The 55,346-nt window shown below is 67.3% G+C and carries 57 protein-coding genes and 1 tRNA gene (2 of these 58 cut by a window edge); 35 read left to right on the plus strand and 23 right to left on the minus strand.

What is annotated here, in order from left to right; translation table 11 throughout:
• Together ACFTS5_RS16890 and ACFTS5_RS16895 are read left to right on the plus strand one after the other, a co-directional pair.
• Positions 1–17 carry the 3' end of a hypothetical protein gene (locus ACFTS5_RS16890; RefSeq protein ID WP_378631699.1) on the plus strand. 724 nt of this gene lie to the left of the window's left edge, so 17 of the gene's 741 nt are visible here — the last part of the coding sequence; its start codon lies beyond the left edge, outside the window; the stop codon is at positions 15–17.
• The gene (locus ACFTS5_RS16895; RefSeq protein ID WP_378631700.1) at positions 14–499 is read left to right on the plus strand and encodes a h domain protein; all 486 of its coding nucleotides are present in this window, start codon (positions 14–16) and stop codon (positions 497–499) included. Before ACFTS5_RS16890 ends, ACFTS5_RS16895 begins: the two co-directional genes overlap by 4 nt.
• A gap of 33 nt (positions 500–532) precedes the next feature.
• Here ACFTS5_RS16895 and ACFTS5_RS16900 read toward each other — a convergent pair whose 3' ends face one another.
• The 4 genes from ACFTS5_RS16900 to ACFTS5_RS16915 all read right to left on the minus strand — a co-directional run bounded on the left by ACFTS5_RS16900 (position 533) and on the right by ACFTS5_RS16915 (position 4,495).
• Positions 533–1,987, minus strand: coding sequence for a sensor histidine kinase (locus ACFTS5_RS16900; protein WP_378631702.1), 1,455 nt, complete (start codon positions 1,985–1,987; stop codon positions 533–535).
• Positions 1,984–2,697: a response regulator transcription factor gene (locus ACFTS5_RS16905; RefSeq protein WP_378631703.1), complete on the minus strand. Its 714-nt coding sequence runs from the start codon at positions 2,695–2,697 to the stop codon at positions 1,984–1,986. Before ACFTS5_RS16905 ends, ACFTS5_RS16900 begins: the two co-directional genes overlap by 4 nt.
• A gap of 65 nt (positions 2,698–2,762) precedes the next feature.
• Positions 2,763–4,292 carry a trehalose-6-phosphate synthase gene (locus tag ACFTS5_RS16910; RefSeq protein ID WP_378632450.1) on the minus strand — a complete coding sequence of 510 codons (1,530 nt, stop codon included), beginning with the start codon at positions 4,290–4,292 and terminating at the stop codon, positions 2,763–2,765.
• A 44-nt stretch (positions 4,293–4,336) separates the two neighbouring features.
• Entirely contained in the window at positions 4,337–4,495 is a 159-nt protein-coding gene (locus ACFTS5_RS16915; protein WP_165610244.1) for a hypothetical protein, read from the minus strand.
• 174 nt (positions 4,496–4,669) lie between these two features.
• On the opposite strand from ACFTS5_RS16915, the gene ACFTS5_RS16920 reads away from it, so the two are divergent.
• The 4 genes from ACFTS5_RS16920 (at position 4,670) to ACFTS5_RS16935 (ending at position 6,736) form a co-directional block, all read left to right on the plus strand.
• Positions 4,670–5,503: an alpha/beta fold hydrolase gene (locus ACFTS5_RS16920; RefSeq protein WP_378631704.1), complete on the plus strand. Its 834-nt coding sequence runs from the start codon at positions 4,670–4,672 to the stop codon at positions 5,501–5,503.
• Positions 5,504–5,633: 130 nt separating this feature from the next.
• Positions 5,634–5,870: an MbtH family protein gene (locus ACFTS5_RS16925; protein WP_022565839.1), complete on the plus strand. Its 237-nt coding sequence runs from the start codon at positions 5,634–5,636 to the stop codon at positions 5,868–5,870.
• Between the two features lie 76 nt (positions 5,871–5,946).
• Positions 5,947–6,018: transfer RNA gene (locus ACFTS5_RS16930), tRNA-Thr, on the plus strand.
• Between the two features lie 82 nt (positions 6,019–6,100).
• Positions 6,101–6,736, plus strand: a complete 636-nt coding sequence (locus ACFTS5_RS16935; protein WP_378631706.1) for a LysE family translocator — start codon at positions 6,101–6,103, stop codon at positions 6,734–6,736.
• A gap of 322 nt (positions 6,737–7,058) precedes the next feature.
• Here ACFTS5_RS16935 and ACFTS5_RS16940 read toward each other — a convergent pair whose 3' ends face one another.
• On the minus strand, positions 7,059–7,379 hold the full coding sequence (locus tag ACFTS5_RS16940; protein ID WP_378631707.1) for an AbrB/MazE/SpoVT family DNA-binding domain-containing protein: 321 nt from the start codon (positions 7,377–7,379) through the stop codon (positions 7,059–7,061).
• A 197-nt stretch (positions 7,380–7,576) separates the two neighbouring features.
• Between ACFTS5_RS16940 and ACFTS5_RS16945 the strand changes: the two genes are divergently transcribed.
• Together ACFTS5_RS16945 and ACFTS5_RS16950 are read left to right on the plus strand one after the other, a co-directional pair.
• Complete coding sequence (locus ACFTS5_RS16945; protein WP_378631709.1) at positions 7,577–7,924, plus strand: YciI family protein; 348 nt, start codon at positions 7,577–7,579, stop codon at positions 7,922–7,924.
• Positions 7,921–9,144, plus strand: coding sequence for an RNA polymerase sigma factor (locus ACFTS5_RS16950; protein WP_378631710.1), 1,224 nt, complete (start codon positions 7,921–7,923; stop codon positions 9,142–9,144). Before ACFTS5_RS16945 ends, ACFTS5_RS16950 begins: the two co-directional genes overlap by 4 nt.
• A 48-nt stretch (positions 9,145–9,192) precedes the next feature.
• Here the strand turns inward: ACFTS5_RS16950 and ACFTS5_RS16955 are convergent, their stop codons facing one another.
• On the minus strand, positions 9,193–10,194 hold the full coding sequence (locus tag ACFTS5_RS16955; RefSeq protein ID WP_378631712.1) for a 1-aminocyclopropane-1-carboxylate deaminase/D-cysteine desulfhydrase: 1,002 nt from the start codon (positions 10,192–10,194) through the stop codon (positions 9,193–9,195).
• A 138-nt stretch (positions 10,195–10,332) separates the two neighbouring features.
• Positions 10,333–10,758, minus strand: a complete 426-nt coding sequence (locus tag ACFTS5_RS16960; protein WP_378631714.1) for a hypothetical protein — start codon at positions 10,756–10,758, stop codon at positions 10,333–10,335.
• 195 nt (positions 10,759–10,953) lie between these two features.
• On the opposite strand from ACFTS5_RS16960, the gene ACFTS5_RS16965 reads away from it, so the two are divergent.
• Positions 10,954–11,364, plus strand: coding sequence for a DUF6069 family protein (locus tag ACFTS5_RS16965; RefSeq protein ID WP_378631716.1), 411 nt, complete (start codon positions 10,954–10,956; stop codon positions 11,362–11,364).
• A gap of 116 nt (positions 11,365–11,480) precedes the next feature.
• Here ACFTS5_RS16965 and ACFTS5_RS16970 read toward each other — a convergent pair whose 3' ends face one another.
• The 6 genes from ACFTS5_RS16970 to ACFTS5_RS16995 form a co-directional block, all read right to left on the minus strand.
• Positions 11,481–12,236, minus strand: a complete 756-nt coding sequence (locus tag ACFTS5_RS16970) for an ESX secretion-associated protein EspG (RefSeq protein WP_378631718.1) — start codon at positions 12,234–12,236, stop codon at positions 11,481–11,483.
• A complete protein-coding gene (locus ACFTS5_RS16975; RefSeq protein ID WP_378631720.1) occupies positions 12,233–13,366 on the minus strand; it encodes a hypothetical protein in 1,134 nt (377 codons plus the stop codon). The genes ACFTS5_RS16970 and ACFTS5_RS16975 overlap by 4 nt, the downstream gene beginning before the upstream one ends.
• A gap of 266 nt (positions 13,367–13,632) precedes the next feature.
• Positions 13,633–14,025 (minus strand): hypothetical protein, encoded by a 393-nt coding sequence (locus ACFTS5_RS16980; protein WP_378631722.1) that lies wholly within the window; start codon positions 14,023–14,025, stop codon positions 13,633–13,635.
• A 32-nt stretch (positions 14,026–14,057) separates the two neighbouring features.
• On the minus strand, positions 14,058–14,579 hold the full coding sequence (locus tag ACFTS5_RS16985; RefSeq protein ID WP_378631724.1) for a DUF3558 domain-containing protein: 522 nt from the start codon (positions 14,577–14,579) through the stop codon (positions 14,058–14,060).
• 91 nt (positions 14,580–14,670) lie between these two features.
• Complete coding sequence (locus tag ACFTS5_RS16990) at positions 14,671–15,096, minus strand: HIT family protein (protein WP_101464615.1); 426 nt, start codon at positions 15,094–15,096, stop codon at positions 14,671–14,673.
• 14 nt (positions 15,097–15,110) lie between these two features.
• Positions 15,111–15,488 carry a PH domain-containing protein gene (locus ACFTS5_RS16995; protein ID WP_378631726.1) on the minus strand — a complete coding sequence of 126 codons (378 nt, stop codon included), beginning with the start codon at positions 15,486–15,488 and terminating at the stop codon, positions 15,111–15,113.
• Positions 15,489–15,702: 214 nt separating this feature from the next.
• Between ACFTS5_RS16995 and purD the strand changes: the two genes are divergently transcribed.
• Entirely contained in the window at positions 15,703–16,986 is a 1,284-nt protein-coding gene (purD, locus tag ACFTS5_RS17000) for a phosphoribosylamine--glycine ligase (RefSeq protein WP_378631728.1), read from the plus strand.
• A gap of 91 nt (positions 16,987–17,077) precedes the next feature.
• On the opposite strand, the gene ACFTS5_RS17005 is transcribed toward purD, so the two are convergent.
• Positions 17,078–17,260, minus strand: a complete 183-nt coding sequence (locus tag ACFTS5_RS17005; protein ID WP_378631730.1) for a YegP family protein — start codon at positions 17,258–17,260, stop codon at positions 17,078–17,080.
• Positions 17,261–17,343: 83 nt separating this feature from the next.
• Positions 17,344–18,474 carry a M23 family metallopeptidase gene (locus ACFTS5_RS17010; protein WP_378631732.1) on the minus strand — a complete coding sequence of 377 codons (1,131 nt, stop codon included), beginning with the start codon at positions 18,472–18,474 and terminating at the stop codon, positions 17,344–17,346.
• A gap of 127 nt (positions 18,475–18,601) precedes the next feature.
• On the opposite strand from ACFTS5_RS17010, the gene ACFTS5_RS17015 reads away from it, so the two are divergent.
• The 5 genes from ACFTS5_RS17015 to ACFTS5_RS17035 all read left to right on the plus strand — a co-directional run bounded on the left by ACFTS5_RS17015 (position 18,602) and on the right by ACFTS5_RS17035 (position 23,603).
• Entirely contained in the window at positions 18,602–19,765 is a 1,164-nt protein-coding gene (locus tag ACFTS5_RS17015; protein WP_378631734.1) for a pyridoxal phosphate-dependent aminotransferase, read from the plus strand.
• Positions 19,766–19,922: 157 nt separating this feature from the next.
• A complete protein-coding gene (locus ACFTS5_RS17020; protein ID WP_378631736.1) occupies positions 19,923–20,576 on the plus strand; it encodes a TetR/AcrR family transcriptional regulator in 654 nt (217 codons plus the stop codon).
• Between the two features lie 6 nt (positions 20,577–20,582).
• Positions 20,583–22,004 carry an adenylosuccinate lyase gene (gene purB / locus ACFTS5_RS17025; RefSeq protein WP_378631738.1) on the plus strand — a complete coding sequence of 474 codons (1,422 nt, stop codon included), beginning with the start codon at positions 20,583–20,585 and terminating at the stop codon, positions 22,002–22,004.
• An 82-nt stretch (positions 22,005–22,086) separates the two neighbouring features.
• Positions 22,087–22,509, plus strand: a complete 423-nt coding sequence (locus ACFTS5_RS17030) for an HIT family protein (RefSeq protein ID WP_378631740.1) — start codon at positions 22,087–22,089, stop codon at positions 22,507–22,509.
• A 134-nt stretch (positions 22,510–22,643) separates the two neighbouring features.
• A complete protein-coding gene (locus ACFTS5_RS17035; RefSeq protein ID WP_378631742.1) occupies positions 22,644–23,603 on the plus strand; it encodes an alpha/beta hydrolase in 960 nt (319 codons plus the stop codon).
• Between the two features lie 31 nt (positions 23,604–23,634).
• On the opposite strand, the gene ACFTS5_RS17040 is transcribed toward ACFTS5_RS17035, so the two are convergent.
• On the minus strand, positions 23,635–24,654 hold the full coding sequence (locus ACFTS5_RS17040) for a DUF2330 domain-containing protein (RefSeq protein WP_378631744.1): 1,020 nt from the start codon (positions 24,652–24,654) through the stop codon (positions 23,635–23,637).
• 143 nt (positions 24,655–24,797) lie between these two features.
• Between ACFTS5_RS17040 and ACFTS5_RS17045 the strand changes: the two genes are divergently transcribed.
• From ACFTS5_RS17045 to ACFTS5_RS17065, 5 genes are all read left to right on the plus strand, one after another.
• Positions 24,798–26,945: a S9 family peptidase gene (locus tag ACFTS5_RS17045; RefSeq protein WP_378631746.1), complete on the plus strand. Its 2,148-nt coding sequence runs from the start codon at positions 24,798–24,800 to the stop codon at positions 26,943–26,945.
• Positions 26,946–27,120: 175 nt separating this feature from the next.
• Positions 27,121–27,822 carry a DUF2334 domain-containing protein gene (locus tag ACFTS5_RS17050; RefSeq protein WP_378631747.1) on the plus strand — a complete coding sequence of 234 codons (702 nt, stop codon included), beginning with the start codon at positions 27,121–27,123 and terminating at the stop codon, positions 27,820–27,822.
• A gap of 131 nt (positions 27,823–27,953) precedes the next feature.
• On the plus strand, positions 27,954–29,378 hold the full coding sequence (locus tag ACFTS5_RS17055; protein ID WP_378631749.1) for an APC family permease: 1,425 nt from the start codon (positions 27,954–27,956) through the stop codon (positions 29,376–29,378).
• Entirely contained in the window at positions 29,375–29,812 is a 438-nt protein-coding gene (locus tag ACFTS5_RS17060; protein ID WP_378631750.1) for a hypothetical protein, read from the plus strand. The genes ACFTS5_RS17055 and ACFTS5_RS17060 overlap by 4 nt, the downstream gene beginning before the upstream one ends.
• An 11-nt stretch (positions 29,813–29,823) precedes the next feature.
• Entirely contained in the window at positions 29,824–31,170 is a 1,347-nt protein-coding gene (locus ACFTS5_RS17065; RefSeq protein WP_378631752.1) for a dipeptidase, read from the plus strand.
• A gap of 1 nt (position 31,171) precedes the next feature.
• Here the strand turns inward: ACFTS5_RS17065 and ACFTS5_RS17070 are convergent, their stop codons facing one another.
• On the minus strand, positions 31,172–31,816 hold the full coding sequence (locus ACFTS5_RS17070) for an MBL fold metallo-hydrolase (RefSeq protein WP_378631753.1): 645 nt from the start codon (positions 31,814–31,816) through the stop codon (positions 31,172–31,174).
• Positions 31,817–31,913: 97 nt separating this feature from the next.
• Between ACFTS5_RS17070 and purS the strand changes: the two genes are divergently transcribed.
• Both purS and purQ read left to right on the plus strand, forming a co-directional pair.
• Positions 31,914–32,150 (plus strand): phosphoribosylformylglycinamidine synthase subunit PurS, encoded by a 237-nt coding sequence (gene purS, locus ACFTS5_RS17075; protein WP_056818769.1) that lies wholly within the window; start codon positions 31,914–31,916, stop codon positions 32,148–32,150.
• A 76-nt stretch (positions 32,151–32,226) separates the two neighbouring features.
• Positions 32,227–32,904, plus strand: coding sequence for a phosphoribosylformylglycinamidine synthase subunit PurQ (gene purQ / locus ACFTS5_RS17080; RefSeq protein WP_378631755.1), 678 nt, complete (start codon positions 32,227–32,229; stop codon positions 32,902–32,904).
• Positions 32,905–32,920: 16 nt separating this feature from the next.
• Here purQ and ACFTS5_RS17085 read toward each other — a convergent pair whose 3' ends face one another.
• Entirely contained in the window at positions 32,921–33,994 is a 1,074-nt protein-coding gene (locus ACFTS5_RS17085) for a substrate-binding domain-containing protein (RefSeq protein WP_378631757.1), read from the minus strand.
• A 60-nt stretch (positions 33,995–34,054) separates the two neighbouring features.
• Here ACFTS5_RS17085 and ACFTS5_RS17090 point away from each other — a divergent pair, with 60 nt between their 5' ends.
• The gene (locus tag ACFTS5_RS17090) at positions 34,055–34,492 is read left to right on the plus strand and encodes a MarR family winged helix-turn-helix transcriptional regulator (RefSeq protein WP_378631758.1); all 438 of its coding nucleotides are present in this window, start codon (positions 34,055–34,057) and stop codon (positions 34,490–34,492) included.
• A gap of 59 nt (positions 34,493–34,551) precedes the next feature.
• Positions 34,552–35,844, plus strand: coding sequence for a M18 family aminopeptidase (locus ACFTS5_RS17095; protein ID WP_378631760.1), 1,293 nt, complete (start codon positions 34,552–34,554; stop codon positions 35,842–35,844).
• 40 nt (positions 35,845–35,884) lie between these two features.
• Here ACFTS5_RS17095 and ACFTS5_RS17100 read toward each other — a convergent pair whose 3' ends face one another.
• Positions 35,885–37,141, minus strand: a complete 1,257-nt coding sequence (locus ACFTS5_RS17100; protein WP_378631761.1) for a glycosyltransferase 87 family protein — start codon at positions 37,139–37,141, stop codon at positions 35,885–35,887.
• Between the two features lie 163 nt (positions 37,142–37,304).
• Here ACFTS5_RS17100 and purL point away from each other — a divergent pair, with 163 nt between their 5' ends.
• Both purL and ACFTS5_RS17110 read left to right on the plus strand, forming a co-directional pair.
• A complete protein-coding gene (gene purL, locus ACFTS5_RS17105; RefSeq protein ID WP_378631763.1) occupies positions 37,305–39,599 on the plus strand; it encodes a phosphoribosylformylglycinamidine synthase subunit PurL in 2,295 nt (764 codons plus the stop codon).
• A gap of 95 nt (positions 39,600–39,694) precedes the next feature.
• On the plus strand, positions 39,695–41,464 hold the full coding sequence (locus tag ACFTS5_RS17110) for an alpha/beta hydrolase (RefSeq protein ID WP_378631764.1): 1,770 nt from the start codon (positions 39,695–39,697) through the stop codon (positions 41,462–41,464).
• A 45-nt stretch (positions 41,465–41,509) separates the two neighbouring features.
• On the opposite strand, the gene ACFTS5_RS17115 is transcribed toward ACFTS5_RS17110, so the two are convergent.
• Positions 41,510–41,797 (minus strand): YiaA/YiaB family inner membrane protein, encoded by a 288-nt coding sequence (locus ACFTS5_RS17115; RefSeq protein ID WP_056818759.1) that lies wholly within the window; start codon positions 41,795–41,797, stop codon positions 41,510–41,512.
• 155 nt (positions 41,798–41,952) lie between these two features.
• On the opposite strand from ACFTS5_RS17115, the gene ACFTS5_RS17120 reads away from it, so the two are divergent.
• Together ACFTS5_RS17120 and ACFTS5_RS17125 are read left to right on the plus strand one after the other, a co-directional pair.
• A complete protein-coding gene (locus ACFTS5_RS17120; protein ID WP_378632452.1) occupies positions 41,953–43,656 on the plus strand; it encodes an alpha/beta hydrolase in 1,704 nt (567 codons plus the stop codon).
• The gene (locus ACFTS5_RS17125) at positions 43,653–44,282 is read left to right on the plus strand and encodes a CPBP family intramembrane glutamic endopeptidase (protein WP_378631768.1); all 630 of its coding nucleotides are present in this window, start codon (positions 43,653–43,655) and stop codon (positions 44,280–44,282) included. Before ACFTS5_RS17120 ends, ACFTS5_RS17125 begins: the two co-directional genes overlap by 4 nt.
• Positions 44,283–44,288: 6 nt before the next feature.
• Here ACFTS5_RS17125 and ACFTS5_RS17130 read toward each other — a convergent pair whose 3' ends face one another.
• Both ACFTS5_RS17130 and ACFTS5_RS17135 read right to left on the minus strand, forming a co-directional pair.
• Positions 44,289–45,155, minus strand: a complete 867-nt coding sequence (locus tag ACFTS5_RS17130) for an alpha/beta fold hydrolase (protein WP_378631770.1) — start codon at positions 45,153–45,155, stop codon at positions 44,289–44,291.
• Between the two features lie 76 nt (positions 45,156–45,231).
• Entirely contained in the window at positions 45,232–45,630 is a 399-nt protein-coding gene (locus tag ACFTS5_RS17135; RefSeq protein WP_101464595.1) for a HicB family toxin-antitoxin system, read from the minus strand.
• A 182-nt stretch (positions 45,631–45,812) separates the two neighbouring features.
• Here ACFTS5_RS17135 and ACFTS5_RS17140 point away from each other — a divergent pair, with 182 nt between their 5' ends.
• Positions 45,813–46,226 (plus strand): sterol carrier family protein, encoded by a 414-nt coding sequence (locus ACFTS5_RS17140; protein ID WP_378631774.1) that lies wholly within the window; start codon positions 45,813–45,815, stop codon positions 46,224–46,226.
• Between the two features lie 20 nt (positions 46,227–46,246).
• Here ACFTS5_RS17140 and ACFTS5_RS17145 read toward each other — a convergent pair whose 3' ends face one another.
• The gene (locus ACFTS5_RS17145; protein ID WP_378631776.1) at positions 46,247–47,554 is read right to left on the minus strand and encodes a YhgE/Pip domain-containing protein; all 1,308 of its coding nucleotides are present in this window, start codon (positions 47,552–47,554) and stop codon (positions 46,247–46,249) included.
• 256 nt (positions 47,555–47,810) lie between these two features.
• Here ACFTS5_RS17145 and purF point away from each other — a divergent pair, with 256 nt between their 5' ends.
• From purF to purM, 6 genes are all read left to right on the plus strand, one after another.
• Positions 47,811–49,391, plus strand: a complete 1,581-nt coding sequence (gene purF, locus ACFTS5_RS17150; protein WP_378631779.1) for an amidophosphoribosyltransferase — start codon at positions 47,811–47,813, stop codon at positions 49,389–49,391.
• A gap of 298 nt (positions 49,392–49,689) precedes the next feature.
• On the plus strand, positions 49,690–51,276 hold the full coding sequence (locus tag ACFTS5_RS17155; RefSeq protein WP_378631781.1) for an ABC transporter substrate-binding protein: 1,587 nt from the start codon (positions 49,690–49,692) through the stop codon (positions 51,274–51,276).
• Between the two features lie 53 nt (positions 51,277–51,329).
• Positions 51,330–52,370, plus strand: coding sequence for an ABC transporter permease (locus ACFTS5_RS17160; RefSeq protein WP_358070928.1), 1,041 nt, complete (start codon positions 51,330–51,332; stop codon positions 52,368–52,370).
• Positions 52,371–53,321: an ABC transporter permease gene (locus ACFTS5_RS17165; RefSeq protein WP_378631784.1), complete on the plus strand. Its 951-nt coding sequence runs from the start codon at positions 52,371–52,373 to the stop codon at positions 53,319–53,321.
• On the plus strand, positions 53,314–54,996 hold the full coding sequence (locus ACFTS5_RS17170; protein ID WP_378631786.1) for an ABC transporter ATP-binding protein: 1,683 nt from the start codon (positions 53,314–53,316) through the stop codon (positions 54,994–54,996). Before ACFTS5_RS17165 ends, ACFTS5_RS17170 begins: the two co-directional genes overlap by 8 nt.
• Positions 54,997–55,163: 167 nt before the next feature.
• Positions 55,164–55,346 carry the beginning of a phosphoribosylformylglycinamidine cyclo-ligase gene (purM, locus tag ACFTS5_RS17175; protein WP_101464588.1) on the plus strand. 897 nt of this gene lie beyond the right edge of the window, so the window shows 183 of its 1,080 coding nt (coding positions 1–183); it begins with the start codon at positions 55,164–55,166; the stop codon falls past the right edge of the window.

Consider the following 55,346-nt stretch of genomic DNA (forward strand, 5'->3'; position numbering starts at 1 on the left):
TGGAGTTCGTGGGATGAGCAAGCGAATCAAGATCGTCTTCGGCGCCCTCGCGGCGGCTGGTGTGATCGCGGCCGTCATCCTGGGCGTCAGCGGGTATCAGCTGTGGCAGCAGGACAAGACCGAGCAGGCGCGCACCGACGCGATGAGCACCGCGAGCCGGACGGTGAGCGCGATGTTCACCTATGAGCCCGCCACCGTCGATACCGAGTTGCCGAGGGCGGCCGACAATCTCACCGAGTCGTTCCGGGCCGACTACCTGAAGCTGATCGAGCAGGCCATCGCGCCGGGCGCCAAGGAGAAGCAGCTCACTGTCAAGGCCACCACCCAGGCCGAGGGTGTGGTCTCGGCGGATCCTGAACACGCCGTCGTCCTGCTGTACCTGAACCAGCTGACCACCAGCAAGGACTCACCTGAGGGCGCTACCTCGGGCAGCCGGGTGCGGGTCACCCTGGACAAGGCGGACAACCGCTGGCTGGTCGCTCAGGTCACGCCGGTCTGAGCGACGCACGCCGAGACCGGCCCGGCTCGGTGCTCACACTGAGCTGACCTGGTCGCCGCGTGGCAGTCGCACGGCGAAGGTCGCGCCGCCACCCGGAGTGGCCTCGACCTGAACTGTGCCGCCGTGGGCCGCGACGAGTGCCGCCACGATCGACAGGCCGAGTCCGCTGCCGCTCGTCATGGTGGCGTCGCTGTCGCTCGTGCCGCGGCGGGTACGGGAGATATCCGCACGGTAGAAGCGTTCGAAGACGTGGTTCGCGTCTTCGGTGGTGAGGCCGGGGCCGGTGTCGACGACCTCGAGGCCGACCTCGTCGGTGGCCGGGGTCAAACGGACGGTGATCGAGGTGCCGTCGGGGGTGTGGGTGCGGGCGTTGTCGAGGAGGTTGGTGAGGACCTGGCGCAGGCGGTGTTCGTCGCCGTGGACTTCCAGGGTGCCGATGCCTTCGGCGATGTCGAGGGTGATCGGGTGGTGCCGGCCCGCGGCCGCTTCGACCGCGCGGGCGCTGTGCACGGCGTCGCCTGCCACGGCCAGCAGGTCCACCGGGCCCAGTTCGACGGGGCGTTGGGCATCGAGGCGGGCGAGCATGAGCAGGTCCTCGACCAGCAGGCCCATGCGTTGGGCCTCGTGTTCGATGCGGTTCATGAACATCGCGGGGTCGGTGGTCGCGCCCTGCCGGTACAGCTCGGCGAAGCCGCGGATCGTGGTAAGCGGGGTGCGTAGTTCGTGACTGGCGTCGGCGACGAATCGGCGCATCTTCGCCTCGGAATCGCGCGCGGCGGTCTCGGAGGCCTCGGTGGCGGCGAACGCCTGCTGGATCTGGGTCAGCATGCTGTTCAACGACTGTGACAGTCGATCGACCTCGGTGACGTTGCCGTGCACCGGGATTCGATGATGCAGTTCGCCCCCCGCGATCGCCGCCGCTGTCGCCTCGACCCGGTGCAGCGGTCGCAGACTGCCGCGCACCACGAAATAGGCCGCGATGGCCAGCGCGATCAGCACGATCGCGCCGACGATCAATTGCAGCACAACGAGATTGCGCACCGTCTCGATGTTCTCGGTCAGCGGCCACGCGACCGTCGCCGTGGCGCGATGACCGTTGACAGTGAGCACCCGCCACTGATCGCCCGAATCATCCGTGGAGCCGACCGTAATCGGCTGTAGTGCGGGCGGATCGGGTAGGTCGGGCTGGGAATCGGTACCGAAGACATTGTCGAGGCGCACTTTTCGGGTGCCGTCCGTGCTCTCGGCCGTCACGAAATAGCGTCCGGGCGGCTGTCCGGACTCCGACGAGGGCGGAGGCAGATTCGGCACGGGCAGCCCCACCCGCCGCTCCCACTCCAACGCCGCGTCCTGCAACTGCTGATCGGTGCGGTTCTGCAGCGAGTTCTCCATCGCCTTGGTCACCACGAAACTCGAAGCGACCAAACCGAATCCGGCCAGCGCGACCAGCATCAACACCAGCGTCACCCGCAGGGGAAGTCTGCTCACCGGGTGGGCTCACGCATCACATAGCCGACACCGCGCAGCGTGTGGATCAACCGCTGCTCGCCGGTGTCGACCTTCTTGCGCAGGTAGGACACGTACGTCTCCACCACGCCCACCTCGCCACCGAAGTCGTAGCGCCACACGTGATCCAGGATCCGGGGCTTGCTCAGTACGCTGCCCGCGTTCACCATGAAATAGCGCAACAGCGTGAACTCGGTGGGGGACAAGGCCACCGGCTCGCCGGCTTTCCACACCTCGTGCGTGTCGTCGTCGAGTTCGATATCGGCGAAGCGCAACCGGGTGCTCGCCTTCTCGGGTTCGGCGTGGCCCGCGCGGCGCAGGATCACCCGCAGCCGCGCCACCACCTCCTCCAGGCTGAACGGCTTGGTGACGTAGTCGTCGGCGCCGAGGGTGAGCCCGGTGATCTTGTCGTCCACCTCGTCGCGCGCGGTCAGGAACAGCACCGGCGCGTCGATCCCGTCGGCGCGCAACCGGCGCAGCAGGCCGAAGCCGTCCATGCCGGGCATCATCACGTCGACGATCAGCGCCTGCGGTCGGAACGTGCGCGCCCGATCCAGCGCCTCGGCGCCGTCGGCCGCCGTCGCCACCTCGAACCCCTGGTAGCGCAGGCTCACCGCCAGCAGCTCGACGATCATCGGTTCGTCGTCGACGACGAGTACCCGCGCCTCGGGCACATCAGGCACACCGTTCATGCCCCTATGCTCCACCACCCCGCTGGGAAGTGGCTGGACCGACGCTGTGAGGTCGCTGTGTGCCGCTAGCGTTGGTCGGCGGGGTAGGTCTGCTCGTCGCTCATCAGCGCCGAACCCGCCACATTGCCCTGCGACAGCGCGTCGAGGAACGCGCGCGCCCAGCGTTCGACATCGTGGGTGAGCACCTGGCGACGCAGGGACCGCATCCGGCGGCGCTTGGTGTCGCGATCGTCGTCGAGTGCGCCGATGATCGCGTCCTTGACGCTGTCCAGGTCGTGCGGGTTGCACAGGTAGGACTGACGCAGCTCGGCCGCGGCGCCGGTGAACTCGCTCAGTACCAGGGCGCCGTTGAGGTCGCTGTGGCAGGCCACGTACTCCTTCGCCACCAGGTTCATGCCGTCGCGCAGGGGCGTGACCAGCATGGCGTCGGCGGCGATGAAGAAGGCGATCAACTCGTCGCGGGGGATCGGGCGGTGCAGGTAGTGCACGACCGGGTAGCCGACGCGGGCGAATTCACCGTTGATCCGGCCCACCTGACGTTCGATGTCGCCGCGCATCTTGATGTAGCTCTGCACGCGCTCGCGGCTGGGGGTGGCCAGCTGCACCATCACCGTCTCGGTCGGGTCGATGCGGCCCTCCTCGAGGAGTTCCTGCAGCGCGTTGAGCCGGATATCGATGCCCTTGGTGTAGTCGAGGCGGTCGACGCCGAGCATGATGTTCTTGGGATTGCCCAGCTCAGCACGTATTTTCGCGGCTCGCTCGCGCACCGAACGCCGCCGCGACGATTCGTCGAGTTCGGCCGAATCGATCGAGATGGGGAACGCGCCGACGCGCACCGTGCGGAAACCGACCTGTACGACACCCAGTTTCGAGCGAACCCCGATCGTGCCGCGGGAGGTGGGCTGACCGGCCAGTCTGCGGGCCAAGTAGAGGAAGTTCTGCGCGCCGCCGGGCAGGTGGAAGCCGATCAGGTCGGCCCCGAGCAGGCCCTCGACGATCTCGGTGCGCCACGGCATCTGCATGAACAGTTCGACCGGCGGGAACGGGATGTGCAGGAAGAAGCCGATGGTCAGATCGGGGCGAAGCATGCGCAGCATCTTGGGCACCAGCTGGAGCTGGTAGTCCTGCACCCATACCGTGGCGCCTTCGGCGGCCACCTTGGCGGTCTCCTCGGCGAAGCGCCGGTTGACCTCGACATAGGCCGCCCACCACGCCCTGTCGTACACCGGGCGCACGATCACATCGTGGTACAGCGGCCACAGCGTGCCGTTGGAGAACCCCTCGTAGTAGTCCTCCACCTCCTGCGCCGTGAGCGGCACCGGATACAGCTCGAGCCCGTCCTCGATGATCGGTTCGACTTCGACATCGGGCACACCCGCCCAGCCGACCCAGGCGCCTTTGTTGCTGCGCAGCACCGGTTCCAGCGCGGTCACCAGCCCGCCGGGGCTGCGCTTCCATCGGGTAGTGCCGTCGGGCAGGCGCTCGAGGTCGACCGGGAGCCGGTTGGCGACGACAACGAATCCCGAACCCGCGCCGTTCGGCACGAGGGTTTCACTGTTTTCGGACGGACGGTCGTTGGACGGTTGATCGATCATTTGGTCCACTCACGCATCCTTATGCGTCGCAGGGGTGCGCTGTGTCAGGCGGGGGCGATGCCGAGCATCGACAGCAGCATGCGGCATTCGTCGGCGTCTTCGGCGTGTGCCGCGACGACCTTCTGTGCCTGGCGGGCGGTCTCGTCGGCAAGCGGCTCGAGTTCGTCGTCGGCGATGTCGTTGGCGGTGCTCTTCGCGGCCATAATGGGTTCGTCCTCCCGGTTTCCCTGCGCTCTACCTGCGAGTGATCAATACTATCGGGCGCCGGCGCACGGCCGATGAACTAGCGACGCGTAACACCCCGCCCCGGTGCCGTGTCGTGGCGGTCCCGTTACCGTGGGGCAGTACACGATCGACCCCGCAGAGAGGTTTCTTTCATGCCACTGGCCACGGTGAACGGCATCGCACTGAACTATCAGGTCAAGGGCGACCGTACCAAGGGCACCGACGTCAAGGGCGGTGGTCCGCTGGTGGTGTTGATCATGGGAACGGGCTCGCCGGGCCGGGTGTGGGAGCTGCATCAGGTTCCCGCGCTGGTCGCGGCCGGTTACCGGGTCTGCGTGTTCGACAACCGCGGGATCGCGCCGTCGTTCGAGGCCGCGGGCGGGATGCGGATCGAGGAGTTGGTCGCCGATACCGCAGCGCTCATCGAGTTCCTCGACGAGGGCCCCGCGCTGGTCGCGGGCACGTCGATGGGTGCGCGGGTGGCGCAGGAGCTGGCGCTCGCCCGGCCGGATCTGGTGCGCAAGGCCGTGTTCATGGCCGGACACGGCAGGCTGGATCAGTTCCAGAAGACGTTGTCGGCCGGTGAGCAGGAGCTCGACGCCTCGGCGGTGAAGCTGCCCGCGAAATTCGAGGCGGCGTTGAGCGCGGTGATGAATCTGTCGCCCGCGACGATGGCCGATACCAACGCGGCGCGCGACTGGCTCGATCTGTTCGAGTTCAGCGTGGGGACGCCCTCGGCCGGTGTCCGTGCCCAGCGAGCGATGGATCACGAATTCGATCGGGTCGCCGCGTATCGTTCGATTACGGTGCCCTGCTTGGCAATTGGGTTCGCCGATGATCGGATGATCCCGCCGTACCTCTCGCGCGAGGTCGCCGAGGCCATTCCCGGCGCCCGCTACCAGGAGGTCCCGGATACCGGTCACTACGGCTACCTGGAGCGACCCGAGGCGATCAACAAGATCTTGCTCGACTTCTTCGCCGCCTGACCGCCCTGACCGGGGCAGCATCGGGTAACTCCCTACCAGTAACGTATGCCTTGCTAGGGTCGACACAACGCTCGTGGCTTCGCGGCCGCGCAGTGATCCTGTACACAGCGCCAGTATCCAGTGAGGTGAAATGAGCACCAACCCCTTCGACGACGAGGACGGCCGCTTCTTCGTTCTGGTCAACGATGAAGAGCAGCACTCCCTGTGGCCCGCGTTCGCGGAGGTCCCGGCGGGCTGGCGTGTCGTGTTCGGCGAAGAAAGCCGGGCAGCGTGCGTCGAGTACGTCGAGAAGAACTGGACCGACATGCGGCCCAAGAGCCTGCGTGACGCGATGGCCGCCGACGACGCAGCCCGCGCCCAGTCCTGATCTCCTCCGCCACCGCGTGACACCCATCCGGTGTCGCGCGGTTGGCGTGCGCGGCTAAGATAGTCGCGCACCACCCGCCTCCTTAGCTCAGTGGTAGAGCACCGCTCTTGTAAAGCGAAGGTCGTCAGTTCAATCCTGACAGGGGGCTCGACAAGGACCTGACCTGTGACAGCAGGTCGGGTCCTTTTTGTCTCGTGACCATGATGTCGCCGGCCGGTTAGGGTCGGTGGATGGTTCCGCTGTCTCATGCGGCGGCATTCGTGGCTGCCGCGTTCGTCATCATCGTGATTCCGGGTCCGAATGTGCTGTTCGCTATCGGGCGGGCACTGACCCTGGGCCGCAGGCCGGCGATTCTGTCGGTGATCGGCGCGGTGGCAGGCTCGGCCGTTCCGCTGGTCGCGGTGGCCTTCGGGCTGGGGGCGGTGTTGATGGCGTCGTCCGCGCTGTTCCTGATCGTGAAGGTCGCCGGCGCCGGTTACCTCGTCTACCTGGGCGTCGTGACGATTCGGGACCGGAAGAAGTTGGTGACGGCGCTCGCCGCGGAGGTGCCGAATACCACCGGGCGGCGGGTGCTGTGGCAGGGTTTCGTTGTCGGCGCGACAAATCCCAAGACGATGGTGTTCTTCGGTGCGGTCCTGCCGCAGTTCACGGTGCCGGAGGCGGGCGCACTGCCCGCTCAGTTACTGGTGCTCGGCGCGATCTTCCTCGTGATTCAGACAGCTTCGGACAGCGCGTGGGCGTTGCTCGCGGGCACCGTGCGGACGTGGTTCGCTCGATCTCCGCGCCGACTGGAGGCGGTCGGCAGCGTGGGTGGGGCGATGATCATCGGAGTGGGTGGCAGCGTGGCGTTCTCCGGGGCCAACTGAACGGTGCGGTGGCGTTATGGGCGGTCGTAGATTCCGTGGTCGCCGATTCGTCGCCAGACCAGGATCGGCTCGCTCTCGTTCGTCTTCTCCAGGTGGAACGTGGCCCTACCGTCCGGTGAGGTGAAATTCCACGTGAGTGAGTAGACCTCGCAGTTGCTCAGTTTGTGAATCCGCAGGCGTGTCGGCCAGGGTGGTGAGCCCGCGAACGCTCCGGCGTCGATGGCCGGCAGGAAATGTGAGCGTAGGGCTTGCTGAAACATGCGTTGATGTTCAGCGGGCAGACGTCGCAGATCTCGATCGAACGATGCAAGCGTCCGGTATTTCACTCCACGGCCTCGCTGGGACCCGACGCCAGAGTGTCGAGGTGCGCCAAGAACGATTCGGCGTTGTCGAAAGTGGTGTGTCGCCCAGCCTCGACATCGGCTTCGGCCTCGCGTTCAGCGGCCTGGTGGCCCTCGTTCCAGAACCAGATCTCATCGACGGGGACCGGCAATGTGGGTCGAAGCTCGATCACGCCGTCGTTGCGTTCGGTGATTTCCAGCTGCGCACCTGGCTCGTCCAGCCGGTACTTCTTCCGGAGCTCGGCGGGCAGCGCGACCGTGCCACGTCCCTGGATTGCCGCGTATCCGCGAAAATTGCCCATCGCCCCACTATCCCCTCGAGCAGTAAAGCCGTCAAGCAGCAAAGCTGCTATTCCGAAAGTGGTGGAACTCGTGGGCCGATGCGCCCATTTCGGAGAAGATTCGGGGGATCTCGTCGAGAGTTGTCGTATCTGGGTCGGCCTGTTCGTGGTGTGGGTAGAGGCGGCCGATCGGCGGCCACCGACGAAGGGAGATCGTGATGACTCAGTACCTGCTTTCCGTTGTTGTCGAGCCGAGTGTTTATGACATTCCGCAGGAGGAGGCGCAGCCGCAGTACGAGGCGACGGGAAGGTTCAACGACGAGCTCCAGGCCGAAGGGGTGTGGGTGTTCGCTGGTGGGCTCGGGCGGATCGATGAGGCGACCACGGTCGACAACACCGGTGCTGATGTGGTGGTCACCGACGGGCCGTATGCCGAGACCAAGGAATGCCTCGGCGGATTCTGGGTCGTGGAGGTGCCCGACCTCGATGCCGCGCTGAAGATCGCCGCCAGGGCGTCGAAGGTCTGCGAGCAGAAGATCGAGATCAGGACGTTCGACGGCGCATGAGCGACGACACTCGCGCCCGGATCGATCGGATCTATCGCGAGGAGTACGGCCGGGTGGTCGCCTCGCTCGCCCGGCGTTTCGGCGATCTCGACATCGCCGAGGACGCCGCGGGCGAGGCCCTGCTCACCGCCATCGAACGGTGGCCGGTCGACGGCATACCGCCCAACCCGGGCGGCTGGCTGACGAAGACCGCGGGCAACCGCGCGATCGACCGGATCCGCCGGGAATCACTGCGCGACGCGAAACACCAGGCAGCCATGATCATCGACGATCACACACCGCACGAACCGACCGGACCGATCAACGACGACCGTCTCCGGCTCGTCTTCACTTGTTGCCATCCGGCATTGGCGCCGGAGGCGCGAGTCGCGCTGACACTGCGCCTGCTCGGCGGGCTCACCGTCGGCGAGATCGCTCGTGCGTTTCTCGTTGCCGAAACGACCATGGCGCAACGCATCACCCGCGCCAAGGCCAAGATCAAAGCCGCGCACATCCCGTTCCGCGTACCCGATCGCGATGACGTCACCGATCGGCTCGGCGGTGTGCTGGAGGTCGTCTATCTCATCTTCAACGAGGGGTATCTGGCAGGCGCGCAATCTGTTCGGGTCGACCTGACGGCGGAGGCCGTTCGGCTCGGCCGCATCATGCGCGATCTGCTGCCCGATGACGGCGAGGTTGCCGGGTTGCTCGCGCTGATGTTGCTCATCGACGCCCGCCGCGCGGCACGTTTCGCGGGCGGGGAGCTGGTGACGCTCGACGAGCAGGACCGCGGCGGCTGGGACCACACTCTTATCGCCGAGGGACACGCGCTGGTACGCGAATGCCTGCGCCGGGTCGCGGCAGGCGGCGTCCCACCTGGTCGCTATCAGATCATGGCGGCGATCAACGCGGTCCACACCGACGCGGCCGACCCCCGCGACACCGATTGGAACCAGATCGTCGCCCTCTACGACCAGCTCTACACCGTCACCCCGACCCCGATCGTCGCCCTCAACCGCGCCGTCGCCATCGCCGAACTCGATGGTCCGAATGTCGCGCTGGCACAGATAGATGCGCTGCCGCTCGACGGGTACCACGCTTGGCACGCCGCCCGCGCCGATCTGCTCCGCAGGTTGGGGCGCAGCGCCGAGGCGAGATCCGCCTACGACGCCGCGATCGCCGCCACCCAGAATCCAGCCGAGCGCGCGTACCTGACCAGGAGGCGCGAGCACCTTGTGTAGAAGGGTCCATCCAGGGACCGGCGCGCATCGCTGGCATGGACTCGCGTGTTATCGCGGCCCGTTCGTGTTGAGGTAGAGGACAGGGCCGTCGCCGAACGTGCCCTGCTCGTTCATCGCCAGCAGTGCCGCCATGGCCTTGGCGGTATAGACCGGTTCGAGGTCCAGGTGCTCGTGGCCGGCTGACAAGGATTGGGCGCGTTCGCCTTCCGGTGTGGGGTGGCCGTAGCCGCTACCGAGCCAGTCGGTGACGATGTCGATGTCCTCGACTCGCGGTTCGAGATCGGCGAGATCCGCGCCTCGCTGACGCAGCAGTCGCGCGGTACGGCGGGCGAGCCGGGTGATCGTCGCCGGGTCCAACCGCAGCGTGTCGTTGACGACGACACCGACCGGCCGGGTAGTCAAACCCGCCATCCGCAAACCGAGCTGTAGCCCCGCGATCGTGCCGCCGGATCCGACGGCGGTCACGAGGTGGGTGGGCTCGGGTAGCTCGCCGCGATGTACTTGTCCGGCCAATTCGAGCGCGGCCTCGACGTAGCCGAGGACACCGACCGGCGAGGATCCGCCCGGCGGCAGGAAGTAGGGCAGATGCCCGACGCTGGTGTGCCGGGCGAGCAGCATCGGCGCGGTGAGGACGGTCCGCGTCTTCGAATGCGTGAAATAGAGTGCGGCGCCGCTGTTCTCGAGTCGGCGCAGCTGTGCGCGGACATGCTCGTCCACGGGCTGGTCGACGAGGGCGAGAGCGGTGCCGAGTCCGTGGTCGCGGGCGTACAGGGCGACTGCCAGTCCCCAGTTCGTACCCAATCCGCCGACGGTCACGATGGTCCGGGAGCCGCGCCGGTGTGCGTCGGGGAGAATCCATTCCAGCTTGCGGACTTTGTTGCCACCCCACCCGCCGTCACCGAATGCGCTGTCGTCCTTGAGCCAGACCGGCGCGCCGCCGGCAGGCAGCGCATCGAGTCGGCGGACCGGCGTCGGGCCGGAGCTCAGTCCGATATGCGGCAGGGTTTCGCGCAGGCGTGGAAAGCGTTGGTGCAGAAGCGGAGTGTTCATCGGCCGATATCGTGGAAACAGTCGCCGGTCCGTGGGCGCAGCACATTTTCCTCCTCGGATTCGGTACTGCCCACCGTATCGAATCTGCTGTGCGCGGCCATAGAAATCGCCGCCCACGATCCGGCTGACTGACGAGCGCTACGGCACGTAGAGGTCTGCGCCGGAGCACTGCATGGTCTGGCCCGCGGACAGGCCGGAGGTGCCTACCGCGCCGGTCAGGCGGACCGTGCCCCAGCCGGTGTCCACGTTGAAGCTGGGCATGTTGGCGCCGATGGTGCCGTCCTGGGCGACGACGCCGGATTCGCCGGTGTCGAGGTTGGTCCAGTTGACGGTCGCGTGGTAGCCGAAGGGGCCGAAGTTCGAATCGCCGCGGGGCTGAATCGAGATGGTGCCGGGACGGTCGTCCGATGAGGTCGCCACCAGCGACAGATAGAACGGATACAGGTGGAAATTCGCGTTCGAACCGAGGCACTGAATCTTCGCCTCGCGTACCTCCGCCGACGCTGTGCCTGCCCCGAGTAGGGATATCGCGACGACGGTGGTGAGTCCAACGGTCAAACGCATCTGCGAAACCTTCCGATAGGAACGACCCGGAGCCCAGTACATCGTTTCCTGAGCGAAAGAACAAGGGCGCTCGCCGGCACCGGTCCACGGCCAGAGCCGAAAGAACTTCGCCGAGACCTGTCGTATTCGCCCGGTCCTGTTCGTGGAACCGAGGAGAGGCGGCAACGGGCTGCCCACACCACACAGGAGTACGACATGAACACCTCCGCTTACACCGCGCCCACTGTCGGCAGCAGCTCCGCCTTCTGGCGCCCGGCCGTACTGGCGGCCGTCGGCGCCGCGGCCGCGACAACGGCCGTAGCCGCCGTCGCCCACGCCGCCGGCGTTTCCCTCGCGATCGAAGGCGAACAGATCCCACTCGCCGGATTCACCCAGCTCACCTTGATCTTCGCCGCGATCGGTATCCTTTTCGCCGCCGCCCTGCGTAAGTGGGCCCGAAACCCCCGCACGGTGTTCGTACGCACCACGATGGCACTGACCGTGCTCTCGCTCGTCCCCGATCTGATCGTGAACGCGGCCGCCGACACCAAGCTCACCCTGATGCTCACCCACCTCGTCGCCGCCGCGATCGTCATTCCGGCGGTCGCCACCCGGCTCGATGCCTAGCGTCGGTTGGGTACTTCGTGAGCGGCCATAGCGAACTGGGCTACAGCGGAGATCGTGTGCAGACACCCCGGGCTGTACACGATTTCCGCTGTGAATGTTTCCCCCAGCGCTGTTGGCTACCAGGCTGATTGGCGGGTGCCGGCTGTGGCTTTCTCGATCAGGTGTTGGAGGTGGGCTTCGATTCGGTCGGGGGTGATGGGGGTTACTTCTACTCGTTCGCCTTCTTGGATGAGGTAGCGGCCGTCGTCGGTGTAGTCGACCAGTTGGAGAGTGGTGCCGCCTTCCTGCCAGCCGTCCAGGGCAGGGCCGGTGGCTACGCGGAATTCCGCGTAGGTGGTGAAGGGGCGTTTGAGGAATTTGAGGGCTTGTTCGGCGGGGGTGCGGTGGCGGGCGTAGGGGTCGGGGGTGGTGGTGAAGTCGTCGCGGTGGACGTTGAAGCCGCCGGTGGTGCCCGCGGGAGTTTTCGGGAGGATGGCCAGCAGGCGGGTGACGATGGCGTGCGCCGGACGCAGGGTGATCAGGATGTTGCCGCCCTGGCCGTATTCGGGACCGGGGAGCTGGGCGGCGACAACGCCGTTGCTCGCCTCGGTGGTCGCGCAGGCACGGACCATCCGGGTGCGGCCGTCGAAGCGGTGCCCGAACAGTTCCACCCGGATTTCGGGGTGCGCGAGGGCGTGTAGGGCGTGGTACAGCGATTCGTCGGTGCCCATCTTGGCGATCAGCGAATCCGCGGCACGACGGCATTCCCGATCGAACTCGACCTGCGTTTCGACACCTGCCGTGAAGGTGAGGGGCCAGGGCATACGGTCGCGACCGAGCGTTTCCCAGGCGACCCAGAATTCGAACGGGGTCAGCTCCCAGGTGTCGGTCATGCGTCGCCGCCGATCACCGGCGGGACGTGCAGGCGTTCGGGGCCGAGCAGTTCTTCGTGGACGCCGCGCAAGTAGTCGGGAGCCTGGTGCTCGTTCTCGTCGTCCTTGCCGCCGCCGCGTGCGCCGGGGGCGCCCATTCCACCCATGCCCGACATCCCCGAGCGGCCCGACGACGCACCGGAACCCGCGCCCGCGCCCGCACCGGCGCCTTGCTTCTGACCGGCGGTCCCGGGGACTGCCGCACCGGGCGTGCCCGCGCCTGCTCCGGCACCAGCGCCCGCACCCGCTCCGCCGCCGGAGCCGAGTCCGCCGGGGGACGTGCCGGCCGGGGTAGTGCCCGGGGTGGTGCCTGACGGAGTCGTGGTGGTGGGGGTTTCCGGGGTTGTCGTGGCGGCCGTGGTCTCGTCGCCGGTGCTGTCGTCAGTGGTCTGGTCGTCGGTGGTGTCGTCGTCACCGGGGTCGGTGGTGGTGGGGGTTTCCGGCTCCGTGGTGGACGGGGTCGTGTCGTCGGTGCTCGGCTTGGTGGTGGTGCCGGTGGGCTTGTCGGTGGTGGTGCCCGTCGGCTTGTCCTTGGTGGTGTCGCCGGTCGGCTTGTCGGACTGGGGTTTCGATGGCTCGGGAACCTTCGGGACCTGGGTGTCGGACTGTTGCGCGACCGGCTTGTAGACGGTCTCCATCACCTGGCGAGCCGCGGCTTGGGCGGCATCGGAGCGGCCTGCGCTGGTGCTGTCCATGACGAAGCTGGTTACGGTGCCGAGCCCGGGCGCGACCGCGTTGGAGAGCGTGGTGGCGACCAATCCCGCGACGGTGCTGCTCTGTTGGTCGGACTCGTGCGGTACCGAGTACTTCACCTGATTGAAGCCGGAGTAAGCCTCTTCCATCTTGTTGCCGATCAGGGAGGCAGCCTGGTCGACCTTGTGCACGTCGGCGAGATAGCTCTTGGTGCTCGCCAGCGCTTGACTCGCTGCGCTTCCCGACCAGCCCCGCTCCATTTCCTTCTGGATACTGTCGTGGAAGGCGGTGGCTTTCGTCGTGGTGTCGGTTGCCAACTGCCGCCAGGCCTGAACGCTGGTGCTCATCGTCTCGGGGCTGATCGACTCGACAAATTTCATGATGTCCGAATGGCTCATGGTGAGGAACGATTCTAGAACGGGCGGCACGACCTGCGGTGTGAACTCGCCGGAAAATCCGTTGGCAAGGCTGGAATTCTCGGCATAGATGCGAGACCGTGCGCTGTTGCCCGCAGCCTGGGCGTCTAGCTCGGACTGCGTGGCGGAGATATCGGAATCGAACAATGAGCCGATTCGGTCACCAATTCTGGACGGGCTCGACGCTGTCAATGCAACGCTGCCCAGTTTGCTCATGAAATCTGAAAAGGTCATTTATCCCCCCGGATTCAGTCTACTTTGTTGGTCTGTTGTTTGATAGCGAGCTGAGTGGCTTCGTCGCAGTTCTTGTATGCGGCACCGGCTTTGCGATACATGTCGGCCATGGCTGCTAGCACTTCTTGATGGAGGCGGATGGCATCGGAGTAGGAACCGGTGCCAGGGCCGCCGATTGCAAGGTCTGCAAACTTCTGCCCGAGCTTAGTTGCTGAGCCCAAGCTGCCGAAAGACCCGACATTGACCATGCTCTGCGTCCGAGACTTCAGTCGGTCCAGGTCGGAAATGTAGTTATCGCAATGCTTCGCGCATCTCTCGGCGGTGTCGAATTCGATCACCAGCCTGCCTGCGGCGGCTTCGCCGGCTAGTGTCTGAAACTTTTTTGTGAGCTCGTGAGGATCGGCCATTTCGTATATCTCCAGTGTGGATACGGTCGTCGCTAGCGGGGGATTGATGAAGCGAAATGAGGTGCCGCATCATTCACCCAAACGCAGGGGTCGGTGGTCGAGTTGCTGCTTGAGGCTTTGCTTGCCGTCAAGGTGACCCGTCCCTGGCTCGTGTCGAAGGCGATTTCGCATTCTTCCGGAGGGTTGATCGTGCCCAAGTAGAACTGCAAGGCCGGCCTGCCGCTGACTGTTACATCACGAAAATCGCGAAAATATTGGTTCTCGCGAAATTGTTGCAGTGTATTTGTTGTGGAAAAGAACGAAATGAAGTGATCGCCTGCTCGCCAACTGCAGCCCTTCCAATCCGGGCGCGGTACCGAGAAGGGGTTGTCGTCCTTCGTTGCAGGATCGGCCCCCGCCGCCTGCAACACACTGTCCGACACAGCGCACGGATCGAACAGCTGCTCCTTGGTCAGCGGAGCCCCGCTGGCCTCGGGCTGCCCGTCGACCGCTGTGGAACATCCGGTGAGCGCCACTACAGCGCACACCCCGGCGGCAAAGCCAACCAGTCGCATCGTCTCTCCTCTTTCGCACACAACGACCACTCGATGTCTTAGACGCGCGCCCGGTCGTTTCGGTTCCATCCAGGCAGAACTCGGGCAGAACTCAGGCCGGGACGTTCGCTCCGTGGCCGAGGTCGCGGAGGGCGGCCTTGATCTTGGTCTGGGCTTCGTCGAGGGATTCGGGGGTGGGGTCGGTGTTCGCGCCCGAGATGTCGAAGTCGCCCATGGTGTAGGCGGGGAAGACGTGGGTGTGCAGGTGGGGGACCTCGAGGCCGGCGATGAGCAGGCCGGCGCGGGGGGCGTCGAAGGCGACGCGGACGGCCTGGCCGATCTTCTGGGCGACGCCCATCATCCGGGCCATCACGGCGGGATCCACGTCTTGCCACTGGTCGATCTCCGCGCGCGGGACGACGAGGGTGTGGCCCTGGGTGACGGGGCCGATGGTGAGGAAGCCGACGAACTCGTCGTCTTCCCAGACGAAGCGGCCGGGGATCTGACCTGCGATGATCGCGCTGAAGACGGATGCCATACCGGTGAGCGTAGCTAGATCGACACGAAATGCGACAGGATGCCCTGCACCTCGTAGATGTCGACCTGACGGTTGAAACGCTGCTTGACCGGCTCGTCACCGCTGCCGATCCAGATGTAGAGCTCGGCGTCGAGGTCGAAGGTGCCCGCGGTCTCGACGGTGAAGTGGCTGATCGACCGGTAGGGGATGCTGTGGTAGCTGACCTTGCGGCCGGTGACGCCCTGTTTGTCGACCATGATCAGGCGGCGATTGGTGAACAGCATCGCGTCGCGGACCAGGATGAACGCGGCGTACACCTGCTCGCCCTGCCCGAACAGCTTCGCGTATTCCTGCTGGGCGGCGGCCGGATCTATGCGACCGGCATTGCCCATCATCCCGTCGAGCAGGCCCATGGCATTCCCCCGTTTCGGTGGCGGCTGCCGCGCCACGCCTGGTCCCATTGTGGCGCAATCGAACCCGAGCCGCGAGGGCCGAGCCGCATCGCGACGGCCCGATCGCCGGCCCGAAGCGCCCTCGTGGGGGTGACGATCGCGCCATCCGATCGCGGACCTTGTATCGGAACGGGGCGTGCGAAGTACGCGCGAAGTACGCGACTAATCTATGGCCGTGCGCGTACTCGTCATCGGTTCCGGAGCCCGTGAACATGCCCTCGTCCTGGCGTTGCGCCGGGATCCGTCCGTGACGGCGGTGATCGCCGCCCCGGGCAACCCCGGCATCGGCCAGCACGCCGAGCTACGCCCGGTCGATCCCTGCTCCGCCGACGACGTCGCCGCGCTGGCCGGCGAAGTGGCCGCCGACCTGGTGGTGATCGGCCCCGAGGTGCCGCTGGTGCTCGGCGTCGCCGACGTCGTGCGCGCGGCCGGGTTCCCGGTGTTCGGCCCGTCGGCCGATGCGGCGCGGATCGAAGGGTCCAAGGCGTTCGCCAAGGATGTGATGGCGGTGGCCGGGGTGCGGACCGCGCACAGCGAGATCGTCGACACTCCGGCCGAGCTGGACGCGGCGCTCGACCGCTTCGGCCCGACCTGGGTGGTCAAGGACGACGGGCTCGCCGCGGGCAAGGGCGTGGTGGTGACCGCCGACCGGCGCGCGGCCCGCGATCACGGCGCCGAACTGCTCGAGCAGGGACATCCGGTGTTGCTGGAGTCGTTCCTCGACGGGCCGGAGGTGTCGCTGTTCTGCCTGGTCGACGGCGAGACCGTGATTCCGCTGCTGCCCGCACAGGACCACAAGCGGGTGGGCGACGGCGATTCCGGCCCGAACACCGGCGGCATGGGCGCTTACACGCCGCTGCCGTGGCTGCCCGCGGAGACGCTGAACGAGATCGTCGACGACGTGGTGAAGCCCGTCGCCGCCGAGCTCGTCGCGCGGGGCAGCTCGTTCTCGGGCCTGCTGTACGCGGGTCTGGCGATCGGTACGAACGGCCCGGCTGTCGTCGAATTCAATTGCCGCTTCGGTGATCCCGAGACCCAAGCCGTGCTCGCGCTGCTGGACAGCCCGTTCGCCGAACTCCTGTACGCCACCGCCACCGGGCGCCTCGCCGAGGTCGACGCACCGCGCTGGAAGGACGGTTCCGCGATCACCGTCGTGCTCGCCGCCGAGAACTACCCGGCGCGACCGCGCACCGGCGATGTGATCACCGGTGCTGATGACAGCGCGCTGGAGGGCGAAACCCTGGTGCTGCACGCCGGTACGGATCAGCGCGAGGACAAGGCGCTGGTGTCGGCGGGCGGGCGTGTGCTCAACGTGGTCGGTGTCGGCGCGGACCTCGCGCAGGCGCGGGAGCGGGCCTATGCGCGACTCGCGGGAATCAAGCTGCCCGGCAGTCACTTCCGGACCGATATCGGCGCGACCGAAGTTGTTGTTCCGGAACGCAACAGCGTCGCGGGGTAATGCCCACGATCGGTGATCAGCGGTGTGTGACCGCTGATCACCATCGAGCGGGAAGCGGTGGCTGAGCGCGCAGGCGCAACGCCCGCGCCGATCAGGCGGTGAGATCGAGGATCTGGGCGTTCGGAGCATTCGTCTGAATGGAGGCGATTCCCTTCTTGGCGCCTTCCTTGCTTTCGTAACCCTGACTTTCGAGGACGATTTCGCCGTTACCGGCCTTCAGGTGGAAACGGAACTTTCCCGCCTTGTCCTTGAATACCTCGAACTTGCCTGCCATGGTGGCCTCGCTTCGGTTCGGAGGAAAACACTCGACAGGTCTCACATTAACGTTCTCGTGATGTCGGTGGTCTCGACGCGATGTCAATCGAGACGCAATCCATGCATCGCGAGCCAGGCTTGTGGGTCCACATGCTGACCGTTTTGCACGATTTCGAAATGCAGGTGCGGGCCGGTGGAATCGCCGCGATTGCCGATGCGCGCGATCTGCATTCCGGCGGGGACACGCTCGCCCTGGGAGACGAAGAAGTCGTACATGTGACCGTAGATGCTGATGGTGCCGTCGTCGTGGCGGATCCGGACCCACAGACCGAAACCCTGCGCCGGACCCGCTTCCACCACCGTGCCGTCGGCGACGGCGTAGATGGGGCTGCCGATGGGGCCCGCGATGTCGATGCCGCGGTGCATGGTGCCCCAGCGGGAGCCGAAACCGGAGGTGAACGCGCCCTTCGCGGGCAGGCTGAACCCGCCGACGGACGGAGTCGAGCCGGGCACCGGCACCATCGCGCCGGGGACCACCGGGGCGCGCTGGCCCATCCAGTCCTGCCATTCGCCCGATGCCGCGGCCGCCGCCTCCGCCTTCGCGCGTTCGAGGGTGGCGCGGGCCGCCGCGGCGACCACGTGCGCTTCGCGGCGCTTCTCACCTGCGGCGATGGCATCGAGCATGGGGGTCACCGACTGGGGGTTGGGCAGGAGCTGCGGGGGATAGGCGATGGCCACGTGGAGTGCTTCGCCCGGGGCGAGCGGACGCTCGTCGACGGCGCCGCCGAACTGCCCGTCGGCCGCCACGAACACCGCGACCGCGAGCACGCCCGCGATGAGCACGCGCCGTTCGAGCAGGACCGCCCGCACCCGCTCGCGACTGGGCCTGCGCGCCCACATCCCCTCGGCCTGTGCCTTCGGCCGCCGCCAGAAAACCTTGCGCACCTCACCGCTGCGCAGCTCGCCCGCGATCTCGCCGACCACCGGATACCGGGCGGCCCACTCGGCCATCCGATCGCGGGCGGCGATTTTCGACGGCAGCTGCTCACGCCAATTCGCCTGCAAGATACGGCCGTTGACGCTGACGGCCCGACGCTTCGCGGTGTTGCCGGATGGCGCCGTTTCGGCGGAGTCCTGTCGCGAGCTGTCGGCGGCGAGCTGTCCGGATTCGGTGTCCACGCTCTCCTCGGAGGTGCCCGCCCGCACGTCCCGTGCCGTCCCTGTCCGCTTCATCCCGCCCCCGCGCCCCGGCCCCGACGTGACCACAGAGGTCGCGTCGGTGGCTGCGTATTCGCTGTCGGAGCCATTGTGCCGACCATATCTGTGAACGCCCGCAATCGGGTGCTCTACCGTCTCTCGGGTGTCCAGAGAATCGCGCCGGTCGGCCATTGCCCCTTTCTACGTCATGGATGTGTGGAAAGCGGCCGCTGAACGCGCCAGGTCGCACGGCGATGTGCTGGTGCTCGCGGCGGGACAGCCGTCTACGCAGGCGCCCGCGCCGGTGCTGCGGGCCACCAGGGCGGCGATCGATCACGAATTGCTGGGCTACACCGAGACATTCGGCATCCTGCCGCTGCGCGAGGCCATCGCGGGGCATCACAGCGAGACCTACGGCTACGACGTGCACCCGGACGAGGTGGTGGTGACGACCGGGTCGTCGGGCGCGTTCACGCTGATCTTCCTGGCCGCCTTCGACGTGGGCGACACCGTGGTGGTGGCGCGGCCCGGCTATCCCGCCTACCGCAACACGCTGTCCGCGCTCGGCTGCGAGGTCGTCGAACTGGACTGCGGCCCGCAGACCAGATTCCAGCCGACCGTGGCGATGCTGGAGGCCCTGCCCGAACCCCCCGCCGGTCTGGTGGTGGCCAGCCCGGCCAACCCGACCGGCACCATGATCGACCCCGCCGAACTCGCCGCGCTGGCCCGCTGGTGCGAACAGCACGGCACGCTGCTGATCTCCGACGAGATCTATCACGGCATCACCTACGCGGGCGCGAGCACGCCGACCTCTTCGGCGTGGGAGTTCTCCCGCGAGTCGGTGGTGATCGGTTCGGTGTCGAAGTACTTCTCGATGACCGGCTGGCGGCTGGGCTGGATGCTGGCCCCGGCCGACCTGCGCCCGGCGTTGCAGCGGCTGGCGTCGAATATGACGGTGTGCCCGCCGGCCATCTCCCAGTACGCGGCCGTGCACGCCTTCGGACCGGAAGCCAAGGATGAGCTGGACGGGCATGTGCGCCGGTACGCGCGCAACCGGGCGCTGCTCCTGGAGGGTCTGCCCGCGATCGGAATCACCGATCTCGCGCCCGCCGACGGCGCCTTCTACGCCTACGCCGATATTGGTCATCTGACCGATAATTCCCGCGCCTGGTGCGCCGAGGTGCTCACCGAAACCGGCGTCGCGCTGGCGCCCGGACTCGATTTCGACACCACAAATGGAAACCACACGGTCCGTTTTTCCTTCGCAGGTGCCACCGACGACATCGCCGCAGCACTGGAGCGTCTGGGACGGTTCCTGAAGGGCTGATCTGGACACTTGTCAACAGTGATGTGCGACAACAACTTTGCGTAGTACGAACACATCTGTGCCGGGATACGGTAAAACTCAGTTATCCCGAATTCCCAGTGTTTCCCCGATGACGATTGCGCACGGTTGAACTGATGATGACTGGCACGTTGGCACGGTGACCACCGCAACGACCCCGAAAGGCGAACGACGTCGGCAGGCTCTGGTGGCGGCGGCGGCTGAGCTGTTGCTCGAAGGCGGCTTCGACGCCGTGCGACATCGTTCGGTGGCCTCACGAGCCGATCTTCCACTCGCGTCGACCACCTACTACTTCGAATCGCTGGAAGATCTGATCGCCCGCGCCGTCGAGTTCAGCGGCGCGATCGAACTCGACGCGATGCGCCGCCGGGTCGGTGAGGTCAGTCATCGCAGGCGCGGCACCGAGGCGACGGTCGAGCTCGTACTCGACGTGCTCGTCGGCCCCGACGACGGCGACCTCGACGCCCGCGGCCAGCTCATCGCCCGCTACGAGCGGTCCGTGGCGTCGGCCCGTCACCCCGAGTTACGTGAGGTCCAGCTCCGACTACGCACCCAGCTCGAAGAACTGCTCGCCGACGTGCTGCGCCGCTCCGACCGAGTGGTGCGCCCCGAGCAGTTACGCAGGCTGGTGGCCGTCGTCGACGGTGCGGTGGTCGCCGCGCTGATCGAAGGCCACCCCGAACCCCGCCGACCCGCCAGGGCCGGTCTGCTCGAAATGATCGACATCGTCGCCCCGCCCGTGGTCCCCAACATGATGCCCCAGCAGGCCGAACGGGTGCGGCAATTAGACTGAGTGCTCGTGAGCCTCGTCCCGAATGTCCTCGCCACCCGATACGCCAGCCCGGAGCTCGTCGCGCTCTGGTCGCCCGAGAACAAGATCGTGCTCGAGCGCCGGCTGTGGCTGGAGGTGCTGCGTGCGCAGGCCGAACTCGGAATCGATGTCCCCGCAGGGGTTGTCGAGGATTATGAACGCGTCATCGACCACGTCGACCTGGCCTCGATCGCCGAGCGTGAGCGGGTCACCCGCCACGACGTGAAGGCGCGGATCGAGGAATTCAACGCGCTCGCCGGACACGAGCACGTGCACAAGGGCATGACCAGCCGCGACCTCACCGAGAACGTCGAGCAGCTGCAGATCCGGCTCTCGCTCGAGCACGTGTACAAGCATGGCATCGCCATCGCGGCGCGCCTGGCCGAGCGGGCCGCCGAGTACCAGACCCTGGTGATGGCCGGACGCTCGCACAATGTCGCCGCGCAGGCCACCACGCTGGGCAAACGCTTCGCCTCCGCCGCCGACGAGATGCTGGTCGGCCTGGCGCGCGTGCGTGAGCTGATCGACCGCTACCCGCTGCGCGGGATCAAGGGCCCGATGGGCACCGCCCAGGACATGCTCGACCTGCTCGACGGTGACGCGAACAAGCTCGCCGCCCTCGAACAGCAGGTGGCCACCCACCTCGGCTTCGCGAACGTGTTCACCAGCGTGGGCCAGGTGTACCCGCGCTCGCTCGATCACGATGTGCTGTCCGCGCTGGTGCAGCTGGGCGCCGGGCCGTCGTCGTTCGCGCACACGATTCGGCTGATGGCCGGTCATGAGCTGGTCACCGAGGGTTTCCAGCCGGGCCAGGTCGGCTCGTCGGCGATGCCGCACAAGATGAACACGCGCTCGTGCGAGCGGGTGAACGGCCTGCAGGTGATCCTGCGCGGCTACGGCTCGATGGCCGCCGAGCTGGCGGGTGCCCAGTGGAACGAGGGCGACGTGTTCTGCTCGGTGGTGCGCCGCGTCGCGCTGCCCGACGCGTTCTTCGCCATCGACGGGCAGATGGAGACCTTCCTGACCGTGCTCGCCGAGTTCGGCGCCTACCCAGCAGTGGTCTCGCGTGAGCTCGACCGGTACCTGCCGTTCCTGGCGACCACCCGCATCCTGATGGCCGCGGTGCGCGCGGGCGTGGGGCGCGAGACCGCGCACGAGGTCATCAAGGAGCATGCCGTCGCGGTGGCGCTGGCCATGCGCGAGCAGGGTCGCGAACCCGATCTGCTGGATCGTCTCGCCGCCGACGCGCGGATGCCGCTGGACCGCGCCGGACTCGCCGCGGCGCTGGCCGACAAGGCGGCGTTCATCGGCGCGGCATCGGACCAGGTCGCCGAGGTCGTCGCGCAGGTGCAGAAGCTGGTCGAGGCGAATCCGGACGCCGCGCGCTACACGCCGTCGCCGATTCTGTAGTCCCGTGCGAATCAGCCCGCCACTGCCGCCTTTTCGGCGCCGGTGGCGGGCTTTCGTGCGTCGGGGTCGATACCGTGGTCGGGTGAATCCGTACACGATCTTCGCCGACATCATCGCCGGGGCCGCCCCGTCCTCGAAGGTGTACGAGGACGACGAAGTCCTCGCCTTCATGGATATTCGTCCTGTGACGCCGGGGCATGTGCTCGTGGTGCCGAAGGTGCCCGCACCGAGTCTGGCCGATCTCGATCCCGCGTTGGGCGGCAAGCTCTTTCAGGTGGGGCAGCGGATCGCCGCCGCGCTGCGCAGCAGTGAAGTGGCGGCCGACGGGGTGAATTTCTTTCTCGCCGACGGGGTTACGGCGGGGCAGGAGGTCTTCCATGTGCACCTGCATGTGATCCCGCGAACGCCTGGTGACGGCTTCGGTCTGCGTGCGCGGCCGACGTCGCCCGCGCGGGCGGATCTCGACTATCTGGCCGGTTCGATCCGGGGCGCCCTCACCCGCTGACCCGAATCCGGCGAAGCGGTCATTGCAAACCGGAGAGTTTGCTGAAGAAACGCCCGAACCGTCGAATGCTTCCGATTCGTTCACCTGTGGGTTACTTTGGACTGTCATTGGCATGCGGTTATGGAGGGTAGATCGTGCGTCGTACAGGTGTTGCTGCTGCAGTGCTGGCCCTTGCTCTCGGTGTCATCGGACCGGCGGTTGTTCACCCCACGACGGCCTCCGCCGCGCAGATCATCGGAGTCAACGAACTGACTCCGCACCGGACGGCGATCACCGTCACCTCGCCCGCGATGGGCCGCAACGTCGATCTCCAGGTCCTGCACCCCGCGGGCGGTGGCGCGCGGGGGACGTACTACCTGCTCGACGGCCTCGACCCCGGTATCGGTCAGAGCACCTGGACCAACGCCACCGACGCCGAAGCCTTCTTCCGCGACAAGAACGTCAACGTGGTGCTGCCGATGGGCGGCCAGGCCAGCTACTACACCGACTGGATCGCCGACGATCCGCGTTTCGGCCGGTACAAGTGGGAAACGTTCCTCACCCAGGAACTGCCCGGCCTGATCGACGGTCAGTTCAACGGCACCGGCGTGAACGGCATCGGCGGACTGTCGATGGGTGGCAACGCGGCCTACATCCTGGCCGCCCGGCATCCCGGCCTCTACCGGGCCGTCGCCGGTTACAGCGCCTGTCCGGACATCGCGATGGCGGCGGGCGCGATGATGTTCTCCATCGTCAACCGGGGCGGCAATCCCGGCAACATGTGGGGCGCGCCCGGCAGCCCCGAGTGGGCGGCGCACGACCCGGCCCTGATGATCGACGGGCTGCGCGGCAAGGCGCTGTACATGTCGACCGGCACCGGCATCCCCGGACCGCACGAGGCCGAACTCAAGCCCACGCTGGCCGAGAACATCTTCCTCGGCGGACCCATCGAGCTCGGCGTCAACACCTGCATGGTGGCCTTCGACCAGCGCCTGCGCGCCGCGGGCATCGGCGCCAGGATCGACTACCACCCGGTGGGCACGCACTCCTGGTCCTACTGGCAGGACGCCCTGCACGCTTCGTGGCCGGTCATCGGACCCGCGCTCGGGGCCTGAGAATTCCCGCACGGGTCGCGGTGCGTTCGGACTACCTCGCGGACCGTCGACGCAGGACCACGCTCGCGATCACGCCGATCAGCGACAGCCCGGCGACGATCAAGACGTAACCCGCGGGCAGACCGAGGATCTCGACGTATTCCTTGCTCACCACGCGGTCACGCACGGGGACGTCCTCGGCGGCGGGAGCCAGAAGGAAATCACTGGTGATCGTCGCTGGGTGGGGGATGTAGATCGAGAGTTCGGTGAGGTAGTTGCCGCTCGCGGCCAGCGCTTTCAGGTCCGGATCGCTGGGTTCGCCGACCGGAGAGGCGAATTCGGTGGTGACGACGTGGGGTTCGGTATCGGGATCGATGCGTGCCACCCGGTGGTCGCTGAAGACATACAGGTGGACCGATTGCGGTGTGGTCGCGGCGGCCGACATGCGCATCGGGTACACGAGGCGGTCGGAGTCGAAGGTGAGGCGGACCGGGTCCAGGGCGCCTGCGAGGGGCTTCGTGCTGGTGAGGCGCATGGCGACGAAGGACCAGCCCTCGCGGAGATAGGGGTCGAGCGTGGCGCTCACCTCGGGCCGGAGCTGATAACCGTTGGTGTCCAGCCATTCGCGGACGCCGGTGAGATCGCCGCCGCGCAACGTGGTCGCCTCCAGCGGGCCCAACTGCACTTGGCTCAGCACGTCGGGACCCGAACCCGGAGCGGCTCCGGATGCGTCGCCGCCGAGCGAACCGCTGCCGAACCAGTCGTATTCGGTGACCCGCTCGGGTGCGGTCATGCGTGACAGCTCCCTGAACGAGTCCGGACTGCCCGCCGAGACGGTCGCCGGCGTCGGCGTCGGCACGATCAGGGCCGCGTCGGCACCGGTGAACTGCATCCCCAACCGCATCAGCACGGTCTCGCGCCGCCCGTCCCAGCCGAGGACAGCGGCCTCATTGTTCACCCGCGCCGAACTGTCCGCGCTCACCACGCCGCCGCAGGCGCACGCGTTCGCCGACATCACCGCTCCCGATCCCGCGGCCAAGGCCACCCCGGCAGTCACGACCAACGAACGCATTGCGTACCGCATCCCCATGCGGGTCAGGCTACGCACAACGGGCCTGCGGCAGATGCGCAGAAATACTCAGTCAGCCCGCTGCCTCCAGCCGCCGACGGCCGAGTTGGCGGGCCCGGTTGGAGTGGGGCGGCTACGGTGGACCAATGGCTGGCGAGAATGAGACCGTGTCGGCGCCGATCGCGAAGAGGGCGCCCGTCGAGCGGGTCCACCACGGTGACACGTTCGTCGACGACTACGAGTGGCTGCGGGACAAGGAAGACCCCGAGGTCATCGCGTATCTGGAGGCGGAGAACGCCTTCACCGCGGCGCAGACCGACCAGCTGCAGCCCCTGCGGGACAAGATCTTCGACGAGATCAAGGCCAGGACGCAGGAAACCGATCTCTCGGTCCCGACGCGACTGGGTGACTACTGGTACTACTCGCGCAGTTTCGAGGGCAAACAGTACGGCGTGCACTGCCGCTGTCCCGTCGACGCGAAAGCCGAGGGTATCGACGCCTGGACGCCGCCTCAGCTGGAGGTCGGCTCGGCGATCGAGGGCGAGCAGGTGCTGCTCGACAGCAATATCCTCGCCGAGGGGCTGGACTTCTTCGCGCTCGGCGCCTTCTCGCTGAGCCACGACGGCAACCTGCTCGCCTACTCCGTGGACAGCTCCGGCGACGAGCGCTACACGCTGCGGATCAAGGACCTGCGCACCGGTGAGCTGCTGGCCGACGAGGTGGCCGGCGCGGCGCCGGGGGCGACCTGGTCGCTGGACGGCACGCACATCTTCTATCAGACGGTCGACGAGTCGTGGCGGCCCGACACCGTGTGGCGCCATCGCGTGGGCACCGGTTCCGACGCCGATGTGACGGTGTTCCACGAGCCCGACGAGCGCTACTGGGTGAGTGTCGGCGCGACCCGCTCCGAGAAGTACCTGATGGTCTGGCTCGGCTCCAAGATCACCACCGAGGGCTGGGTCCTGGAGTCGGACAATCCCGAGGGCGAGTTCCGGGTGCTGCTGCCGCGTCGCGAAGGCGTGGAGTACTCGGCCGAGCACGCGGTGATCGCGGGCGAGGACAAGTTCCTGATCCTGCACAACGACGTGGTCGACGGCGTGAAGGCGGAGAACTTCGTGCTCGCCGTCGCGCCCGCCACCGACCCGTCGGACATGACGACCCTGATCGGGCATCGCGAGGACGTGCGGCTCGAGGACATCGACGCCTTCGCCACCCATCTGGTGCTCGGTTACCGGCGCGACGCGCTGCCGCGCCTGTCGGTGTGGCCGCTCACACCGGAGGGCTTCGGCGAACTGACAGAGCTCGACTTCGGCCTCGAGTTGTTCTCCGCCGGTGCGGGTTCGAGCCCGGAGTGGGAGCAGCCCACGTTGCGCGTGGGGGTCGCCTCGTTCATCACGCCGATGCAGGTGTTCGACTATGTGCCCGCCACCGGCGAGCTGCTGCTGCGCAAGGAACAGCCGGTGCTCGGCGGGTACGACGCCGATGACTATGAGCAGCACCGCGATTGGGCCATCGCCGCCGACGGCACCCGCATTCCGATCTCGATCATCAAGCGCAAGGGTCTGGCCGACGGGCCGAAACCCACACTGCTGTACGGATACGGCTCCTACGAGGCCAGCATCGATCCCTCGTTCTCGGTGTCGCGGCTGTCGCTGCTCGATCGTGGCATGGTGTTCGCGGTGGCGCATGTGCGCGGCGGCGGGGAGATGGGCAGGCTCTGGTACGAGCACGGCAAGACGCTGCTGAAGAAGAACACCTTCACCGACTTCGTCTCCTGCGCGAGTCATCTCATCGATACCGGTGCCACCGCACCCGACCGCTTGATCGCCGACGGCGGCAGCGCGGGCGGGCTGCTGATGGGCGCGGTCGCCAACCTGGCGCCGGAGCTGTTCAACGGCATCCTCGCCAATGTGCCCTTCGTCGATCCGCTCACCTCCATCCTCGATCCGTCGCTGCCGCTGACGGTGATCGAATGGGACGAGTGGGGAAATCCCCTGGCGGACAAGGACGTCTACGACTACATGAAGTCGTACTCGCCCTACGAGAACGTCGAGGCCAAGGACTACCCGGCCATTCTGGCGATCACCAGCCTCAACGACACCCGCGTCCTCTACGTGGAACCGGCCAAATGGGTCGCCAAGCTGCGCGCCACCAAGACCGGCGACAACGAGGTGCTGCTCAAGACGGAGATGACCGCAGGTCACGGCGGTGTGAGCGGCCGCTACGAGAAGTGGAAGGAAGTCGGCTTCGAGTACGCCTGGGTCCTCGACCGAGTGGGTCTCGCGGACGCCTGATCCGGTGGGCCCCGGCTTCGGCCGGGTTCACGATCGGCGCCGACTTCGAACCCGCCGTGCGGGTGCCGCGCGAACAGGTATTGCACTGGCCGGGGTGGTGAGGAGTGCGCTGGAATTCGTCGTGGCGTCATCGGGGTAGCACGTCGGCGTCACCTCGAGCTGTCACCGTGGGTACATGAACGCTGAGTTGATCGTTTCGGTGTCGGGGATCCGGGATACGACTCGCGATGCCGCGATCGAATTCGCCGGAGAGATGGACGCGCGAGGTGTGCGCCTGTCGTTGCTGGTAGCGCCGCGGTTGAAGGGCAAGTACCGGCTGGTCGACGACCCGGCGACGCAGTCGTGGCTGCGCGGGCGGCGCCTCGAAGGCGACGCGATCGTGCTGCACGGCTACGACCAGGCCGCCACCAAGGCGCGGCGCGCGGAGTTCGCCGATCTGCCCCGGCACGAGGCGACGCTGCGGCTCAAGGCCGCCGATCGGGTGATGGAGCGGGTGCAGCTGCGCACCCGGCTGTTCGCCGCGCCGCGCTGGGACGCCTCGAACGGTGCGCTGGCGGCGCTGCCCGACGTGGGCTTCCGCATGGCATTCGGGCTCACCACCATGCTCGACCTGGAGCGTGATGTCGCCCAGCGTGCTCGGGTGTACGGGATCGGGGAGGGCTTCCGTGCCGAGCCATGGTGGTGCCGGGCGCTGGTGATGGGCGCCGCGCGCACCGCTCGACGCGGCGGCGTGCTTCGGTTGGCGGTGTCGGCGGCGCAGTTGCAGCGGTCGGGTCCGCGCCAAGCCGTGCTCGACGCGGTCGACCTCGCGCTCTATCACGGCGCCCACAGCGATGTGTACCGCTGGGAGCCCTACCTGGCTGTCCGAGCCGCCTGACCGCCACCGCCGCGCGCGTACCGGCGATCAGCGCGCGGCGGTGGCCTCGAAACCTCCCTGCCCGATTTATGATTCATCAGTTGATCGAGTGGTTTCCGCTAGTTGTGTGAACACAGCAGGAGGCAGCGCTGATGACGGGCACGTCGACGAAAGTCGCGACGACGACGAAATATATGTCCTGGGTGACCTTGGCGCTGATGACCACGAGTTCGGTGGCGAGTCTGCGATCAGCGCCAACAATGGCCGTGTACGGATTGGCCTGTGTATTCCTCTATGTCATTCCCGCGATTCTGTTTCTGATGCCGACCTCGCTGGTCGCCGCGGAACTCGCGTCCGGGTGGCAGGGCGGCGTGTATCAATGGGTCAGTGAGGGATTGAGTAAGCCGCTCGGATTTCTTGCCGTCTGGTGCCAATTCGCCATGACGATCTTTTACTATCCGAGCTTGCTCGCATATGTGGCGAGCACTTTCGCCTACATCATTCATCCGTCGCTCGCATCCAACGGCCTGTACGTGGCGATCGTGATCATCACCGTGTACTGGGCGGGTGTGTACGTGTCCTCGCAGGGCACCAAGACCGTGGCCGGGCTGTCGAGTATGGGCCTGGTCATCGGCACGCTGATCCCCGGCACCGTGCTGGTCGTGCTCGGGCTGGTCTTCCTCGCGCAGGGCAACGAGTCCGCGGCGCCGATGGATTCGTCGCACCTGCTGCCGGCCTGGGCTGGGTTGGCGAGCCTGGTGCTGATCGTGAACAACTTCCTGTCCTACGCGGGCATGGAGATGAACGCGGTGCACGTGTCGTCGCTGAAGAACCCGGCCAAGGAATTCCCGAAGGCGATGTTCCTGGCCATGGCCCTGGTGCTGGTGATCTTCATCCTGCCCGCGCTGGCGATCAGCTGGGTGGTGCCCTCGGCCAGCCTGAGTCTCACCGCGGGAGTGATGCAGGCCTTCGACGCCTTCTTCGGCCACTTCGGGATCGGCTTCCTCACCCCGATCGTCGGCATCGCACTGGTGGCGGCCGCGCTCGGCGGCATGCTCACCTGGCTGGCCGGACCGTCCAAGGGCCTGTTGCTGATCGGGCGCAGCGAGGGATATCTGCCGCCGTTCCTGACCCGGCTCAACAAGCACGGCGTGCAGCAGAACATGCTGGTGGCGCAGGGTGTGTTCACCACCTTGATCGCGCTGCTCTACGCCTTCATCCCCAATGTCTCCAGCGCGTACTGGATTCTGTCGGTGATCACCACACAGGTGTATCTGATCATGTACGTGCTGATGTTCGCCGCGGCCGCCAAGCTGCGTCGCGACGATCCGGACCACCCGCGCGGCTACCGGGCGCCGGCGCTGATGGCGCTGTGCGCGCTCGGCGCGGCCTCCTCGATCGCCGCGTTCACGATCGGTTTCGTGCCGCCTTCGCAGTTCGGCTCGGGCAGTCCGTGGGTGTACGTGCTCATCGTGGGTGGCGGTCTCGGCATCGTCGGCCTGCTCATCCCGTACCTGTTCTACCGAAATCGCAGGGACAGCTGGAAATTCGCCGTACCGGAAGGGCAGCAGGCATGACGACCGGAGACGCCCCCGACCACAAGCGACGCTGGATCTACATCACCTCAGGTGTGCTGCTCGTGGTGTTCGCCCTGATCGGGCTGTTCACCTTCACCGCGATCCGCGAGAACACCCAGGCGAGCGCGAAAGCCGAACAGCTGCACGACAGTCTGGTCGCGGCCGGTCTGCCCGCACCGGAGGCGAGCGTGATCGCCGACGCGCTCGGCGACGACGGTGGGTCGGTCTGTCAGGACCCGAGTTCGCCGATGATCAAGGCGAAATACCAGGCCTCGATCACCAACGGTGCGGCCGGACCCGGACAGCGTCCGGTGATCGGCCCGCGCGACACCACCGAGGCGGTGGCGCTCACGATCGCCACCTACTGCCCGGATCGCTTGCAGGACTACCTTTCTCATCTCGAGACCCTGAAGCTCGACGATACGACGAAGTGAGGCGCGAAGAGATGACCGACGATGTGACGGCGCTGCGCGGCAAGGTTTCCGGGCTGATGGGCCAGGCGAAAAAGGACCTGGCCCAGCTTGTTTCGTTCAAATCTGTCGCCGACCCGCGTCAGTTCCCGCCGGAAGGGTGTGAGCGGACCGCGCAGTGGGTGGCCGACGCGTTCGCCGCGGCGGGGCTGACCGAGGTGGGCCTGCACGAGACGCCCGACGGCAGCAAAGCCGTCATCGCGTCGAAGCCGGGGCCGCCCGGCACGCCGACGGTGCTGCTGTACTGCCACTACGACGTGCAGCCCCCGCTCGACGATGCCGCGTGGAAGACACCGGTCTGGACGCTGACCGACAAGGACGGGCGCTGGTACGGGCGCGGTGCGGCCGACTGCAAGGGCAATATCGTCACGCATCTGACCGCTCTGCGCGCGATCGGACCCGACTTCCCGATCGGGATCAAGGTGGTGGCAGAGGGGTCGGAGGAGCAGGGCACCGGCGGCCTGGAGAAGTTCGTCGTCGCCAATCCCGCTCTGCTGCAATCGGATGCGATCCTGGTCGCCGACTGCGGCAACTTCGCGGTGGGGGTGCCGACGTTCACCCAGACCCTGCGCGGGATGGTGAATGTGGTGCTGACGGTGACAACGCTGGAAGGACCGATGCATTCGGGAATGTTCGGTGGACCGGCGCCCGACGCGCTCGCCGCGATGATCCAGCTGCTGTCGTCGTTGCGCGATGCCGAGGGCAACACCACGATCGACGGACTCACCGACGACCAGAAGTGGACCGGCGCGCAGTATCCGTCGGCGGACTTCCGGTCGGACGCGGGTGTGCTCGACGGTGTCGGCCTGCTCGGCGACGGAACCGTGTCCGACATGCTGTGGGCGCGGCCCGCGCTGACCGTGCTGGGGATGGACGTGCCCGCGGTGGTCGGGTCGTCGGCGGCGATCCAGCCGAGCACCAGGGCCAGGCTCAACCTGCGCATCCCTCCGGGCACCGAGCCCAAGCAGGCCTATGACCTGCTGGAGAAGCACCTGCGCGCGCACGTGCCGTGGAACGCCGAGCTCGACATCGAGCCCGAGGCGCTCGGCGAACCGTTCGTCGCGTCCACACAGGGCCCCGCCCGCTCGGCCATGGAGAAGGCGATGGCCACCTCCTACGGTCGCGACGTGACCACCGAGGGACAGGGCGGGTCGATTCCGCTGTGCAATGTCTTCGCCGACACCTACCCGAAGGCCGAGATCATGCTGATCGGCGTCGAAGAGCCGAAATGCCTGATCCACGCGCCCAACGAAAGCGTCGACCCCAGCGAGATCGAGCACATGGCACTGGCCGAAGCGCTGTTCCTGACCAGCTACCGCTGAGTCAGAACTGGCCCTGGTCCTCGGGTTCGAGTACGCGGAACTCGGTGCCGGCCGGGGCCATCTCGGTCAGCCTGCCGAAGTAGATGCCCTGGGCCGACGGGGCGATGATGCCGTGGTGGATGGGCACCGCGGTGCGGGGATTGACGGCGCGCAGGTAGTCGACGGCCTCCGCGATGCGCATCCACGGGGCGACGGCGGGGATCGCGAGCACGCCGACCGGGACCGGCGGCACCCAGAGCGAGTCGCCGGGGTGGACCAGCTGGGCGGGGTCGGCCTCGGTGCCGAGCTGGAAGACGGTGTTGTCGATCACCGGGATCTCCGGGTGGATCACCGCGTGCCTGCCGCCGCCGCCGGTGATCTGTAAGTCACCGATATCGAGCACCTGACCGGCCGACACCGGCTCCCAGCCCTCACTGCGCTGCTGCGCGGTCTGCGGATCCGACAGCAGCCGGGCGGTGGGATTGTTCTCGATGAGATCGCCGATCCGGTTCGGATCGATGTGGTCGGGGTGCTGGTGGGTCACCGCGATCGCGTCCAAACCGGTGATGCCCTCGAACCCGTGCGCGAAGGTTCCGGGGTCGAACAGCACTTTCACGCCGTGCAGTTCCACGAGGATGCAGGAATGACCGAAGTGGGCGATGCGCATACCCGATGCTAAGCCGCCGTGACCCCGGAACGCGGGCACGACGGCCCGGTCAACTAAGATTTCCGAGGTAACCCCCACATCACTTGAGGAGCAACGCGTGGCACGAGTCGTGGTCGAGGTCATGCCGAAGGCCGAGATTCTGGACCCCCAGGGACAGGCCGTGGTCGGCGCGCTCCCGCGTCTGGGATTCGCCGGAATCTCGGATGTGCGGCAGGGCAAGCGATTCGAGCTCGAGGTGGACGACAGTGTGTCGGACGCCCAGCTCGAGCAGATCGCCGAGGCGCTGCTGGCGAACACGGTGATCGAGGACTGGAAGGTCGTTCGGGTCTCATGAGGGAGCGCAGCGAGCTCACAATAGGCACAGCCGCCCATGCGGTCATGCCGGAGCCGAGCGCCAGCGAGGCGGAGGCATGAGCGCACGCATTGGCGTTATTACTTTCCCGGGCACGCTCGACGATGTCGACGCCGCTCGCGCGGTGCGGTTGGCCGGCGCCGAGGCTGTGAGCCTGTGGCATGCCGATGCCGATATCAAGGGTGTCGACGCGGTGATCGTGCCCGGTGGGTTCTCCTACGGGGACTACCTGCGGTGTGGGGCGATCGCACGGTTCGCGCCGGTGATGGGCGAGGTCGTCCGCGCCGCCGGGCAGGGTCTGCCGGTGCTCGGTATCTGCAACGGATTCCAGGTGCTGTGTGAGGCCGGGCTGCTGCCGGGTGCGCTGACCCGTAATGAGGGACTGCACTTCATCTGCCGCGACGAGTGGCTGAAGGTCGAGGCGACCGATACCGCGTGGAGTTCGCGGTATGAGCCGGGCGCCCAGATTCTTGTCCCGCTGAAGTCGGGCGAGGGGCGTTTCCAGGCTTCGGAGAAGGTGCTCGACGAGCTCGAAGGCGAAGGTCGCGTGGTGTTCCGGTACGCCGGTGACAACCCGAACGGTTCGCAGCGCGGGATCGCCGGGATTTCCTCGGCCAACGGGCGGGTTGTCGGTTTGATGCCGCACCCCGAGCACGCGACCGAGGCATTGACCGGACCCAGCGATGACGGTCTCGGCATGTTCTTCTCGGTGATCGATAGTTTCGTCAAGGCCTGACAGCCCCGCATCGGGACTAGAGCGTGTCGATGATGTCGAAGTCGACCCCGTTCGCCGTAGCCAGGTGGGCGGGGCCTACTGCTTGATTGCCCAGGAATCCCCGTCGAGTGGCCGGGCCGTCCAGTACCAGGCCCGTTTCCGACGCGGCGATGATCGTTTTCACGTCGAGGGTGCCGGTGGTGTCGGCCAGGGTGTTCAGCAGGTGGATCGCCTCGTAGGTGGAGTTGCTGAAAGTGGTCAGCGCGGGGGCGAATCGACCCTGATGCCGGTGATAGCGGGCGCGGCGGGCACGGCCTTCGGCGCTGTGGTTGTCGATGAAGAAACTCGACGCCACATAGAGGTTGGCGTTCGCTGACGGCCCCGCGCTGAGCAGGACGTTCTCGTCGACCGCCGGGCTGAGCCGGGGCATCATGGCGGGCAGGCCGGTGGCGGCGAACTGGCGATTGAAGCGGGCGGTGTCGGCGCCGACCATGAGGATCAGGACCGCGTCGGCCAGCAGCAGCGTCGGGTTGCCCAGGAAGTCGCCGAAATCGGTGGTGCCGAGCGGCACGTAGTGCTCGACGATGATGTCGTACGGATCGGTCAGGGACCGGCGCAGGGCACGGGCGGTTCGGCGGGGCCAGATGTAGTCGTTGCCGATGACCGCCCAGCGGCGCACTCCCAGTTCGCGGGCCATCCACGCGGCCGCGGGAACTGTCTGGTGGTCGGGATGTTCGCCCACCAGCAGGACGCCGGGGCGTTCGTCGGGCAGGCCCTCGTGGTCGGTGGCGTAGAGATAGGGAACGCGGGTGTCCACGGCCTCGGCGACTGCGCGACGTACCGCGGAGGTGTGCCAACCGGTGATCGCGCCGACCATTCCGGTGGCCAGGAAGGCCGCTACTTCGGCGGCGACTTCGTGTGGTTCGCGGCCGCCGTCGAGGGTGGTGAGACGGATTTCACGGCCGAGAATTCCTGTGCCGCTATTGATTTCGTCTACTGCCAGGGAAATGGCCGCGGTACACGATGGCGCGATGATGCCGCCCGGGCCTTGGGTGGGCACGATCGAGAGAATCTCGATCGTTTCATCCCGGCTCTGGCCTGACGAGGGCATTCTGTACTCTATCGCCTAGTGCGAACAGGATTGTTCGAATGAATTTCTCGGTAGGTGGGAATGCAATCGGTGTCCATCATAAGTGGGTATTCCACGCTGCACGGCGCCCTGCGCTCCGCGGAGCGCAACTGGGTAGGCAGGCTCGAATCGGCGCTGTCGGCTGACAATCTCACGGCCGACCACTGGGCGATCCTGTCGCAGCTGTCCACCGACGACGGGATGACGATGTCGGAACTGGCCGCCCAGGCGCGGCTGGCCCCGTCCTCGGCCACCCGGCACGCGGACAATCTCGCCGAACGCGGATTGATCTTCCGGGTCGCCGCCACCGACGATCGTCGCCGGATCCTGATCGGCTTGAGCAGTCTCGGGGCCAAACTGGCCGCCAGGATCCGCGCGCAGGAAAAGCTCGCGGAGGAAGAATTACGCTGCCGCCTGGGGAATCGCCGCTACGGCGAATTACTGGCCGCGCTCGCGGTGATCGCCGAACGCGACGACTGATCCGAGCGCGTATTCCGGGGCGGGGTGCCGGGGCACGGCATCGTGCCTAGGATCGCAGGATGCCGGTTTCCTTGACAGCGGCCACGGCCAGCGGATTGTGTGCCTTCATCGATGCGTCACCCTCGCCCTTCCACGTGTGCGCGACGGTGGCGGCCGAGCTGGACGGCAACGGTTTCACGCCGTTGACGGAGGCCTCGGCGTGGGACGACGCGGGCGGCAAACACTATGTGGTGCGCGGTGGTTCGCTGATCGCGTGGGCTGATTACGACGCCGTGCCCGCTGCTCCGTTCCGGGTGGTCGGCGCGCACACCGACAGCCCCAACCTGCGCGTGAAGCAGCATCCCGATCTGGCCGGGGCGGGGTGGCAGCTCGTCGGGCTCGAGCCGTACGGCGGGGCTTGGCTGAACTCCTGGCTGGACCGCGAGCTCGGTCTCTCGGGGCGGCTCAGTGTGCGCGAGGGCGCGCGGATGCGCGATGTGCTGGTGCGGATCGACGAGCCGATCCTGCGGGTGCCGCAGCTGGCCATCCACCTGTCCGAGGACCGGCGCGGGGTCTCCCTCGACCCGCAGCGGCACGTGAACGCGATCTGGGGGATCGGTGACGCGCCCGCCTCGTTCCTGGACTTCGTCGCCGAGCGGGCCGAGGTCGACGGCGCCGATGTGCTCGGCTGGGAACTGATGACCCATGACCTCGCGTCGAGCACGATCGTCGGTCGCGACCTCGACCTGGTGAGCGCGCCGCGGCTCGACAACCAGGGCACCTGCTACGCCGGATTGCAGGCCTTCCTCGCAGCCGCCGACGAGCCGGGTGCGGCGACGGCGGTGCTGGTGATGTTCGACCACGAGGAGGTCGGGAGCCAGTCCGATCGCGGGGCGCAATCGGATCTGCTGCCCGCCGTGCTGGAGCGGATCGTGCTGGCCCGTGGCGGTGGGCGCGCGGATTACCTTGCCGCGCTGGCCGGTTCGGTGGTCGCTTCCGGTGATATGGCGCACGCGACGCACCCGAACTACCCGGACCGGCACGAGCCCGCGCACCGCATCGAGGTCGGCGGTGGGCCGGTGCTCAAGGTGAATCAGAACCTGCGCTACGCCACCGACGCGGCGGGCGCGGGCGCGTTCGCCCTCGCGTGCGCGCAGGCCGGCATGCCGCTGCAACGGTATGTCCACCGGGCCGACCTGCCCTGTGGCTCGACCATCGGCCCGATGACGGCGGCTCGCACCGGCATGTCGACCGTCGACGTGGGCGCACCCCAGCTCGCCATGCACTCGTGCCGCGAACTCATGGGCGCCGCCGATGTCCCCGCCTACGCCTCGGCCCTGGCGGCATTCCTCACTCCGGAAGCGACGGACTGACGGCGGCAGGGGATCGGCTCGGCCTCGATGGCCGCCGAGGTCAGGTCGTCGCGAGTTCCGGTGCGGCCGAGGACTTCCGGCTGGGGTGGTAGGTGAGCACCGCGTAGACGATCACGGCGAACGTGGTCCACACATAACTGCTGCCGATGATCTGCTGCCACCAGGCCCAGGCCAGTTCCTTGTCGCCCGAATGTGGCAACACCCACTGCGGGCCCACGATGAACATCACCGTGAACAGGGCGACGAGGGTGGTGAAGGCGCGGGAGCGGCGAGCAACGGCCAGGCTGACCGCGACGACCAGCGCGGGCGCGACCCAGACCCAGTGATGCGACCACGACACCGGTGAGACCAACAGCACCGCCGCCGCGTTCACCAGCAGCGCGCCGACCTCGTTGCCCACGCCGATCAGGCGGTACATCCACACCGCGGCCAGCGCGATGGTGACCGCCGACAGACCGAGCCACAGGCCCGTCGCCAGCGATTCGTTCATGCCGAGGCGGAACAGCGTGCCCTTGATCGACTGGTTGCCCGCGAAGTAGGGCGTGCCGATGCGGCCGGTGTCGGAGACGGTGTGGAACCAGTATTCGACCGAGTCCTTGGGGAACAGCAGGAAGCCGGCGCCCACCGCGCCCGCGGCCGATACGACCATGGTGGCCGCGGCCTTCCAATCCCGGCGGAGCAGGAAGTACAGCAGATAACCCGCTGGAATCAGCTTGATCGACACCGCGATGCCGATCAGCATCCCGCGTGGCCAGAACGGCTTGCGCACGAGAATGTCGAGGGCGACCGCGGCCATCAGGATCAGGTTGATCTGGCCGAAGTTGAAGGTCTGGCGGACCGGTTCGAGGTACTGGGCGAGGCCGAGCCCGGCGATCAGCACGGTGAGCACCGAGATCCGGTCGAGCTCGGGGCGCACGCGAACCAGCACCAGCCACAGCACGATCCCCAGGCTCGCCAGCGAGGTCAGCAGCACGACGACCTCGGCGACCACCAGCGGCATCAGCGCCAGCGGCACGAAGAACATCGCGGCCAGCGGGGGATAGGTGAACGGCAGGCCGAGCCCGTACACCGGCGGCATCGGGCCGTACAGGTCGCCGCCGTCGAGCCACACCCGCGCGCCGTTGCGGTAGACCTGCAGGTCGATGAACCCGTGCCACCAGTGCGCCAGCAGGGCGACGGCGGCGGAGACCACGAACAAACCGATGGCGGCGGTCAGCCAGCGTCGTTGGCGGTCCGGGTTGTCGGGATCGGGAATACGCGGCTCGACCTGCTCGGTAACCCCCGGACTTTCGTTCACAGCGCCAGAGTAATGGGTACCCCAATGGCCCAACCGCAAGTGTGACCAGACCGAATCCGGCCGCCTCCCCAGCGTGAGGGCAGTACGGGCGGCAGGCGGTTACCTCGCAACCATTAGACTCTGCAGATCAAGTTCCCCCCGGCCGAAAGGACCCTGGTCTCCCGTGACACTGCAGGTCGACACCGTCGCTACCGCCGCAGCCACCCCGGATGCTCCGCAGCCGTACAAGGAACTCGGTCTCAAAGACGACGAGTACGCCCGCATCAAGGAGATTCTGGGCCGTCGGCCCACCGATGCCGAGCTGGCGATGTACTCGGTGATGTGGAGCGAGCACTGCTCCTACAAGTCCTCCAAGGTGCATCTTCGCTACTTCGGTGAAACCACCACCGACGAGATGAAGGCCTCGATGCTGGCCGGGATCGGCGAGAACGCCGGCGTGGTCGACATCGGCGACGGCTGGGCCGTCACCTTCAAGGTGGAGAGCCACAACCACCCGTCCTACGTGGAGCCGTACCAGGGCGCGGCCACCGGTGTCGGCGGCATCGTGCGCGACATCATGGCCATGGGCGCGCGCCCGATCGCGGTGATGGACCAGCTGCGCTTCGGTGCGGCGGACGCCCCCGACACCCGTCGCGTGGTCGACGGTGTGGTGCGCGGCGTCGGCGGTTACGGCAACTCGCTCGGCCTGCCCAACGTCGGCGGCGAGACCGTGTTCGACGCCTCCTACCAGGGCAACCCCCTCGTGAACGCGCTGTGCGCGGGCGCGATGCGCGTGGAAGACCTGCACCTGGCCTTCGCCTCGGGCAACGGCAACCGGATCATCCTGTTCGGCGCGCGTACCGGCCTCGACGGTATCGGCGGCGTGTCCGTGCTCGCCTCGGACTCCTTCTCCGGCGACGAGTCCGGCACCGGCCGCAAGAAGCTGCCCGCCGTGCAGGTGGGCGACCCGTTCACCGAGAAGGTGCTCATCGAGTGCTGTCTCGACCTGTACGCGGCCGGGCTGGTCGTCGGCATCCAGGACCTCGGCGGCGCCGGGCTGTCCTGCGCCACGTCCGAACTCGCCGCGGCGGGCGACGGCGGCATGCACATCGACCTGACCAAGGTCCCGCTGCGCGCCACGCACATGACCCCCGCCGAGATCCTGTCGAGCGAATCGCAGGAGCGCATGTGCGCGGTCGTCACGCCGGAGAACGTGGACGCGTTCATGGCCGTCTGCAAGAAGTGGGACGTGCTGGCCACCGACATCGGTGAGGTCACCGACGGCGACCACCTCGTCATCACCTGGCACGGCGAGACCGTGGTGGACGTGCCGCCGCGCACTGTCGCCCACGAGGGCCCGGTGTACGAGCGCCCCGTGCAGCGCCCCGACACCCAGGACGCGCTGATCGCCGACACCACCGCCACCCTGACCCGGCCGAAGACCGGCGACGAGCTGCGCGAGACCCTGCTCACGATGATCGCCAGCCCGCAGCTGTGCAGCCGCAAGTGGATCACCGAGCAGTACGACCGTTACGTGCGCGGCAACACCGTGCTGGCCGAGCACGCCGACGCGGGCGTCGTCCGCATCGACGAGTCCTCGGGCCGCGGCATCGCCCTGGCCACCGACGCGTCGGGCCGCTACACCAAGCTCGACCCGTACACCGGCGCGCAGCTGGCGCTGGCCGAGGCGTTCCGCAACGTCGCCACCACCGGCGCCACCCCCAAGGCCGTCACCAACTGCCTGAACTTCGGTTCGCCGGAGGATCCGGGCGTGATGTGGCAGTTCCAGCAGGCCGTGCGCGGTCTCGCGGATGGTTGTGCGGCGCTGGGCATTCCGGTGACCGGCGGCAACGTGAGCTTCTACAACCAGACCGGCAAGGACGCCATCCTGCCCACCCCGGTGGTCGGCGTGCTCGGCGTGATCGACGATGTGCACCGCCGCATCCCGACCGGCCTCGGCCTCGAGCCGGGCGAGTCGCTGATCCTGCTCGGCGAGACCCGCGACGAGCTGGACGGCTCCATCTGGTCGCAGGTCACCCACGACCACCTCGGTGGCGTGCCGCCGCGCGTCGACTTCGCCCGCGAGCAGCTGCTCTCGGAGGTGCTCACCTCGGGTTCGCGCGACGGCATGATCTCCGCCGCGCACGACCTGTCCGAGGGTGGTCTGGCGCAGACCGTCATCGAGGCGGCGCTGGCAGGCGAAACCGGTTGCCGCATCGTGCTCCCCGAGGGCTCGGACCCGTTCGTGCAGCTGTTCTCCGAGTCGGCCGGGCGCGTGCTCGTCGCGGTGCCGCGTTCGGAGGAGACCCGGTTCACCAAGATGTGTGACGCGCGGCAGCTGCCGTGGGTGCGCATCGGCGTGGTGGACCAGGGTTCGGATTCGGTCGAGGTGCAGGGGCAGTTCTCCGTGACACTCGCCGAATTGCGCGAGGCATTCGAAGGCACGCTGCCTAAGCTGTTCGGAGCGCACACCGCCTGATCGGTCAGCGGCCGGCGGCGGTAGCGCAGCGTTACCACGTAGGCCGCCCGAGCAGGCGAAACAGATTCCGCCTGATCAACAGAGGAGTCGAGCTTGTGACCACGGAGGATACGAGCTCGGCTTCCGCACCGGCAGTGCGCGAGAACCTCTTCATCAGGGGAATTCACCTGGTGGAGAGGTTTTTTCATCCCAACTACGCCGGCCTGATCATGGCGACGTTGTTCTTCGGGCTGTCGCTGACTCCCTCGCTGCTGCCGCGTGACTGGTTCTTCCAGGGGCTGGTCAGCGGCATCAACGCGACGATCGGCTACGGGCTCGGCTGCTTACTGGCGTGGGCCTGGCGTCGGTGGGTCGCGCCGCGGATCACCTGGCCCGAGCAGGTGCGCACGGCATGGGCCCGGCGGCCGAGCTGGCTGGTGGTGGCGCTACAGAGCGCGATCGTGGTGGCGTGCCTGATCTTCGCGGTGCTGATGAGTATCCAGTCCTCGAAGTGGCAGCGGCAGATCACCGATCTGATGGGGATGGAGCCGGTGTCCGACGCGGGGTATCCGCGGACGGTGCTGGTCGGCGCGGTGGTGGTCGGACTGCTGATCTGGATCTCGCGCCTGGTGGTGCGATTGGTGCGCGCGGTGACGCGGGCGCTGAACCAGTGGGTGCGGATTCCGGCGGCGTTCGCGCGGCCGCTCGGGGTGATCGTCGTTCTGGTGGCCGCGGTGCTGCTGTTCAACGGTGTGCTGGCGAAAGGCTTTTTCGCCGTCGCCAATTCGGCGTTCAGCGCGCGCAACAGTCACACCTCACCGAACGCGGTCCAGCCGACGCTGCCCGAACGCTCCGGCAGCCCTGAGTCGCTGGCCAAGTGGGACACCCTGGGTTCGGAGGGTCGATGGTTCGTGGCGAACGCGCCGACCGCTCTCGCGATCGGGCAGGTCACCGGAAAGCCTGCGCGCGAACCGATTCGGGTCTACGCGGGGCTGGAATCCGCGGACGGGGTCGAGGCGCAGACCGATGTGGCCATCGCCGAACTCGACCGCACCAAGGCCTTCGAACGCGAAGTGCTGGTGGTGATCAGCACCACCGGCACCGGCTGGGTCGATACGACCAGTGCCGAGGCGATCGAGTTGATGTTCGGTGGCGACACCGCGCTGGTGGCGACGCAGTACTCGTATCTGCCCAGCGCGCTGTCGTTCCTGTCCGACCGGGACAAGTCGATGACCATGGGGCGCACGCTGTTCGACAAGGTGTACGAACGCTGGTCGGCGCTGCCCGAAGACGCCAGGCCCAAGCTGCTGGTCTACGGCGAGAGCCTCGGTTCGCAGGGGTCGGAGGGTGCGTTCTCCGGTCTGGCCGACATTCGCAATCGCACCGACGGCGTGCTGTGGGTGGGACCGCCCAACTCCAACCGGTTGTGGTCGGAATTCGTGGCCCGACGTGACCCCGGCACCGACGAGATCACCCCGATCTACGCCGACGGGATGTCGGTGCGGTTCGCCGCCGACGACGAGCAGCTGGCCCGGCCGACGCCGGCCTGGAACGACCCGCGCATCACCTACCTGCAACACGCCTCCGACCCGGTGGTGTGGTGGTCGCCGGATCTGCTGTTCAGTCAGCCGGATTGGTTGCGGGAGAAGCGCGGACCCGATGTATCACCGGCGATGTCGTGGTATCCCATCGTCACGTTCTGGCAGGTCGCCGCGGATCTGCCGCGCGCGCAGACGGTTTCGGACGGGCACGGCCACAACTACGGCAACCTGGTGCCCGACGCGTGGGCCGCGGTGGCCCAACCACCGGACTACACACCGGAATTGGCTGCCAGAATTCGGGTGTTCCTCGAAGAATCCATGGCTACCGAACGTCAGTTGAAGTGACGAGCCGGGGGCGCCGAACCCCTCGATCGGCGCCGCCCGCTCGGCTCACGACACCGATTTGAACGGATTGTGTTCGGCGATCAGCTGTTCCAGCCGCGCCTCGTCGATCCGCCCGATCAGTGACTGAGTCTCCTGCTGGTCGCGCACGACCTTGGCGAGGGTGAAGCAGCTGGTCACCAGGAACAGGCCCGACATCGCCAGGAACGCGCGCTGCCAGCCGTCCAGCGGCAGGTACGCGATTCCGGCGCCGGTCCCGAACAGGCTGACAGCGAACGCGATCGCGGCCTGGGCCATGTAGGCCGAGGTGTTCTTCGGCTTGGTGTTTGTGCTCATGGCTCTCAGTGTGCTGATCCGCGGTGTCGCGATCGCGCGTACAACTACTCGAGTGCGGTACGTAGTTTGTGAGCGGCTCCGCAGTCACAAATCCGGTGATTGTCGGTACCGGCCGCCATACTGGGGCGGTGACCGAGCGCGCTTCGACTACCGCGATGCTGCGTGCGCGCGGCGCCGTGGTCTTGCGGCGCGTCGAGGTCGTCGTCGATCTGAATTATGTCGGATTGGTGCTGGCGACGCTGTTCTTCGGGCTGTCGGTGACCCCGTCACTGGTGCCGCGTGACTGGCTGTTCCAGGGGCTGATCAGCGGGATCAACGCCGCGATCGGTTACGGGCTCGGCTGTGTGCTCGAGTGGTTATTCCGGCGGTGGGTGCGGTCGCGGATTCCGATTCCGAGCCCTTCCGATCGGCTGCGATACGCGATCAAGGCGACCGTGCTGGTGGGATGCGCGCTGGTGGCGGCGCTGATGCTGGTGCAGTCGGCGCGGTGGCAGCGCGAGATCACCTCGCTGATGGGGATGGCGGGCACCACCACGCCCGCCTATCTGCGGACCGGGCTGCTCAGCGTGGCCGTCGGGGTGGCGGTGGTGGCCGCGTATCGGACGGTGCGCGTCATGGTGCTCGGCCTGGCTCGCCAGCTCAATCGGTGGGTGCGGGTGCCGCGCGAAGTGGCGCCCGCCGCCGGGCTGCTGGTGCTGGTCGTGCTCGCGGTGACGATCTTCAACGGCGTCGCCTCGCGGGCGTTCTTCGCGGTGGCCAACTCGGCGTTCAGCGTGCGCAACGATCGGGCCACGCCGTACGCGGTGCAGCCGATCGCGCCGGAGCGTTCGGGGAGCCCGGGGTCGCTGGCGCCGTGGCAGTCGCTGGGGTTCGAGGGGCGGTGGTTCGTGTCCAACGGGCCGAGCGCCGCCGCGATCACCGAGGTGACGGGAAAGACCGCGCGCGAACCCATTCGGGCCTATGTGGGGTTGGAGTCGGTGACTCGCGACCAGACCGCGGCGCAGCTGGCCGTCGCCGAACTGGAGCGGACCAAAGCCTTCGAACGCGAGGCGATGGTGGTGGTCACGACGACAGGGACCGGTTGGGTCAACGGGATGGCCGCGGGCGCCGTGGAATACCTCTACGGCGGGGATACGGCGATCGTGGCGACCCAGTTCTCGTATCTGCCCAGCGTGCTCTCGTTCCTGTCGGACCGGGACAAGGCGGCCGCGGCCAGCCGGGAGCTGTTCGACGCGGTGTACGAGCGGTGGTCGGCCCAGCCGGAGGGGCATCGGCCCAAGCTGTTCGTCTATGGGGAGAGTCTGGGTTCGCAGGGGTCGGAGGAGGCGTTCGACGGGCTGGCCGATCTTCGCGAGGAGGTCGATGGCGCGTTGTGGGTCGGGCCGCCGAATTCGAATCGGTTGTGGCGGCAGTTCGTCGACCGTCGCGATCCGGGGACGCCCGCGGTGGCGCCGGTGTACGCGGACGGGCTCGTCGTCCGATTCGCCGATGACGCGGCGGATCTCGATCGCGCCGAGCCGTGGCGCGAACCCCGCATCGCCTACCTGCAACATCCGTCCGACCCGATCGTGTGGTGGTCGGCCGATCTGATCTTCACCCAGCCGGATTGGTTGAGCGAACCGCGCGGTCCCGATGTGTCGACGCAGATGCGGTGGGCGCCGTTCGTGACCTTCTGGCAGGTCACGGCCGATCTCACCAACGCGCAGGGAGTGGTCGACGGGCACGGGCACCGGTACGGGAGTTTGGTGCTGGACGGGTGGTTGGCCGTCGCAGCTCCGCCGGGGGTGGACGGCGATGTCGTCGAAAGCATCCGTGCCGCACTGGAGTCAGCGGAAACCTATGAGCGGGAGGTGAAGTGAGAAGGCTCGAAGCCGTTGCCGCGCTGGTCCTTCCGCTGCTGTGGAGCAATCGGGTTCTTCCCGCCCTCGATCTTCCGCTGCGTGGCCGCACCGCAGCGAACATCGTCTTCGCGACGGGGTACACGAAACTCTTTCGGGGCAGCCCGAACTGGTTGTCGCCCATTGGCTTCCGCTGGGGTTTCGGCAGTGCGGCCGTCGTCGTCGCCGGCTACGCCGTCGCCCTGTCGATCCCGTCCCTGAGACGCCTCCCGCTCGAGATCGCTGTCCGCGCACCGGAGACATCGACCCTCGAATGGATCGGCCTGCACATCCCCGTGGGCACCGTCCTGGCCGAGGAAGCCGTCTTCCGAGGCACCCTCGACCCGGTGCTCGCCGAGAGCGCCGGATCGTCCGCGCCCGTGATCAGTGCCCTCGATTTCGGCCTCTGGCACATCCGACCGGCCAGAGCCGCAGGCGATCCGGTTGCCCCCACGGTGCTGGCCACCACCCTCGCCGGTCTCGTTTTCACCGAACTCCGGCGCCGGTCGGGCAGCGCCACCGCGCCCGCGCTCCTGCATCTGGCGATCAATGCCGGCGGAGCGCTCGCGCCCGCCGCCGCTCGATGGGTCGACGGGCTGCGGCGGTAGGCCGGCTCAGGCGGTCGCGACGAAATCGGCGACGGCCTCGGTGAAGGCGTCGTTGTCGTCGCCCGCCGCGGTATGGGCGGCGGCGCTGATCTCGGCCAGGCGGGCGTGCGGTGTGAGCGCCAGGAATGCCGCGGCGCCCTCGTCGCTGACCACGTCGGACTTGCCGCCGCGGATCAGCAGGACCGGGATGGTGAGCGCCTCGGCGGCCGCTTCCATCTCGACGATGCGGGCTTCCGGGTCGTCGTTGACGTCGCTGATCAGGTCGGGGTCCCAGTGCCAGTACCAGCGGCCGTCGCGCTGACGCAGGTTGCGCAGGAGACCGTCGGCGTTGTCGGGACGCGGGCGGTGCGGCAGGTAGGCGGCGACGGCGTCGGCCACCTGATCGAGGGTGTCGAAACCGTCGCGGTGCCTGCCGAGGAAGTCCATCACGCGCTCCACGCCCGCGGACTCCGAGCGGGGCACGATGTCGACCAGGACGAGTGCGCGGATCGCGCTCCCACCCGGCGTCGCGGTGGCGAGCAGCCCGGTGATCCCGCCCATGCTGGCCCCGACCACCACCGCGCCCGCCTCCCGGGTCGCACCGAGCTGTTCGAGCACGGTGTGCAGGTCGGCGACCATCACGGTCCTGGAGTAGTCCGCCTCCGGTGACCAATCGCTGTCACCGTGTCCCCGCGCGTCGACGGCGACAACCCGCATCCCCGCCGCGGCCAGCGCCCGTCCCGTCCGCTTCCACGAATGCCGGTTCTGTCCACCGCCGTGCAGCATCACGACCAGCGGGCCGTCCTGTGCGCCGAAGCTGTCCGCGACCAGGGTGAGCCCGTCGGCAGCGCGCAATCGCAGCGTTGCCGGCTCGAGGGGATCGGTGACACTCATAGGACGAATGTACGACGAGTCCCACCTGCCCACGCCATCGGGCAACGGATCGAGGTCGGGTCCGGAAAGCGCCGGGTCAGGAATTGGCCAGCTGTGATGCCCGTTGGAACGTCACGCCGAGGACAGCGCCGATGTCGCGGACCGGTACGCCGTCGGCAGCCAATCGTCGGGCGGTCGCCGTCGCGACCTTCATGGCGTGCGCTTCCTGGCGGGCTGCCTCCGCGCGTGCCTGCGAAACTTCTTCCGCAGCGGCTGTCACGTCCGTGCCGCCCACGTGGGCAGTGATCGCGAGTTCGACAGTTGAGGGGGCCACGTCGGCGACCGTGCAGATGTAGTCGGTCGCTTCCTTGGTGATGTCGGCGTAGCGACGTGCCTGGGTGAGACCTTCGATATTGCCGTTGACGCCGTCCAGCTGTGGGATTCGGATCATCCACCAGCGGTCGTCTCGGGACACGTCGATCTGGTAGGTGGTCATGCTTCCTCCGTGCATTGTTCCTTGCACTGCGCGATCGCCTTGTTGACGGTCCGCACCACTCCAGGCGACTGCGAGTTGTGCCCGGAAGCCGCGATTTTACGGAATCAAGTCTAATTGGCTAGACAATCCGGACAGCTGGCTCGCGGCCGCCGATTTGTCGGAGGTCGGTAGCGTCTCGCGGTATGGCTGGACGGAATGTGGTCGATCCCGCGCAGGTGCGGGCGGCGGTGCTGGGTGTGGGGGAGTGGTTGCGGGATCCGGCGTTGCCGGTGCCGGGGCGGGGGGAGTTGGGTGCCGCGGTGAAGGGGACGGCGCGGGCGCTGGCGGGGAGTGCGCCGGGGCATTCGGTGGAGGTGCGGGTGCCGCCGTTCGTGGCGGTGCAATGCATCGAGGGGCCGCGGCATACGCGGGGGAATCCGCCGAATGTGGTGGAGACGGATGCTCGGACCTGGTTGTTGCTGGCTACCGGGCTGCTCGGATTCGACGACGCGGTGCGGGCGGGGGTGGTGAGCGCGTCGGGGACCAGAGCCCGGGAGATCGCGGGGTGGCTGCCGATCGTGGCGCTGCCCGCGCGGGACGACCCGGCTGCCGAGTAGCGGCAACCGGGTCGCCGGGCTCACGCGGCCGCGGTGTGCTTGCGGTGCAGGCCCTTGTAGTCGTAGTAGCGGGTGATGATCGTGCCCAGAACGACGGCGATCGCGATGCCGAGCAGCGACATCCAGATGCCGCGGTCGAGACCGGCCGCGTAGCCGGCGTCGAAGTACAGGATCGAGCGGACGCCGAGGAACACCTGGTGCATCGGCTCGAATTCGGCGAGCCACGCGAGATAGGTCGGCGTCGCCTCGATCGGGACGGTACCGCCGGAGGACGGCAGACCGAGGATGACGAACAGGGTCAGGTTCACCAGCAGACCCGCGGTGCCGAGGGCGGCCAGCGTCATCAGCGCGGTCCAGCCGACCGCGACCATGGCGAGCGTCGAGAACAGGAACAGGGCGAGCGGATTGTCGACCGGCATGCCCACCACCTTCGCCACCAGCAGGAACACCAGCGAAACGATCACCGCGACCAGCGCCGAAACCCCCCACTTGATGAGCAGGGTGTGAAAGCGCGAGATCGGGGTCGGCGGATAGTGCACGGACCAGGGGCCGTATTCGGTGGGCATGAAGCCGAGCTGGGAATCGACCATCGTGTGGATCACCATCGCCCCGACCATGCCGGCCAGCAGCAGGAGCAGCGAGAAGAAGAACGCCGTCAGGCCGATCCCGGTGCCGCTCGGCAGTGGACGGAACTCCTGCGCGACCACATCGATCGGACTCTCGAGGGTGATCATGGCGGCGCCGGACACCTCCGGCGGCGGTGCGCCCGCCGGTGTCTCGGCCAGGGTCGCCCGTACCTGCTCGGTCAGTTGGAGCCCGACCTGCTTGTCGACCTCCGACAGCGCCCGGTCGCCGATGCGCTGCACGATCCCGACGCCGTAGGCGCCCATACGTGGGTTGGATTGCAGAGTGATGATCGGCCGTTCCATCTCGCCGGGCACGATGCTGCCCGTACCGAGAATGCCCAGGCGTTTGCTGAAATCGCCGGGGATGATGATCGCGCCGTACACCTGTCCGGTGCGCAGCAACTGCTCGGCCTCCGATTTTCCGACGACGCGCAGGTCGATCTGATCGGCGGGCACGCCCGCGACGAGCGCATCCGCGACCTGCTTGCCGAAATCGACCTGCTTGCGCTGATCACCCGAGCCCATGACATCGCCGACGTCGGAATTGACGAGCGCGATCGGGAAGTCGTGCAGATTCTTCTCCGGGTCGGCGATATAGCCGAGGTACATGAAGCCGAGCAGTGCGGTGAGCACGGTCAGGACCGCGGTCGGCGCGAGCACGATTCGAGCCCAGTGGCGTCGATCCAGGACCGGTGTGGCCAACGTCGCTTCGCCGGGGGCCGTCTGCCCGGAATCATTCGGCTGCGCACCGGTGTTGTCACTATCCGACCCGGTTCCACCGGCTGCAACGTGTGCACTGTCGTCCGTCGTCACGATGCGCACCGTAACAGCTCTGTGTGGCCGATCGGCGGGTTCGTGACCAGTGGATTGCTGCCGGGATGCGAGCGCGCGTACTACCCGCTGCGGATGACCCGTAGACTGACGAGTGCCCCCAGCCCGCCCGAACAGGGAGCAAACGGTGACCGACGTCGATCCCACGATCGTCCCCACGCCCAACACCCCAGACGAGATCGAACACGACCCTCGCGAGGAGTGTGGCGTCTTCGGCGTCTGGGCTCCCGACGAAGACGTGGCGAAGCTCACCTACTACGGCCTGTACGCCCTGCAGCATCGCGGGCAGGAGGCGGCCGGAATCGCCGTTTCCGATGGCTCCCAGATCCTGGTCTTCAAGGATCTCGGCCTGGTCTCCCAGGTCTTCGACGAGCAGACCCTCGCGGCAATGCCGGGGCATATCGCCGTCGGACACTGTCGCTACTCCACCACCGGTGGCGTCACCTGGGAGAACGCGCAGCCGATCTTCCGCACCACCTCCGTCGGCTCCGGCCTGGCGCTGGGCCACAACGGCAACCTGGTGAACACCGCCGAATTGGCCGGTCGCGCACGCGAACTCGGCCTGATCGGCGCCGGTGTGATCGATGGCCGCCCGCAGATGACCGGCGCCACCTCCGACTCCGACATCGTCACCGCGCTGCTGGCGCACGCCTCGGCGGATTCCAGCATCGAGGCCGCCGCGATGGAGCTGCTGCCGCAGCTGCGCGGCGCGTTCTGCCTCACCTTCATGGACGAGCACACCCTCTACGCCGCGCGTGACCCGCACGGCGTGCGCCCGCTGGTGCTGGGCAGGCTCGACCGTGGCTGGGTCGTCGCGTCCGAGACCGCCGCGCTCGACATCGTCGGCGCCGCGTTCGTCCGCGAGATCGAGCCGGGGGAGCTGCTGGCCATCGACTCCGAGGGCGTGCGCTCCATGCGCTTCGCCAATCCCGAGCCCAAGGGTTGCGTCTTCGAGTACGTGTACCTGGCGCGCCCCGACACCACGATCGCCGGTCGCTCGGTGCACTCCACCCGCGTGGAGATCGGCCGCAAGCTGGCCAAGGAGCATCCGGTCGAGGCCGACCTGGTGATCCCGGTGCCCGAGTCGGGCACGCCCGCCGCGGTGGGTTACGCCCAGGGCTCCGGCATTCCGTACGGCCAGGGCCTGATGAAGAACGCCTATGTGGGCCGTACCTTCATCCAGCCCAGCCAGACGATCCGTCAGCTCGGCATCCGCCTCAAGCTCAACCCGCTGCGCGAAGTGATCCGGGGCAAGCGACTCATCGTCGTCGACGACTCCATCGTGCGCGGCAACACCCAGCGCGCGCTGATCCGCATGCTGCGTGAGGCCGGTGCGCTCGAGATCCACGTGCGCATCGCGTCGCCGCCGGTGAAGTGGCCGTGCTTCTACGGCATCGACTTCGCCTCGCGCGCGGAGCTGATCGCCAACGGCACCGGCGCCGACGACAGCTACGCCGACATGGTCGAGAACGTGCGCCGCTCCATCGGCGCCGACACTCTCGGCTACGTCTCCACCGAGGGCATGATCGCCGCCACCGAGCAGCCGCGCTCGCGCCTGTGCACCGCCTGCTTCACCGGCGACTACCCGATCGAACTGCCGCCGGAGGCCGCCATCGGCAAGAACGTGCTCGAGGGGATGCTCTCGGGCAAGGCCGAGTCGAAGCTGCTCGGCGAGAACGCCAACGTGGACGCGCTGAGCCGTCCATAACACGCGTCGTCGGTAAGACGCGTCGCACTACGCCGCACAAGAGGGGCCGGACAGGATAAACCTGATCGGCCCCTTTTGTGTTGTGTACGAGAGTAATTCCGGTAACCGGCAATTTCGTAAGATTAGTTCATAACATGGCGGCAATAATTCGGACCATTTGAAACTGGGCGGTAATGGTTCACCTGTACGGTCCCTCGATATATCGCTAGCTCACCATGTAGTCGTCGCCTCCGTGATCCGGGTGCGACGGCTGCGCGGCGTTCGAGAATGGGACCTGATGTTGAACAAGGCACGAAGTATGCGCGCGAAACAAATTGCCGCAGTGGGTATTACCGCCGCTGTCGCCGCCGCGCTGGCCGGTTGTGGCTCCGGCCGCACCGATGAGGCGGGCTCCGGTGCGGGCCTGGTCGTCGGTACCACCGACAAGATCTTCTCGCTCGATCCGGCCGCGGCGTACGACAACGGTTCGCTGCTGGTGGAGAACCAGATCTATTCGTATCTGCTGAACTTCGCACCGGGCGATACCACGCCCAAGCCCGACGCGGCGGAAAAGTGCGAATTCACCACTCCCACGGTGTACACCTGCAAGATCAAGTCCGGGCTGAAATTCGCCAGCGGTAACCCGCTGACCGCGAAGAGCGTGAAGTTCTCCTTCGACCGGATGGTGAAGATCAACGATCCGCACGGTCCCGCGTCGCTGCTCGGCAATCTCGAGAAGACCGATGTGGTCGACGATCTCACCGTCGCGTTCACGCTGAAGGTCGCCAACGATCAGACCTTCCCGACCATCCTGCCGACCCAGGCGGGCCCCATCGTCGACGAGGCGGTGTTCCCGGCCGACAAGGTCGCCACCGATGACGAGGTCGTCAAGGCCAAGGGCTACTCCGGCCCGTACACGATCTCGAGCTACGACAAGAACAAGCTCGTCGAGTACCAGGCCAACCCCGATTACCAGGGCATCCTCGGCACGCCGAAGACCACGACGGTGTCGACGAAGTACTACGCCACCTCCGACAACCTGAAGCTGGACCTGCAGAACGGCGCCATCGACGTCGGCTACCGCTCGTTCACCCCCACCGACATCGACTCCCTGCGGGCCGATTCCAAGGTCAAGGTCACCGACGGCCCCGGCGGCGAGCTGCGCTACGTGGTGTTCAACATGAACACCATGCCGGGCAACACCCCGGAGCAGAAGCTGGCCGTACGCAAGGCCTTCGCGTCCTCCGTCGACCGCGAGGCGCTGGCCAACGGCGTCTACAAGGGCACCTATCAGCCCGCCTTCGGCTACGTGCCCGCGGGCATGGCAGGTGCGGCCGAGCCGCTCAAGGACCTCTACGGCGCCAAGCCGGACAAGGCCGCGGCCGCGAAGTTCCTCGCCGACGCGGGCGTCGCCACCCCGGTGACGCTGAACCTGCAGTACAACCCCGATCACTACGGCTCGAGCTCCTCGGAGGAGTACGCGGCGGTCAAGTCGCAGCTGGAGGCCTCGGGTCTGTTCAAGGTGAACCTGCAATCCACCGAGTGGGTGACCTACCAGAAGGAGCGCGCCTCCGACGGTTACCCGATGTACCAGTTCGGCTGGTTCCCGGACTTCCCGGACGCCGACAACTACCTGACGCCGTTCTTCGGCCCGAACAACTTCCTGCAGTCGCACTTCGAGAACCCCGGCATCAATGCCCAGCTCACCGCCGAGACCACCGAGGGCGACCCCACCAAGCGGGCAGAGTTGCTGAAGAAGATCCAGACCGATCTGGCGCAGAACTTCCTGCCGACCCTGCCGCTGCTCTCGGGTAAGCAGGTCGCGGTGTCGAAGCCGGGCGTCAACGGTGTCGATCAGACCCTCGACGGCTCCTTCAAGTTCCGGTTCACGGTTCTGAGCAAGTGAGTGACGTTGCTGCCGCGCCCGGATCACCGATCCGGGCGCGGCGTTTCGGGTGGATGCGCGGCGGGGGTTCCCGCCAGGTGGCTTTGCTGCGGTACCTGCTGATTCGGCTGTTGCTGATTCTGCCGACCGCGTGGTTGCTGGTGACAGTGGTGTTCTTCCTGATGCGGGTGATCGGTGACCCGATCAGCGCGGCCATGGGTGGCCGGCTGACCCAGGACCAGATCGAGGACCGCAAGGAAGCCGCGGGGCTCAATCGCCCTATCCTGACGCAGTATTGGGAGTACATCACCGGCTTCCTGCACGGTGACTTCGGACGGACCCAGGACAACCAGGCGATCAGCGATGTGGTGATCACCTACGGTGCCGCCACCTTCGAACTCGTCTTCTGGGGTCTGCTCGTGGCGTTCGCGGTCGGTGTTCCGCTGGGCAGATACGCCGCGACACACCGGGATACGCCCTCGGACGCGTTCCTGCGGTTCTCCGCGGTGCTGGCCTACGCGGCACCGGTGTTCTTCGTGGGCATGCTGCTCAAGCTGATCTTCTCGGTGTGGCTGGGCTGGTTCCCGGTCGGCGGCCGGGCCAGCACCGACGTAGAGCTTGCGCTGCAACATGTCTCGCCGAAGACGAACATCCTGATCATCGATTCGATCCTCTACGGCGAACCGTCCTATGTGCTCGACGTGCTCGAACACGCGGTGCTGCCCGCGGTGGCCCTCGGGCTGCTCACCGGCGGCATCTTCCTGCGCCTGGTGCGGGTGAACCTGATCCAGACGCTGCGCAGCGATTTCGTCGAGGCGGCGCGGGCGCGTGGATTGTCCACGCGCGTGGTCACCGGCAGGCACGCGGTGCGCAACGCGCTGATCCCGATCATCACGGTGATGGGGATGTGCATCGCGATGATGCTCGGCGGTGCGGTACTCACCGAGACCACGTTCGAATGGAAAGGTCTGGGCTATCAGCTCGCCGAGTATCTGCGGGCGCGCGACTTCATCGCGGTACAGGGCATCGTGGCGTTCATCGCGCTGGTGGTCGCGGTGATGAGCTTCGTCGTCGACGCCATCGTCGCGCTGATCGACCCGAGGGTGAGGTTCTAGATGACTACCGCTGCGAAACGCCGGCGTCTGCCCGGCGCCGAACTGTTGTCGAAAACCTCGGGGCTGCAACGGGTCACCCTCATCACCGGCTTGGTGCTGGTCGGTGTGTTCGTGTTCGTGGCGGCGTTCGCGCCGTTGCTCGCGCCCTACGGGCTGGCCCAGAACTCCGCTGACGGAGTGGCTTTCGTGCCGCAGCAGGGTCCGTCGGCCGAGCACTGGTTCGGTACCTCGGTGCGCAGCGAGGACGTGCTCTCGCGGGTGCTGTTCGGCGCACGCACCGCGCTGCTGGTGATCGCGATCTCGGTGACGCTGTCGCTGCTGATCGGTGTGCCGCTGGGGCTGCTGTCGGGGTTCGTGGGGCGCTGGGTGGACAAGACGCTGGTGCTGATCATGGACGCCATCTACGCGTTCCCGTCGCTGCTGCTGGCCATCGTGGTGTCGATCGTCGTCGCGGGCGGCACGTCGAGCAGTCTCGGCGGCATGCTGTCGGCGGCCATCGCGATCACGGTCGTCTATGTGCCGCAGTACTTCCGGGTGGTGCGCAACGCGACGGTCGCGGTGAAGACCGAGCCGTACGTGGACGCCGCCCGGGTGACCGGCGCGTCGACGACGCGAATCATGTTCCGCCACATCCTGTCCAACGTCACCGGCTCGCTGCCGGTGATCGTCACGATCAATGCCGCCGACGCCATCCTCACTCTCGCCGCGCTCGGCTTCCTCGGGTTCGGCATCGAACCCACCCAGGCCGCCGAATGGGGCTACGACCTGAACAAGGCGCTCAACGATGTCTCCAACGGCATCTGGTGGACCTCGATCTTCCCCGGCACCGCGATCGTGCTGGTGGTACTCGGGATGACGCTGGTCGGCGAGAGCCTCGACGAAACGCTGAACCCGCTGCTGCGCACCCGGCGTGCGGTCACTTCGGCAGACAAGGAAACAGTCGATGAGTGAAAAGACTGCCGCACTGGCTGTTTCGGGGTTGTCGGTCACCTTCTCGACCGACAGCGGGCCCGTGAACGCGGTACGCAATGTGTCCTACGAGGTGTTTCCCGGTGAGGTGCTCGCCATCGTCGGCGAGTCCGGGTCGGGCAAATCCGTGAGTTCGCGCACCGCCATCGGGCTGCTGCCGCATTCCGCGTCGGTGCGCGGGCTGGTGACCATCGGCGACCGGCCGGTCACCTCGATGACCGAACGTCAGCTCACCGCACTGCGCGGCGGCGAGGTGTCGATGGTGTTCCAGGAACCGGCGCGGGCACTCGACCCGCTGTTCACCGTCGGCTTCCAGATCTGTGAAGCGCTGCGCGCGCACAGCGGGATGGGCCGAAAAGCCGCCAAGGCCAAGGCGATCGATCTCTTGCGCCTGGTCGGGCTGCCCGATCCCGAGCATCGCGTCGACTACTACCCGCACCAGCTCTCCGGCGGGCAGAAGCAGCGCGTGATGATCGCGATCGCCATCTCGTGTGAGCCGAAGGTGATCATCGCCGACGAGCCGACCACCGCGCTCGATGTCACCGTGCAGGCCGAGATCCTGGAACTGCTGCGCGATCTGCGCGATCGGCTCGGCAGCGCGATCGTGCTGATCACCCACAACATGGGTGTGGTGGCCGACCTCGCCGATCGGGTGGTGGTGATGCGCGCGGGCGAGGTGGTCGAACAGGCGCCGGTGCACGAGCTGTTCGCCAGCCCGAAGGCCGAGTACACCAGGGCGCTGCTCGATGCTGTTCCGCACCTCGGTGCGGCGACCATCGAGCGGCCGGCGATCGACCGGACCGTCGAGCCCGTGCTCGACGTGAAGGACCTGGTCGTCACGTTCCCCGGGCCGTTCGGCCGGCCCGCCTTCCGTGCCGTCGACGGCGTCAGCTTGCAGATCAGGCCGGGGGAGACCCTGGGGCTGGTCGGCGAGTCGGGGTCGGGCAAGTCGACCATCGGGCGCTGTGTGGCCGCGTTGCAACGGCCGAGCGAGGGGCACGTGCTGATTCGCGGGCAGGACATCGCGGATCTGTCCCAGCGCAAGCTGCGCCCGATCCGGCGGCGGTTCGGATTCGTGTTCCAGGACCCGGCCGGTTCCCTCAACCCGCGGTTGACCGTCGGCGAATGCGTCGCCGAGCCCCTGGTCGTGCACGGCATCGGTGACAAGGCGAGCATCCGCGCGCGGGTCAGGCACATGCTCGACGACGTGCAGCTGCCCGCGGGCACCGAGAACCGGTACCCGCACGAACTGTCCGGCGGGCAGCGTCAGCGGGCGAGTCTGGCGCGGGCGCTCGTGCTCGACCCCGATCTGCTCGTCGCCGACGAGCCGACCAGCGCGCTCGATGTGTCGGTGCAGGCGGCGGTGCTCGAACTGTTCGCCGAACTGCAGCGCGGGTGCGGCTGGGCGTGTCTGTTCATCAGCCACGACCTCGCCGTCGTCGACCAGCTCGCGGACCGGATCATGGTCCTGCGCGAGGGATCTTGCGTCGAGGAGGGCGACAACGAACAGATCCTGCGTAACCCGCAGCACGAGTACACGCGTCGCCTCGTCGCCGCCGTTCCGGTCCCCGACCCGGTCGAACAGCGGCGGCGTCGCGCCGAGATCGCCGCCGACAGGCGCGAAGCGCCTACATTCGCCACCGAGCTGGAACAATGAGCGCATGAGGGAGCGCAGCGAGCGAATCATGTGCCAGCGCGCGCGGCGCTATGCCGCGGCCGAGCGCGAGCGAGGCTGAGGCATGAGCCGCACGACACCCGGACTGGCGGATCACATAGAGTTACTAGGCATCTATCCGCCGATTCGGTTTGGAGCTTTCCCCCACAATGACTGAACAGACACCCAGCGGTGCAGGCGCTTCCTACGCTGCGGCGGGCGTGAGCATCGAAGCCGGTGACCGCGCCGTCGAATTGTTCGGACCATTGGCCAGGAAGGCCAGCCGACCCGAGGTGCAGGGCGGTATCGGTGGCTTCGCCGGCCTGTTCGCGCTCAAAGGCGGATACCGGGAG

This window comes from Nocardia sp. NPDC056952, from assembly GCF_042674185.1.
Taxonomy (GTDB): Bacteria; Actinomycetota; Actinomycetes; order Mycobacteriales; family Mycobacteriaceae; genus Nocardia.

Coding starts and splice junctions, on each gene's coding strand:
- ACFTS5_RS17140 (WP_378631774.1), top strand. CDS start 45,813: ATGGCTGGACGGAATGTGGTCGATCCCGCGCAGGTGCGGGCGGCGGTG.
- ACFTS5_RS17050 (WP_378631747.1), top strand. CDS start 27,121: ATGAACGCTGAGTTGATCGTTTCGGTGTCGGGGATCCGGGATACGACT.
- ACFTS5_RS17170 (WP_378631786.1), top strand. CDS start 53,314: ATGAGTGAAAAGACTGCCGCACTGGCTGTTTCGGGGTTGTCGGTCACC.
- ACFTS5_RS17090 (WP_378631758.1), top strand. CDS start 34,055: ATGCAATCGGTGTCCATCATAAGTGGGTATTCCACGCTGCACGGCGCC.
- ACFTS5_RS17115 (WP_056818759.1), bottom strand. CDS start 41,797: ATGAGCACAAACACCAAGCCGAAGAACACCTCGGCCTACATGGCCCAG.
- ACFTS5_RS16950 (WP_378631710.1), top strand. CDS start 7,921: ATGAGCGACGACACTCGCGCCCGGATCGATCGGATCTATCGCGAGGAG.
- ACFTS5_RS17040 (WP_378631744.1), bottom strand. CDS start 24,654: ATGCGTTCGTTGGTCGTGACTGCCGGGGTGGCCTTGGCCGCGGGATCG.
- ACFTS5_RS16955 (WP_378631712.1), bottom strand. CDS start 10,194: ATGAACACTCCGCTTCTGCACCAACGCTTTCCACGCCTGCGCGAAACC.
- ACFTS5_RS16915 (WP_165610244.1), bottom strand. CDS start 4,495: ATGGCCGCGAAGAGCACCGCCAACGACATCGCCGACGACGAACTCGAG.
- ACFTS5_RS16910 (WP_378632450.1), bottom strand. CDS start 4,292: ATGATCGATCAACCGTCCAACGACCGTCCGTCCGAAAACAGTGAAACC.
- ACFTS5_RS16945 (WP_378631709.1), top strand. CDS start 7,577: ATGACTCAGTACCTGCTTTCCGTTGTTGTCGAGCCGAGTGTTTATGAC.
- ACFTS5_RS16895 (WP_378631700.1), top strand. CDS start 14: ATGAGCAAGCGAATCAAGATCGTCTTCGGCGCCCTCGCGGCGGCTGGT.
- ACFTS5_RS16995 (WP_378631726.1), bottom strand. CDS start 15,488: ATGGGCCTGCTCGACGGGATGATGGGCAATGCCGGTCGCATAGATCCG.
- ACFTS5_RS17045 (WP_378631746.1), top strand. CDS start 24,798: ATGGCTGGCGAGAATGAGACCGTGTCGGCGCCGATCGCGAAGAGGGCG.
- ACFTS5_RS17095 (WP_378631760.1), top strand. CDS start 34,552: ATGCCGGTTTCCTTGACAGCGGCCACGGCCAGCGGATTGTGTGCCTTC.
- purQ (WP_378631755.1), top strand. CDS start 32,227: ATGAGCGCACGCATTGGCGTTATTACTTTCCCGGGCACGCTCGACGAT.
- ACFTS5_RS17005 (WP_378631730.1), bottom strand. CDS start 17,260: ATGGCAGGCAAGTTCGAGGTATTCAAGGACAAGGCGGGAAAGTTCCGT.
- ACFTS5_RS17085 (WP_378631757.1), bottom strand. CDS start 33,994: ATGCCCTCGTCAGGCCAGAGCCGGGATGAAACGATCGAGATTCTCTCG.
- ACFTS5_RS17070 (WP_378631753.1), bottom strand. CDS start 31,816: ATGCGCATCGCCCACTTCGGTCATTCCTGCATCCTCGTGGAACTGCAC.
- ACFTS5_RS17130 (WP_378631770.1), bottom strand. CDS start 45,155: ATGAGTGTCACCGATCCCCTCGAGCCGGCAACGCTGCGATTGCGCGCT.
- ACFTS5_RS16990 (WP_101464615.1), bottom strand. CDS start 15,096: ATGGCATCCGTCTTCAGCGCGATCATCGCAGGTCAGATCCCCGGCCGC.
- ACFTS5_RS17055 (WP_378631749.1), top strand. CDS start 27,954: ATGACGGGCACGTCGACGAAAGTCGCGACGACGACGAAATATATGTCC.
- ACFTS5_RS16940 (WP_378631707.1), bottom strand. CDS start 7,379: ATGGGCAATTTTCGCGGATACGCGGCAATCCAGGGACGTGGCACGGTC.
- ACFTS5_RS16985 (WP_378631724.1), bottom strand. CDS start 14,579: ATGCGACTGGTTGGCTTTGCCGCCGGGGTGTGCGCTGTAGTGGCGCTC.
- ACFTS5_RS17155 (WP_378631781.1), top strand. CDS start 49,690: ATGCGCGCGAAACAAATTGCCGCAGTGGGTATTACCGCCGCTGTCGCC.
- ACFTS5_RS16960 (WP_378631714.1), bottom strand. CDS start 10,758: ATGCGTTTGACCGTTGGACTCACCACCGTCGTCGCGATATCCCTACTC.
- ACFTS5_RS17065 (WP_378631752.1), top strand. CDS start 29,824: ATGACCGACGATGTGACGGCGCTGCGCGGCAAGGTTTCCGGGCTGATG.
- ACFTS5_RS17165 (WP_378631784.1), top strand. CDS start 52,371: ATGACTACCGCTGCGAAACGCCGGCGTCTGCCCGGCGCCGAACTGTTG.
- ACFTS5_RS16920 (WP_378631704.1), top strand. CDS start 4,670: ATGCCACTGGCCACGGTGAACGGCATCGCACTGAACTATCAGGTCAAG.
- ACFTS5_RS16925 (WP_022565839.1), top strand. CDS start 5,634: ATGAGCACCAACCCCTTCGACGACGAGGACGGCCGCTTCTTCGTTCTG.
- ACFTS5_RS17010 (WP_378631732.1), bottom strand. CDS start 18,474: ATGAAGCGGACAGGGACGGCACGGGACGTGCGGGCGGGCACCTCCGAG.
- ACFTS5_RS16970 (WP_378631718.1), bottom strand. CDS start 12,236: ATGACCGACACCTGGGAGCTGACCCCGTTCGAATTCTGGGTCGCCTGG.
- ACFTS5_RS16975 (WP_378631720.1), bottom strand. CDS start 13,366: ATGAGCCATTCGGACATCATGAAATTTGTCGAGTCGATCAGCCCCGAG.
- ACFTS5_RS16935 (WP_378631706.1), top strand. CDS start 6,101: ATGGTTCCGCTGTCTCATGCGGCGGCATTCGTGGCTGCCGCGTTCGTC.
- ACFTS5_RS17160 (WP_358070928.1), top strand. CDS start 51,330: ATGCGCGGCGGGGGTTCCCGCCAGGTGGCTTTGCTGCGGTACCTGCTG.
- ACFTS5_RS17120 (WP_378632452.1), top strand. CDS start 41,953: ATGCTGCGTGCGCGCGGCGCCGTGGTCTTGCGGCGCGTCGAGGTCGTC.
- ACFTS5_RS16965 (WP_378631716.1), top strand. CDS start 10,954: ATGAACACCTCCGCTTACACCGCGCCCACTGTCGGCAGCAGCTCCGCC.
- ACFTS5_RS16980 (WP_378631722.1), bottom strand. CDS start 14,025: ATGGCCGATCCTCACGAGCTCACAAAAAAGTTTCAGACACTAGCCGGC.
- ACFTS5_RS17135 (WP_101464595.1), bottom strand. CDS start 45,630: ATGACCACCTACCAGATCGACGTGTCCCGAGACGACCGCTGGTGGATG.
- ACFTS5_RS16905 (WP_378631703.1), bottom strand. CDS start 2,697: ATGAACGGTGTGCCTGATGTGCCCGAGGCGCGGGTACTCGTCGTCGAC.
- ACFTS5_RS17060 (WP_378631750.1), top strand. CDS start 29,375: ATGACGACCGGAGACGCCCCCGACCACAAGCGACGCTGGATCTACATC.